Raw genomic sequence first — 56,014 nt, forward strand, 5'->3', positions numbered from 1 at the left:
TTAGCCATGTTCGATAAAAAATTAGCAGAGATAACCGCTAACCCCGATTTAATTTTATTACCCGAAACCTTTGCCACTGGTTTTGCTATTAATCTTGATTGTGCAGAGCCTGAAAACGGCAAAGTGCTCACTTGGCTAAAAACGCAAGCACATAAACATAACGCAGTTATCGCAGGGTCAGTATTAGTTGCACAAGGCGATAAAAAAGCCAATCGGTTTTATTGGGTAACCCCTAAAGGTGAAGTGAATTATTACGACAAACGCCATTTATTTAGATTAGGAAGTGAGGGCGACTATGTTGTAGCAGGGCAAGCGCGTAAAACATTTGAAATTAATGGCTTTAAGCTACTTCCACAGGTGTGTTACGACCTTCGCTTTCCGGTTTTTCAACGTAATAACAACGACTACGATGTAATGATAAACGTAGCTAACTGGCCTGCAGTTCGTCGCCACATTTGGGATACGTTATTAATGGCGCGCGCAATGGAAAACTTATGTTACGTAGTGGCTGTAAACCGTGTTGGCGATGACGGTAACGGCGTCGCGCACAATGGCGGTACGGCCGTATTCGACTTTAAAGGCGATACGCTCGCTAAAGCAAAAGATAATACGCAAGAGTTACTCACTTTAACGCTTGACAAAGCACCGCTGGAAGATTTTAAAACCGCGTTTCCCGCTTATTTAGATGCCGATCCGTTTACGCTAACTTAAATTATCTTCACGTAGCACTAAAAATATTAAGTGCTAAAATAGCCGCTGATATTTTTATTGGCGGCTTTATGAATACAACCCTTATTACACCGGTAATTTTAGCAGGCGGCATTGGCACTCGGTTATGGCCGCTTTCTCGCCAAGCTATGCCTAAGCAATTTTTACCCTTGCTTGATAACACACACTCGTTATTACAAAGCACTTTAGCGCGTGTATCAGATAGTCAGTTTGCAAAGCCAATACTTGTTTGTAACGAACAACACCGTTTTATTGCCGCCGAGCAAAGCACAACTGCTAACCCGCAAGGGCTTTTACTAGAGCCGCAGGGTAAAAATACGGCGCCTGCCATTGCGTTAGCTGCGCATTACGCACTACAGCAGGGTATTGAAGGGCCAATGTTGGTGATGCCAGCCGATCATCATATTGAAAATTTTGCTGAGCTAACACTTCAGTTAAATGATGCAGTTAAGTTAGCTGAGCAAGGCATGCTAGTTACATTTTCAATCACACCTACCAAGGCGCACACCGGGTTTGGCTATATAAAACAAGGCAGTAAAATATCAGGCTCAAACTGCTTTGAAGTCGCTGAATTTAAAGAAAAGCCAAATCTAGCTACGGCGCAAAAATACTTAGCTGAAGGCGGTTATAGTTGGAATAGCGGCATGTTTTTATTTACGCCACGTGCTTATTTAAATGAGCTTGAACGTTTTGCGCCAAAAATAGCGCACACTGTGAAAGCGGCATCTCAGTTTTCACACGACTTAGGCTTTACAAGGCCAAACATAGAGCCACTTAAAAACTGCCCAAGTGACTCTATTGATTACGCTATTTTAGAGCGCAGCAATAATGTAGCGGTTATACCTGTAGCGCTTAAATGGAGTGATGTAGGTAGCTTTAGTGCTCTTGCAAGCCTTACTAAGCAAGACGCTTACGGTAATAATGATAACCAGAATCATACAGCGCAAAACAGTACTAATAATTTTGTTATTAGCGAAAGCGACCATAGTATCGCAACGCTTGGGGTAAGTGATTTAGCCATTATTCACACTCACGACGCCACACTGGTTGCCGATAAAAATAAGCTCGATGGCTTACCTTTATTACTTAAACAATTAGCAATGGGGCAAAGCGATAAACTTAATCACCATCAGGTTGTGTATCGTCCATGGGGTAACTACCGCACTTTGGTTGAAGGTAGTGGTTTTAAAGTTAAAAAAATAACCGTTAATAGCGGTGCTAAACTTTCGACGCAGCGCCATCAGCATCGTGCAGAGCATTGGGTAGTGGTGTCGGGTATTGCCGATGTTCGCATTGATGAGCAATTGCTAACACTAAACCACGACCAATCTTGCTACATTGCAGCAAAACAAATACACAGCTTAGCGAACAATCAAAAAGAGCCGTTAATAGTCATTGAAGTGCAAACCGGCGCTGTACTAGATGAAAGCGACATAGAGCGATTTGATGATAAGTATGGAAGGGAGTAAGGCAGCCCTAGCTTAAAACTTAGCTACCCTAACTGCCCACGTACAAACTTTAAGTATTGCGCTAAGCTGCGCTGCCAAAGATCTAACGCTTCATCAAGCAGGTTGTTGTGAGGTTTATTATCAAGCAATCGTCGCTCTATCTTTTTCAGTTCAATGCCGTAGCGGTTAAACCCGAGTTGCAAAGCAGTGCTTGCTTGGCGGTGCAATAATTTAATGCATTGCTCGGGTTGATGGTCTATTAAACCTTGGCAACGTATTAGTTTGTTACGCGCAGAGAGGACAAACTCATTATAAATAGACGACACTTCGTCTTCACTAAACGAACTGGTTAGCGTTTCTGCGGCCGTTTCATCATATAAGGTATCAACAAGCTCTACGGCAATATTTGCTGTCTGATTTGATTGAGAATCACTAAGTGCTTGTCTTAGTTTTTCGTGTTTTATTGGCTTACCCACAATGTCTTTTATCCCTAAAGATAAATATTCCTTTACTTCATCAGGGCTAAGGCTTGCTGTAAAAGCAAGTACAGGGGTGCGCTGGTTTTTATGATCTATGCGTTTTAGCTGCTTTAGTACTTCTTGCCCTGTGAAGTCAGGTAAGTTCATATCAAGTAATACAACATCAAAATGATGGGCTTGCATCAGCTCAATAGCGCTTTTACCATCGGTGGCAAGCTTAATTTTATGCTCATCATCGGCCATAAATTCAATGGCAATTTTTTGGTTTAAATCTAAATCTTCAACAAGTAAAACATCCAAACCTGTCAGGTAATCCTTTGTTTGGTGGCGCTGCTCTACAAGGCTTAATTCGCCTATGGCAAAGGTTACAGAAAAGCTAAATACACTGCCTGTGCCTAATTGGCTGGCTATTTCTAAGCGGCTGCCTAGCTTTTCTAAAAGTCGACTAGTAATAGCGAGGCCAAGGCCTGTACCGCCTTTTTCTTTGCCGGCACTACTTTGCACATAAGGCTCTGTGAGATAGGCAATTTCGTCGTTTTCGATGCCGGGACCAGAGTCTTTTACACTAATTTTTATGGTGTGCTCAAGCTGCTTTTCGAGGACTAAGTCGACCTGAATTTTAACACTTCCGTAATCAGTAAACTTAATGGCGTTACCCACTAAGTTAATAATTATTTGCCTAAGTTTTTGCTGGTCGCAGTAATAACATGCTTGCTCAGGAATATTACAAATAAGCTCAAATTTAAGCTGTTTTTGCTCTGCAAGCGGGCTCAATAACAAGCATAAGTTATTAAGCCATGTCTTAAATTCTATATCCTCTTCGTAAAGGGCTTCATCGCTTTGATCAAGGCTTGCGTAATCGAGTACTTTATCGACTAACAAATTGAGTGACTCGGTGGAGTTAATAATTGCTTCGCAGTAGGCTTTATTACGTGTATCACTTGTTTGGTTCATGACCAGTTGCGCACTGCCTAGTATGCCATTAAGCGGGGTGCGTATTTCGTGGCTAATCGTTGATAAAAACAAGCCACGTATTTCTAAATCTTTTTGTGCTTTGTCGGCTAATTGATTTAGGTTTTGCTCTCTGCGTTCATTACATAAAAGTGCCATGCCCGCGGCATAAAACATAGGAGCAATAACACCATTCAAAAAGAGTAATAAACTAAACCAACCGCTTTCTGATAACGTTGCTTGGTTAATAGTGCCCATAAAAAACGAGCGACCAATAAAGCTAAAGGCAACCAAAGTTAAAATGGTTATATAAACAATACTGCCATTGGGGTAGGGCTTACGTGCATACTTTATAAAAATATAAAGTAAAAATATTGCTTCGGCTATGTGTTGTAAATCTGAGGCTAATATTCGCTCTTCTAAGGAAGGGTTTATAAATGAGTAGTAAATGAGCATTACAGCGCTAAAAAGAGTAAATGAACACAGCAATTTAAAGCTTAAGCCTCGGAAATTTAAAAATTGGCTCAACGATAAGCAATGTACAAGTGACGCTGAAAACATCATTAAAGTAGCAATACTAATAATAACAAGGTTGTGGCTTTCTACTACTGTGGTAAAGCCTATTGCAGCGCCCAACAATAAAACGGGGTAAAAAATATAAAGCAGCGTGCCGGGAGTGTTTTTATTTGTTCGCCATGTTAAAAAGTTAAGAAAAGTCATGACGATCATAATCGCAATGCTGGCAAAAAACAGAGTAAAAGAGTCGAGCATTAATATTCCAGCAAAGGGGGTTTAATTGAGAATAATAAAAAGTATGATATTAAACAAGTTTACTACACATACAAAAACAGACACTTAAGTGTCTGTTTTTAAAGTTATCAACAAATATTTAGATTAACGGATTTCATCTGGAATATTTTGTTGTGCCCACGAGAGTAGCTCAATACGGTTACGACATTTAGTTTTTCTAAATGCGCTGTATAAGTGAGTTTTAACTGTGTGCGGGCTAATACTTAAATCTTCTGCAATCTCTTTATTTTTAGAACCTTTACTCATTAGTGAGATTATTGCTTTTTCTCGCTTAGTAAGTTTAACTGGTTCTATATCACCTTCGGTTAGTTTATGTAGTGCATCTTTATTAAACTGAAGCATACGATTTAATGCATTACACATTATGTCGCGGCGATACCAAAGTTGATCCTCAAGTAGTAAGCGAATACCTTTCATTAATACATCGGCGTTATCTGTTGTGTAAAACACACCACGAATACCGCTTAAAAGCGCACGATTAGCGAGCTCTGGGTTTTCGTCTAGATTAAATAATATGATATCGCATTTAGTACGTAAGTTTACTAATTGTTCTTTTAGTTTACCCCACGCATCTTTACTTGATGTTTCAATAAACAGAAGTCGAGTTCCTTCAGGTACATCTAAAATATTTGTACCAGTGGTTACGTCAAGGCCTTGCGTTTTTAACAAAGGTTCTAAAACGTTAATACCAATAGTGTTAATTGGCTCTTGATCTAATAACAAAAAGGCTGAACTGCTCATGTTTTTATACTCTTTTATAAAGCTGACTGATTAAGTTTATCACGACTTCCAGACCTTTTGTATTAGAAAGTCGCCGATGTACTCAAGAACAAATACGATTTTACGATTATTTAAACATAAAATGTTGCAAATAAGTAACTATTTTTTACTTTATGATCATGAAAAGCCATAACATTTGTAACTAAATATTTGAGCAGAATATTTTCATAAAAAACTTTAAATTAATTTACTTTTTTGATGTTTTGATACGGTGGCCAGCCCATTTCTTTACCGCCAAGCATATGTAAATGTATGTGATAAACAGTTTGTCCTCCATGCTCATTACAGTTCATTACTACGCGGTAGCCATCATCGCTAAAGTTATATTGCTTTGCCAGTTTAGCGGCAACAACATATAGATTACCCACTAAATGAGAGTTTTCAGGCGTGATATCATTAATTGTTGAAATTGCCTTTTTTGGGATAATAAGGGCGTGAAAAGGGGCTTGCGGGTTTATATCTTTAAATGCAAGTGTGTCTTCGTCCTCATAAATAATATCTGCTGGGATTTCTTTATTAATTATTTTAGTAAAAATAGTTTCTTGGCTCATGCTGTGTCCCTAATTAAGTGGTACGAAATTTAAGCTCACTAATGACAAACTTTCAAAGCGGTGTCAAACTGAAATCAAATAAAGGAGTTAATATGCTTAAACCAATTTTAATAGGTAGTGCTGTTGCATTACTACTTAGTTTTTCTGCCAACGCTGAAAATATTCACTTTCCTGAAGAGTTTGTACCACTGCAAGTGGGTGATCGTATGCTAGAAAGCTCTTTGTTTAGCCGTATTGATGATGTAGAGCTTGCACCGGGTACTTATCAACTAAAACTCAAATATACAGACTTATACGAAGATGATTACGATACACACGAAGTGGTAGAGTCAGAACCGTTTTGGGTGAATGTAACCATTGAAGCAGGTAAAGATTATACCTTAGTGTTTAATCGTGCTGAAAATGCAGTGTCTGCAAAAGTGTTCGCTGAAGCACCACAAGTGAGTTTAAAAGCAAAAAGTAGCGCGGTGGCGAAACCTTTAAGTGTTGTTTCTAATACCCAGCTTGCAAGTAATAAACCTGCTATGCAAAACACAGTTCCAGCCGGACCTTCACGCCCTAGTCAGCCAATAAAGCCTATTGCGCCTATAAATGGAAAAGGAATGCCAAGTGCACCCCAGATGCTCGACTTTTGGTGGCAGCAAGCCACGACATCAGAGCGAAAAGCATTTTTAGAAAAAGTAACAAAGTAAAATAGTACAAAAAAAGGGCCAAATTCAATTTGGCCCTTTTTAGTTAACGCTATTATTTATTCAAATAATGCGTCAATAGTACCTTGTGCAAGTGGGTGGTAACCCGGACGTGCTTTTAAGTACACGCTTTGTGCCCACTCTTTTTTACCGTTAGTGATGAGTGATTTATATAACGGAACAATTAATTTACGGCGACCAATACCTGATAAGTGCTTATCAAGCGCAGGGTAAATTGGCTGATAACCATTACCTACAGCAAGCATAAACCACGCAAAAGCTCGCTCAGCGTTAGTTGATTGCGTTAAGTTAAATTGATTATCTAGCTCGCTCATTTTATCTAGGCTTAAATCACGTGGCAGATTATTTAAAAAATGCAGCCATTCGTGCACAGTCCATTGGGTTGTTGGTAATTGTGCTGCGGTAGTCTCACCTTTTAACCAAGCTGCGCTTGCTGTATCTACTTTATCAAACGCATCTGATGTTGGGTTTGGCGCATCACTAGGTAAACCTGGTTCAAAAATCCACTCATTTACTTTATCCATGCTTACAACGCCTGGGTATTTTTCAATTAAGTTAGCTTTAATGTATGTAACAAATTGTGCAGTGGTCAGCGATTTAAACGAAAACTCTTTAAAGTACGCTTTTACAAATGGGTCAAACTTATCACGGCCGTATTTTTCCTCTAGGTAGATTAAAAATAACTGACCTTTAGTGTAAGGCACTGAGCTAAACGCATCATCCGGATCGCGGCCATTAAGTTTTAAGTTAAGGCGGGTATCTGGCGCATCAATCGTTTTAAGCTGAGCACGAAGACCTGCAGAATCTAATGCTTGTTCCATAACAGCGCGGTCACGGCCAAACACTTCTTCCATAATGCGGTTTTCAACGTACGAGGTAAAACCTTCGTTTAACCATAAATCTTCCCATGTTGCGTTAGTCACTAAGTTTCCAGACCAAGAATGAGCAAGCTCATGTGCGATTAGGTTAACTAAGCTTTTATCGCCTGCCACTACAGTAGGTGTAATGAACGATAGGCGCGGATTTTCCATACCACCAAATGGGAAGCTAGGCGGTAGCATGAGTAAGTCGTAACGGCCCCATGCGTACTCACCATACATTTCGTTGGTTTTGTTGATCATGGCTTGTGTGTCGTTAAACTCAGCAACCGACGCATCTAAAATTTCAGGTTCAGCAAAAATACCTGTTTGGCGCGACATGGCTTTGAATTCTAAGTTACCCGCACCAATAGCAATTAGGTAAGGTGAAATAGCTTGTGGCATGTCAAAGATGTAGTCGCCATCTTTGTAAAGTGCGTCTTTATTGTCGGCGCTCATAACCGCACGTATATCTTTTGGTGTATGAATACGCGCAGAATACGTTACACGCATTGCAGGGGTATCTTGCACTGGGATCCAGCTACGAGCATGAATAGCTTGCGATTGGCTGTACATAAAAGGGTGTGTTTTACTGGCTGTTTGCTCTGGTGTTAGCCATTGTAAGCCTGATGCTTCTGGGCGACTGTTATAGTAAATACGTGCTTTGGCTGCTTGATCTTTAAACTTAATAGTTAATTTAGAGCCTTTTACATCGTCACGCTTAGCAAGTGTGTAGTCTGCTTTATGCCAGCTACCATCGTCGTCTTGATACATTACTTTATCAATGTCTAAATCGCGGGTATCAAGTACCAGTGTTTTACTTTTAGAATTATTCCACTTTAGCGTGTGCTCAACAAAACCTTCTAACTGCTTGTCGGCAAAATCGACATCTAAATCAAGGCTTAAGTGAGTAGTCACAACATCATCGAGGTTAGCATACGAGTTTTGGTCTATCGCGCTAGCCATTGCTTGCGAACACATACCTGCCATAGCGAGGCTTAAAAAAAGAGGTTTAATTTTCATAATTACCCTGAACACAAATAAAAAAGTGCTAGTTTTATATCACGATTGCCACAGTGGGTTGAGTGATTTTTACAATCTAGTGCCACATTTGCGACGATGAGGTAAACTATTGCGATTAGTTACCGGTAACTTTAGAGAGCTTTGTGGCGTATTCATTACACTCCTTACATACATTTGCATTAAACAGCCAATGCCAGCATTTTGTTGAAATTACTCAGCTTGAGCAACTTAAAGCACAAAGCTTTAGCCCCCCATTTTGCTTATTAGGTGAGGGCAGCAATACCGTTTTTTTAAATGATTACACAGGTACAGTAATAAAAATGGCTACCAAAGGCATTAAAGTTACTGAACGAAAAGATGACTTTTTAATAAGTGTTGCCGCAGGCGAAAATTGGCACGCATTAGTAAGTTATTTGCTTGATAGAGACATCCCAGGGCTTGAAAACCTAGCACTTATACCAGGTACTGTTGGCGCATCACCTGTACAAAATATTGGTGCTTATGGTGTTGAAATTGCAAAGTTTGTAGAGTCGGTAGAGTACTTTGATATAACCACTAAGGCTATGCACACACTTAATAATGAACAATGTGAATTTGCCTACAGAGACTCCATATTTAAGCATTCACTTAAAAATAAAGCGGTGATCACTCGCGTTTATTTGGCATTGCCTAAAAAGTGGCAACCCGTATTAAGTTATGGACCATTACAGCACCTTAGTCGTGTTACGCCAACGGCTGTGTTTGAGCAAGTTATACAAACGCGTAATAGTAAATTACCTAACCCATATACATTGCCTAATGCTGGGAGCTTTTTTAAAAATCCTATTATCACCAATCAGCACTTAGCTGAGCTATTAACGCAATTTGCGGATTTACCTCATTATGAATATGGACAAAGCCACCATAAAGTGGCGGCTGGCTGGCTAATTGATCAAGTAGGTTTAAAAGGGCATAGAGTCGCGGGTATTGAAGTGCATATGCAGCAGGCCTTGGTATTAGTTAATCATGGAAATAGTGAAGGAAGCGACCTCATAACGATGATTAAACATATTCAGCAAGCGGTAAATGCCCGTTATAACATTATGCTAGAGCATGAAGTGCGTTTAATTGATACACACAGCGAATGCCATATTAAAATGGAGCCCATACTATGAAAGCGCCAGATGGAAACAAGCTCGCTATTTTAAATGCACTCAACCTAGGTGGTTTTGTATCTGGGCAAGCGCTAGGTGAAGAGCTTGGAATTAGTCGAGCTGCGGTTAGTAAACATATTAAAATGTTACAAGAAATGGGTTTGGACATTTTTAAAGTAACCGGCAAAGGCTATTGCTTGAATAGCCAAGTAGGCCTTTTAAATAAAACACAAATTGATCAGCATTACAAAGCACTAGGTGCGAGCACGGCCAATGTTGAAGTGCACCCTATTATCGATTCGACCAATAGCGAGCTTATGCGCCGCTTACAAAGTAAAGCGGAGCTTGAATCGGGCAAGGTCATTGTGGCTGAAATGCAGCAGGCAGGGCGTGGCCGACGTGGCCGTGTTTGGCAATCGCCATTCGGTGCTAATTTGTATTACAGTTACTTTTGGCGTTTAGATGACGGGCTTCAAGCTGCTATGGGTGTATCAATTGCGGTAGGTCTTGCTGTTTATGATGCAATTAAAGCGTTATACCAAATTGACGTAGAGCTGAAATGGCCAAACGATATATATATAAATAAGCAAAAGCTTGCTGGCGTATTAGTTGAGCTAGACGGGCAACCACAAGGACCTTGCCAGCTAGTTATAGGTATAGGCATAAACCTACAAATGCCTGAAAGCTTTAGCCAACATATAGATCAGGCATGGACAGATTTAAATCAGCACACTCAACAGCTATATAAAAATGAGCTGGTGGCTTCACTAACGTATTATTTAGAAAAGCGTTTATTACAGTACAGCCAAAGTGGTTTACAAGAAATGTACGAACAATGGAATGCGTTAAATGCTTTTGCAGGAGAGCAGATAGAGCTCAACACAGGTCATAGAAGTTGGCGTGGTATCTGTGAAGGCATAGACCCACAAGGTGGTATTCGTATTCGCCAAGACGGCGAAGTAAAAAGTTACTACGGCGGAGAAGTTTCGCTAAGAAAGGCACAACCATGAGATTACTCATCGACGTAGGCAATACGTCATTAAAAGCAGTGCTTTGGCAAAACCAGGAAGCACAGCCTGCAAATATAAACAATTTACCTTGGCAGCACATAACTGAAGTTGTTTATGCCTGCGTAGGCAAAAGCGAATTAATGGCAGAGTTACTTGCACAAGCAAGCACACACGGCGTTCCTAGTTTTGAAGCCAACGTAACAAAACAATTAGGCAAGCTTAGCTGTGCATACGATCAAGTTGGCAATTTAGGTATAGATAGATGGCTTGCACTTATAGCAGGCTTTACACTTTACCCAGATACGCCGTGCATTATTGTTGATGCAGGTACCGCCACCACTATTGATGTGCTTGCTGATAATGGTGTTCACTTAGGCGGGTGGATTTTACCGGGCCTTGATTTGATGACCACCTCTTTAACGCAAAATACTCAACGCGTATTTGATGATGGCACTACACCATTTGAAGATAAGCTAGGGAAAAACACTCCTAACGGATTAAAAAATGGCGCTTTAGTAGCAACAATTGGAGCAATAGAGCGAGCAAAGCATCATTTGGTACAGAATAATTGCTCCCAAATACCTAAAATAATCTTTGCTGGTGGTTATGGCGCGTTATTACAGCAACAATTTACGGGAAGTATTTTTGATTCACTACTTGTTATGAAAGGCTTAAATTATTGGCGCGACCTGAGTAAAAACGTCCAAAAAGTATAAAAAACCACTGTTTTGCATGAATTGTGAGCATTTGAGGTAAAAAATTACATTTTTTTTAATTTTATTGTTGCATCCCAATAAACCTTACTCTAATATCTCGCCCCGTACTAAAGCAGTGCCGACTTAGCTCAGCTGGTAGAGCAACTGACTTGTAATCAGTAGGTCAACCGTTCGACTCGGTTAGTCGGCACCACTTTCCTTTTACCGGAAGTGAATTAGTAGAGAATTATCGTGGAGGGGTTCCCGAGCGGCCAAAGGGATCAGACTGTAAATCTGACGGCTCAGCCTTCGCTGGTTCGAATCCAGCTCCCTCCACCACTTTATTCTTGACGGTTAGAGGTAGTTTAAGAACAGATTTTTATGCGGGCATCGTATAATGGCTATTACCTCAGCCTTCCAAGCTGATGATGCGGGTTCGATTCCCGCTGCCCGCTCCAGTTCTTGTGTTGCTGATATAGCTCAGTTGGTAGAGCGCACCCTTGGTAAGGGTGAGGTCGGCAGTTCGACTCTGCCTATCAGCACCAGTCCTAAGAATCTCCTTGATTACTTCCTTTATCTGTCAGAAAATACTATTTGAAAAAATTTACTTAATCTACCTTTGGTGGATTATTTTCATATGTAATTTAGATACACAAAACTGATAGGTTCCGTCATGGCAAAAGAAAAGTTTGAACGCGTAAAACCGCACGTAAACGTTGGTACAATCGGCCACGTTGACCACGGTAAAACTACACTAACTGCAGCAATCACTAACGTACTTGCAAAAGTATACGGCGGTGTTGCTAAAGATTTCGCATCAATCGATAACGCTCCAGAAGAGCGCGAGCGTGGTATCACAATCTCAACTTCTCACGTTGAGTACGATACGCCAACTCGTCACTACGCACACGTAGATTGTCCTGGTCACGCCGATTATGTTAAAAACATGATCACTGGTGCTGCTCAAATGGACGGCGCTATCTTAGTAGTAGCTGCGACTGACGGCCCTATGCCACAAACTCGTGAGCACATCCTACTTTCTCGCCAAGTTGGCGTACCTTACATCATCGTATTCATGAACAAATGTGACATGGTTGATGACGAAGAGCTACTTGAGCTAGTAGAAATGGAAGTTCGTGAACTTCTTTCTGAGTACGACTTCCCAGGTGATGATTTACCACTAATTCAAGGTTCTGCACTTAAAGCACTTGAAGGCGAAGAGCAATGGGAAGCTAAAATCGTAGAGCTTGCAGAAGCACTAGATTCTTACATTCCAGAGCCAGAGCGTGACATCGATAAGCCATTCATCATGCCTATCGAAGATGTTTTCTCAATTCAAGGTCGTGGTACAGTTGTAACTGGCCGTGTTGAAGCGGGTATCATCAACGTGAATGACGAAGTTGAAATCGTTGGTATCAAAGAGACTACTAAGTCTACTTGTACTGGTGTTGAAATGTTCCGTAAGCTTCTTGATGAAGGTCGTGCTGGTGAGAACATTGGTGCACTTCTACGTGGTACTAAGCGTGAAGACGTTGAACGTGGTCAAGTACTAGCTAAGCCTGGTTCAATCAAGCCACACACTACATTCACTTCAGAAGTATACGTACTTTCTAAAGATGAAGGTGGTCGTCATACTCCATTCTTCAAAGGTTACCGTCCACAGTTCTACTTCCGTACAACTGACGTAACAGGTGACGTACAGTTACCAGATGGCGTAGAAATGGTAATGCCTGGTGATAACGTTAAGATGACAGTAACTCTAATCGCGCCAATCGCGATGGATGAAGGTCTTCGTTTCGCTATCCGTGAAGGTGGCCGTACTGTAGGTGCTGGTGTTGTAGCAACTATCGTAGAGTAATAGTTAACTTTTAAGTTAATTAATACTAAAAAACCCGAGCTTAGCCTCGGGTTTTTTAATGTCTGAAGAAAAGCGTTTAGTTTTCAGCTATCAACTATCAGCTTTCAGTAGCTCGGAGTTAAATTTAAAGGGCTACGTTTGTGTTTAAGTTTAAGTAATTTAAATATAATTAAGGCATAAAAAAGCACGACTTCAAGCCGTGCTATTCATTAAACTCTTTGACAACTGACACGCTAGTGTTTCTTAGCGTACTTTTCAGCTTGTTTTAACACTCTTAATAAATTGCCACTTAAAATCTTTTTGATATCAGCATCGCTATAATCTCTATCCATTAAACCTTGAACAAGATTAGGGTAGCTAGACACATCTTTTAAACCAATTGGCAGTGAATCACCCACGCCATCGTAGTCAGAACCAATACCAACATAATCAATACCAATTAGCTCAACCACGTGGTCAATATGATCCAGTACCTGTTCAAGACTTGCATATGGGTATGGGTTTTTAGCGCGATACGCAGCATCAAAATCTTTACTTAGCTTGGTGCCTTCTTTTTTAGCGGACTCTTTTGAACTTTTTAACTGTTTACCCCAGCTACCTGCTTTTGCGGTAACAAAGCTTGAGCCAAAGTTAATTTGAATAACACCGCCATTCTTTTTAAGTGCGAGTAGCATATCGTCATTCATATTTCGCTCAAAACCTGGCGTGTACTTACGCAGCGATGAATGCGAGGCAATTACCGGCGTTTTAGAGAGCTCCATTACTTGATAAAACGCATCATCTGAAATATGAGATACATCGACTAACATACCTACATTGTTCATTTCAGTGATAAGCTTTTTACCAAATGGGCTTAAACCTTTCCATTTACGGCGTATATCGTAAGAAGAGTCAGAAATATGATTGCTTTGCGAGTGAGCTAGCGTGATGTAGCGAATACCACGGTCATAAAAGTGCTGAAGGTTTTTCATATCGCCTTCAATTGGTGAACCGTTTTCCATACCCATCGCAATAGACAGCTTGCCCTGTTTAAACTGCTCTTCAATATCAGCGCTTGAGGTTGCAATTGCAAACTTATCTGGGGCGCGCTGAGCGATGGCTTCCATACTATCAATCATTTTATTGGCTAACTGGTAACTTTTACCTTTGCCTTCAAACTCTAAATGCGCAGGAATATAAATCGACATAAATGGGGCGTTTAAACCGCCTTTAACAGCACGAGGGTAGTCAAAGTCGCCATCAGCTGTGGCTTTAGTTACATCAACCCAGCCTTCGTGTATACGATAAGGCACATCAATGTGGGTATCTATTAAAATAGTGTCTTTGGCAAGTTTAACTGCTTTGTCTGACGGGCTTTTTACTTGCTCTGCAAAGGCTTGAGGTGTTAATGCTAGTGATATGGCTACCACTAGAGTGCTGAGTTTTATCATGTTTTGGCTCTTTGGGTAAAAAGCCATTGTGTACGTTCAGTTCAAAAGTTACAAGTGTTACGCTTTAATCAAATGACTGCGCTTGATGCTCTTCACTTTGTAGCGCTTTAAATTCGCCTTTTGAAATTATAGTTACTGACTCATGTAGCTCAGAAAAAAATACCATCGCTTCGCCGCTTTTAAGTTGTTGGTTAACCTGAGCGACTTTGCTTTCAATCGTTATTTCTTGCTCACCGTAATCAGTGCCTTCGCGCAGCACATAACTTTCAATTAAATTATAAAGAGTGTCTTTATCGAGTTGTTCAAAAGGGATAATCATTACTGCTTGTTACTCGCTTTATTTAATATGTGTTGGCCAAAATAATACGGCACGGCTTTCTCTAACCAAAATATAGGTTTAAAAGGGTTGTTACCGCTAATAAAACCTACGTGGCCGCCTTTCTCTGAGACGCACAGCGTAACATGCTTACTTACATCTTGCCTACTCGGTACGGCCTTAATAGAGAGCATTGGGTCGTCTTTAGCGTGAATAATAAGCGTAGGAATAGCGATGTCTTTTAAGTACGGCATAGCGCTGGCTTTACGGTAGTAATCGTGTGCGTTTTCAAAGCCATGTAATGGTGCCGTTAGCTGGTTATCAAACTCTAATAAATCGTCAATTTCCATTAGTTGGTCGGTAGTAATCGGTATTTGCTGCTTTATTTGCGGCAATTTGCGTTGCATTGACTTTTTCATTCTATCGAGCAGATATTTTTGGTAAATTTTACCTAAGCTTTTACGAATAACATCGCTTGATGACGATAAGTCATAAGGTGCCGATACTACCGCTGCTGCACTTAATGGGCATGTTTCGCGTTCTTCACCTAAGTATTTAGCCAGCACATTGCCACCTAGCGAAAACCCTACGGCCATAATTGGGCGAGTTGGAAATTGTTGGCGTAAATGGTCAATAAAAAAAGCTAAATCTGCTGTATCACCACTGTGATATGCGCGCGGAAGGCGATTTACTTCAGTTGAGCAGTTTCTAAAGTGCATAAGCACTACTGCATAACCTTGTTTTTTTAAGGCCTTCATCATGCCTTTGGCATAAAAGCTATTTATGTTGCCTTCAAGACCATGTAAAACAACGGCAAGTGGAGCTGTTTCGTTATGTGGAAGCGACCAAGCAAGCTCGATAAAGTCACCATCAGGTGTATCAAGCTGCTCAAGTTCGTAGCGAGTATGGTGAAATGGGCGGAAAAAACGCGGCATTATGGTCTGAACGTGACGATTGGTCATCCACCATGCTGGTTTGAACTGAGAGATCATGTTTGTACTACGCACTTTGTATTAAACGAAAAGCTAGTGTATCAAATTTTTCGCTTTATAAAATAAAAAGCGCCTAATCAGTAACCTGAGTAGGCGCTTTGTGCGTCGTGCTTAATGATGCTCGGGAACTTCAGCCTCGCTAATCTTTTTAATAAAGTAAAAAGCGTAAAATAGGCAAAGAGAAATCACTACGCCTAAAATCCCAAAAGACATAAATAAAACAGGGTCGCTAAAAAAGTCTCTAAAGAATACGTTCATGATTAATCTCCTCGTTCAGTTGATGGGTTAATCATAGGGCGAGTTTGCAAGGCGTAACATGATCGAGATCAAATAATTTTCCTAAGTGGAAAAAGTAACCAAGTAAAGTTGATGTAGATCATGTTTTAGGGGCTAGTTAGTTACTGCAGCACCTATAGGCTTTTTATAATCAATCGGCTTAAAAATCTTTTATACAAAGAGAAAAGAATGAGCATTAGAAGAGAGTATAAAAACTGACCGCCTAAGTGGCTTTCACATACAGCTCAATATTATTTGGCTTCACGACCTCTAAAAATTCAAATTTATTCGCTGTATCAATCAGTATTTGCTGCTGCTGTTTTTCAAGCTTTAACTCTGCGCTTAATAACTCTTCACGTATTTTTGTGTAGTCAGCAATCGTCTCCTGATTTGCTTTTAAATAGCTACGCGCAGAGCGCAGTGGATTAAGTGCTTGCGTATCAAATTCGTCAATCGACTCTATTAAAGTACTGAGCTGCTCGGCAGTGATACTTAGTTTAAGTGAGTCTAAATACAGTAATAATAAACACAGATTAACGTTTTTACCTTGCTGGTTTTGTAGTGCCAGCAAGGTTTGTTGTTGCCCAGGCTTTGCGTACAAGGTGCACGCAAATTGCCAAAAACGGTCGCTATTGAGCAAGTTCATCGGTAAAAGCCTGTTCTTTTTCTTCCATTTCCTCAAGAGCCATAAGGAGCTCTTCTTCAATGTCATTAAGTTTAGGTGTGAGCGTTGCTTGTTTAGCAATTAGCTCTTTTAACTGGGCTTTATTGTCGTCGTTGTAGAGTTCGTTATCGCCAAGGGCCACTTCTACTTCGCTAAGCTCTGCGGAGTATTTGTCTAGTTGCTTTTCAAGCTTTTCAATTTGCTTTTTAAGCGGTTGAATGGCTTTTCTAAATTCGGCTTCTAAGCGTTTCTGCTCTTTTCGGTTAATACCTGATTTAGCTTTAGGTTCATCATTTTGCTGGGCTTTAACGGCTTCTTTATTCGCATTTAGTAACCACTGATAATACGCATCTAAATCGTAGCCAAATTGAGTTACTTTGCCATCATCTACTAAATAAAACTCATCAGCGGTGTTTTTAAGCATATGGCGGTCGTGCGATACGGTAACCATTGCGCCTTCAAAACCTTGTAGTGCCATAACTAGCGCGTGGCGCATTTCTAAATCAAGGTGGTTGGTAGGCTCATCAAGCAGTAGTAAGTTAGGCTTTTGATACACCAGCATAGCAAGGACTAAACGTGCTTTTTCACCGCCAGAAAAGGGCGCTACTGGCTCTAGAGCTTTATCACCAATAAAGGCAAAGCCACCTAAAAAGTCACGTAGTGATTGTTCAGTAGCTTTTGGGTTTAAACGTTGTAAATGTGTAATCGCGCTGGCTTTTAAATCAAGCGATTCAAGTTGATGCTGCGCAAAGTAACCAATATTTAAACCATGATGCTGCACAACCTTACCTGCTTGTGGCTCTAAGTCACCAGAGAGTAGTTTAATTAGCGTTGATTTACCTGCCCCATTTCTACCAAGTAAAGCAATGCGACTACCAGGTACTAAGTTGAGCTCTATATTATTTAAAATAGTGACTTCACCATAACCCGCTTTCGCTTTATCTAAGCTCATAAGTGGGTTTGGAAGGGCTGTAGGCTCTGCAAATTCAAAGTTAAACGGTGAGTCGGCATGAGCAGGAGCTAGCTTTTCCATACGCTCTAGGGCTTTTACGCGGCTTTGTGCTTGTTTGGCTTTACTGGCTTTTGCTTTAAAGCGCGTAATAAACTGCTCAAGGTGTGCAATTTGCTCTTGCTGCTTGTCAAACATAGCTTGCTGCTGTAGTAAGCGTTCTGCTTTTTGGCGCTCAAATTGCGAGTAGTTGCCTTTGTACACATTAATAAGTTGCTTATCTACATGCCAAATTTGATCAACCACTGCATCTAAAAACTCACGGTCATGCGATATAAGTACAAGGGTGCCTGTGTAGGCGCGTAAAAAGCGCTCAAGCCAATATACTGCATCTAAATCAAGGTGGTTAGTTGGTTCATCAAGTAGCAGTAAATCGGCATCACGAATTAGTGCTTGAGCAAGGTTTAAACGCATGCGCCAACCACCTGAAAACGCACTAACGGGGTTTTCTATTTGATTATTGGCAAAGCCTAAGCCGTGTAATAGCTCGCCCGCAGTTGACTCAATGCTATAACCTTTTATGTTTTCTAGTTGAATATGCACTTTGGCTTGTGTATCGCCATCGTTTGTTCGCTCTGCTTCACGTAGGGCAATGCGCAATGCGTAATATTCAGGATGCCCTTGCAGTACATAATCAAGTGCACTTATTTCAAGTGCTGGAGTTTCTTGCTTAACAGAGGAGATAGACCAATCTTTAGGGATGCTGCAGCTGCCGGCGTCTAACTGTAGTTCTGATTTTAATAAACCAAATAACGTTGATTTTCCGCAGCCATTGGCACCTACAAGGCCAACTTTATGTTCTGGAAATAAAGTGGCTGATGCATTTTTTAATAAGGCTTTACCGCCACGAAGTAGTTCTATTTCTGAGATTTGGATCATGAATGCGTTACTTTGCTGTGCCCTTGTTAAGTTGCCCCTATCATACCATAGAACTTAATGCGCTTATCAAGCGTATCAACAGGTGAAGTTATACGATAAAATAGCCACAGTTCAAACCACAGGAAAAATGTTGTGAGACAAAAGAAGCGATTTATTGCTGGTGCGTCGTGCCCTGAGTGTAAAGCCATGGATACCATGATGCTATACAGAGAACATGATGTTGAAAAAGTAGAGTGTGTTGAGTGTGGGCATAAAATGTCGCAACCCGATAATGCTGTTCAGGCGTCAACTCGCCAATTTGAACAAGTAATTGGTGTGTTTAAACCGGGCGATTAACCCGGTTTTTATTTTTTACCCACCTTAGTAATGCGGTGGCGGAGGCTCTTGCATTTGCGACATTAACGATGGCTGCTGCGACTCTTTTAGCTTTTCTGCTAGTAGCTCAGTTTGGCGCTTCATTTTTGCAAGCTGCTGTTGATGTGCTTTTAGCTCGTCATTTAATATATCAATCGTTTCGTCTTGAAAAGCCACCTTGGCTTCAAGTTCCATTAAGCGATGTTCAATTGTGTTCATTATCTTCTCGTATAATAAAGCGCTCTGCGATACCGCTTGAGCTCTCGGTTAACAACGACTTGCCGTTTTGTATAAACGTTACATCTAACACCACTGCCGATTTAGGCTTACTGCCTTCGCGTGGCGTTACTTGCCAAGTTTGAATTTTTTCACCACTGGGCAATTGCCATAAATCAACGCGTTTATTAGGCGAACCCGTTGCGAGCAATGTGCCTTGTTCGTTAAAGCGTACCGCAGTAAAAATTTTCTGACGCGCAATATACGCCAGTTTACTCACAAGGTCACCTGTAGTCAGCTTCCATACATGTGCTTGCTTCATACTATCTGCGGTAAATGCATAGCGACCTTGTGGGTCAAGCGTTACTTGGGTAACACGAGTAGGGTGATTAAACCGATGAATTACTTGCCCTGTACGTGTGTCCCAAAAATAAGCAACGTAATCGTTAGAGCCGCTCAATGCATAGCGCCCGTTAGGTGATAAATCAACGGTGTTTACTTTATCTTGATGGCCTAAAAATTCGATACGACGTCCTGTTTCGAGGTTTATAAAAACCACAACGCCATCACTACGGCCGTATAAAACACTACGACCTTGGTTACTAATAGCGATATCACGAATACTGGCTTTTTGTATTTCGTAGTAACCTTTATTTTTGCCTGTGGTTATATCCCATACGGCAAAGGTGGTTTTTTCTGCGGTAACAGCCACGCTGTTATCAAACGCTATAGCAACGGCATAAACTAAACTGTCTTGCGATTGCTGCTGATACCACTGGTATTTTAATACTTGCTGTTGATTATCCCACAATGCGACCCCATGGTTGATAGAGGAGATCAAACTGTATTTACCATCGTTAGAAAGCGCTGACGAAAACGCACCTTGTGCGGCGTGTTCGTAACTTGCTACAGCCTGCTGATTTTTTTCGGTACAGGCGATAGCTAAAAAACAGCTAAATACGATTAAAAAAGTACGAAATATCGACATATTACAGGTATTTCCCCTTAACTCTTCGTGATTGAGAGGTTAGACTAGGTCACGTTTAAGGCCTAGGTTGTTTGTCTAATCACTGGATATGTTTTTAGTTTAGCTAACAACGTGAAATTTAGTCATTAAACAAGCAGCCTATCATGTGGGCCGTTAATCTTTAACTAGTAATAATACATTAAAATGACAACTGCAAAGTGTGTCGGAGATTTAAAATGAAAAAGACGATTAGATTGTCATTGATTGCAGCGTCAGTTTTAGCGCTTACAGCTTGTAATCAAGAAGCAAAAAAAGAACAAGCTGAAGTTAAATTAGACACTGTAGAACAGCAACAAGCATACGGTATTGGTGCATCTGTAGGTAACTTTTTAAATAAAGATCTTGCAGACAAATCAGAAATTGGTATTGAACTAGACCAAGCACTTTTAATTCGTGGTTTTGAAGATGCGCTTGCTGGTAATGCAAAAATTGACGAAGAAAAAATTCGTGAAGTACTTACCGAGCTAGATACATCAGTGCGTACTAAGCAAGAAGCAAAAGCAAAAGTAGAGTCTGAAAAAAGCAAAGAAGCAGGTAAAAAATACCTAGAAGAAAATGCTAAAAAAGAAGGCGTTACAGTAACTGAATCTGGTCTTCAGTACGAAGTACTTAGCGAAGGCGACGGTGAAAAGCCAGTAGCAACTGATGTAGTTAAAGTTCACTACAAAGGTACTCTATTAGACGGCACTGAGTTCGATAGTTCATACGCTCGTAACGAGCCTACAACTTTCCCTCTTAACCGCGTAATTGCAGGTTGGACTGAAGGTTTACAGCTGATGTCTGTAGGTTCTAAGTACAAGTTCACTATTCCTTCTGAACTTGCTTATGGCGATCGCGATTTAGGTAAAATTCCTGCTAATTCAACATTAGTATTTGAAGTTGAATTACTTGAAATTCAAAACGAAGAAGCACCTGCACAATAATAAGTTTATTGTACAAATAAAAAAGGGACCTAAGGTCCCTTTTTTAATGTGCTTAATTAATCTTAGTGATTAGAAAACAAGTTATCAATCAGCTCATCTTCAAGCGCAAAACGAGCTTCAAGTGCCTCACCAATAACTGATAAATCTTTATCGAAGTCTGCTAATAAGTCTTCTTTATCTACTTCGGCGTATTTATCATTAAAATCCAGTGCAACATCGGTTGTGCTAGAAATACGCGGGTAAATAGAATTTGCCAGTTCTTGGCTTTGCAAACCCTTTTTTTCACATGCTTTTGCAATATCGTCATACACTTCAAAATGGCCTGCCGATAGGTAATCCATTAAAAGTTGGCAAAAAGACTCAATAACTTGCGGCTCAGGTAACGCATGGTCTTTTTTATCGTACGGCGAAAAGCCTGCAATCTTGCAATACAACACAATAAGTTCTTGGCGTTCGTTAAGCCATTTATCAATTACTGTGTGACTACCACCCCATTTTTGTTGAGCTTTTTCTACACGCGTCAGCATAATTGTTCTCCTAGCTGGGTTGGTCTTTTTAATTAAAATATAATCGGTTTATATACATCAAGATATATTTAATTAGCGCGTATATCAACAAGTAAAGTAGCCTTCTAGAGGGTTGTGTTTTTAAAAAGTTATTCCGGCGGGGAAATTTTATTGCAGGCAAGAAAAAACCACCAGTTACGGTGGTCTAATTTCTTTCAGTGACTTGTTTATACAAGCTTTCTTATTTTTATGAGATAATTTTTATTGTTATTATTTTAAAACTTTTATTTTTATTGTTTTAAGATTTTTATTGTTGTTTTTGTTAACGCTGGACAAACAATAACAAGGTTTTTGTAATGTTGCAAACATATTAACAAAAAGTTTTTATTGTTAGTTCTTTTTGCTTATTTAGTAATCAAAACAGACTAATATAGCAACAAAACGTGATCTCGCACCAGGAAGTTGTCTTTTCGCTCTTAAGCAATAGAGGGGCGATGGATATGGTGGTACAATCTTGCACAATTTCTATAAGCCTTAGGATCATTTACGCTATGAGCGAATTAAAAAACGACCGTTATTTACGTGCACTTGCAAAACAACCTGTTGATGTAACCCCGGTATGGATGATGCGCCAAGCAGGACGCTATTTACCAGAGTACCGTGCTACACGTGCACAAGCGGGCGATTTTATGAGCCTGTGCCGTAATGCTGAACTTGCCTGTGAGGTAACACTACAACCACTTCGTCGTTACCCGTTAGATGCCGCTATTTTATTTAGCGATATTTTGACCATTCCTGACGCAATGGGTTTAGGTTTGTACTTTGAAACTGGCGAAGGTCCTAAGTTTGAAAACCCAATTTCGTCACTTGCTGATGTTAAAAAAATTCCAAAACTCGATCCTACAGACGAGCTTGGCTATGTAATGAATGCAGTAAGTACTATTCGTCGTGAACTTAAAGGTGAAGTACCATTAATTGGTTTTTCGGGTTCACCGTGGACACTTGCAACATACATGGTTGAAGGCGGTAGCAGTAAAGTATTTGGTAAGATTAAAAAAATGGCGTTTGCAGAGCCGCAAACACTTCATTTATTACTAGATAAACTCGCTGATTCGGTTATTGATTACTTAAACGCGCAAGTAAAAGCGGGTGCACAATCACTAATGGTATTTGACTCGTGGGGCGGTGTATTAAGCCCGCGCGATTACAACGAGTTTTCATTGCAATACATGCATAAAATTGTAGATGGCTTAATTCGCGAATACGATGGTCGTAAAGTACCAGTGACCCTGTTTACTAAAAACGGTGGCCAATGGATTGAAGCAATAGCAGCAACAGGCTGTGATGCAGTAGGTCTAGATTGGACTATTAATATCAGCGATGCTAAACGCCGTGTAGGCGATAAAGTAGCACTACAAGGTAATATGGACCCGTCAATGCTTCACGGTACACCAGATCGTATACGCCAAGAAGTAGGCACTATTTTAGAAGACTTTGGTGCAGGTAATGGCCACGTGTTTAACTTAGGCCACGGTATCACACCAGATGTAGATCCTGAAAACGCCGGTGTATTTATCAACGCAGTGCACGAATTAAGTGCTAAGTATCATAAATAATACCAATTCGCTTAATTAAGTGATCTATTTTGAGGCTGGAAAAACGTGTTGATAGCTAGGCAAAAAATTCGCTATTTAGTTGTTCTAAATGAGAATTTTTAACGCAGGTAGCGACACGTTTAGCCCCGCAGAATGATTAAGTATTATTGCGGGTTGGTATAATGTGTTTTATGCATCAATGATAAAAAAGCCCGCTTAATAGCGGGCTTTTTTTTTCTTTATCCAAATACAATTATTTAAATAAGCGGTTTAAACCATTTAGTGCCGCAACACGGTAGGCTTCAGCCATCGTTGGGTAGTTAAATGTGGTATTTACGAAGTAATCGATATTATTGCCGCCATTTTTTTGTTCCATAATGGCTTGGCCAATGTGAACAATTTCAGAGGCACGTTCACCAAAGCAATGTACGCCAAGTACTTCTTTGGTTTCGGTGTGGAATAATATTTTTAAGCTACCTACTTCAGTACCAGCAATTTGCGCGCGAGCCAAATGCTTAAACTGAGCACGGCCAACTTCATAAGGTACTTTAGCTGCTGTAAGCTCTTGCTCTGTTTTACCTACAGAGCTCATTTCTGGAATCGTATAAATACCTGCCGGAATATCAATAATCAGGCGGTCATCGCAGTTACCGCAGGCAATCGCATCAGCAGCTATACGGCCTTGGTCAAACGCTGCGCTGGCAAGACTTGGGTAACCAATAACATCGCCTACTGCGTAAACATTATCGATTTCTGTTTGGTATGTTTCGTTCACTTTGAGTTGGCCACGGCTATCAGCTTTTAAGCCAATGGCTTCAAGGTTCAGTGTATCAGTATTACCGGTACGACCATTGGCAAATAAAATACAGTCAGCCTTTACACGCTTGCCCGATTTTAAATGCATAATAACGCAGTCATCACGTGTTTCTATACGATCAAACTCTTCATTATGGCGAATAACAATACCGCTATTCCAAAAGTGGTAGCTTAGCGCATCTGATATTTCAGCATCCATAAAGGCAAGTAAACGGTCGCGGGTGTTAACTAAATCAACTTTAGCACCTAAGCCTTTAAAAATAGAAGCATACTCACAGCCAATAACACCCGCGCCGTATATAAGTACGCGATGTGGGTCGTGCTCAAGGCCGAGTATAGTGTCACTTTCGTAAATACGAGAATGGCTAAAGTCTACCTCTGGTGGACGATAAGGGCGTGAGCCGGTGGCGATTACAATTGTTTTAGCTGTTAATCGCTCTGTTGAGCCGTCATTACGTTTAACTTCAATAGTATGCTTATCTACAAAGCTCGCGTCGCCTTGAAACATATGAATGCGGTTACGATCGTAAAAACTACTACGTAAATTAGACTGTTTTGAAATAACCGAACTTGCATGACGTAAAATATCAGGAAACGTTAAGCGGCTAGGGCGCTCGCCAACATTAAACAACGGGTTTGCTTTATATTCAATGTAGCGACTAACCGAGTGACGTAGTGCTTTTGAAGGAATAGTACCCCAATGCACACAACCGCCGCCTACTGTTTCTTGGCGTTCAATAACCGCTACTTTTTTGTCGTTTTTTGAAAGGTTCATAGCGGTACCTTCACCGCCAGGACCCGTGCCAATAATTATTGCGTCATATTGGTATGTCACGGGTACTTTTTTTTGTTCTGGTTGTTTGGCCACAGCCACTCCTAAATTAATTAAAAGAGGCTTTTAATAACCTCGCATTAAGTGCTAGCCATGCCTGTTTTTGATTTTCCCAGGCGGCTTCCAACTCATGGTATTGTGCCATTAATGCTGATTGTTCACACTGCTTTGCCATGTTATTTTTTTTAACTTCTAACACTTGTTTTTGTAGTGAACAATAATTTTGCAGTTTTTTCAGCAGTAAATCGTACTCTTGTTGTAATAATGTAAGCTTATCTTGGGCTAAAGGCAATTTTGCAAGGCGAGTTTGCGTTTTACTCATTAGCGTTTCTGCTTTGGCTTTTTCTATACGTTCAACGGGTGTGCGCTTTAATTTGTTAGCTAAACCAATAGCAGCTAAAGAGCGGATCATCCATTTGGTTGGATCGTAATGAAACCACTTAATACCGTTACGGTAGTCGCTTGCAAAAATGTGGTGGAAGTTATGATATCCCTCACCATAAGTAAATAAAGCTAAAAAGCCGTTATCACGTGCTGTATTTTTTTCAGTGTATGGGCGTGAGCCCCAAATGTGAGCAACTGAGTTAATAAAAAAAGTAAAGTGCTGGCTTAATACTAAGCGTAGTAAGCCGGCTAAAATTAACATGCCCCATACATCGCCAACTAAAAATCCAAGAGCTAGTGGAAGGCCTACGTTCATAGCAATAGCAAGCTTTAAGTAGTGTTTGTGTTGCCACATCACTATTTTATTGCGTTGTAAGTCGCGGCAGTTACTATAGTCGCTATAACTATCGCCTTGGTAATCACGAAGCATCCAGCCTATGTGGCTGTACCAAAAACCGTTTGTGGCAGCGTATGGGTCTTTTACTGGGTCGTCTACTTGACCGTGGTGTATGCGATGATCGCTACTCCAGTGTAGTGCGCTGTTTTGCAAAGCAAAAGCGCCACCAAGTGCAAAAATAAATTCAACTGCAGGGTGTGCATTATACGCTTTGTGCGCCCATAATCTGTGGTATCCGGCAGTGATAGATAGGCCCGCGTAAAACATGCAGCCTACAAATGCAATCCAATGTGCGCTGGTAAATCCGTAGCTAATGCCGTACCAAGGTACAAGTGTGACAGCCGCCAAAAAGGTTAGGCTAAAAAACAGGACGTTCGTCCAAATAATTGGTGGTTTATTCATCGTATTTACTCTCAGCGTACAACTGTAAGCTAAAATAGTGTTTCAATCTCTTGTCGTCAAGTATTAGACTAGACAATTAGGCTAATTATCATTAAAACTTCATATAAAATTACTCAGGGAGCTGTGGATGTCGGGTGTTAGAGCACAACAGAAGCAAAAAACACGACAAGCCTTAATTGAGGCGGCATTTAATCAGCTAAGTGCTGATCATAGTTTTTCAAATTTAAGCTTACGCGAAGTTGCCCGCGAAGCCGGTATTGCCCCCACCTCTTTTTATCGCCACTTTAAAGATATGAACGAACTAGGTTTAACCATGGTCGACGAAGCAGGCTTAACCCTTCGCCAACTTATGCGCCAAGCTCGCAGACGTATAGCCAGTGGTGGTAGCGTAATAAATACCTCGGTTGTTACCTTTATGGAGTTTATTGATAACTCAAGCAACCAATTTAGATTACTGCTGCGCGAACGTTCTGGCACCTCAAAAGCCTTTAGAGCCGCCGTAGCGCGTGAGGTAAAACACTTTATTTTAGAGCTTGCGCATTATTTAGAAAGCGAAACCAAGTGTGATTCAATTCACGCTTATATTCAGGCCGAAGCCATGGTAACACTGGTATTTAATGCCGGCGCTGAAGCACTCGACATTGAAGGCCAGCAACGTGATGAATTAATTGAGCGTGTTATTTGGCAGCTGCGTTATATTACCCGCGGTGCAGGGCATTACATCAGAGAAACAAATAAAGAAGCGTAGCTTAAAAAAATAGCAAAAAGTTAATATAAGCAGAGTATTCTAAAGCGCTTATTAAATTAAGCATAAGTGCATCTGTTTTTGTTTTTTTTATTCTTTAAATTGGTTTTTTTTAGATTTAAATTTCTATTTGCTTCGGTTTTAAATATGTTGTGTGGAATATTTATGCTTGCACCCACTGCGCTGTAATGTTAAAAATAGGCCTCACTGAACACACACACAAGAAACAAGATGCAAAATATTCGTTTAATTACACTAAAACTTAACCTCTTACTGCTATGGTCAGTGAGCGGGGATTAGTGTGTTTGCATCGAGTTAAACATTAAAAACCCCGCAATTGCGGGGTTTTTTTTATCTCGCGGCTGGGATAAATTGAAATTTGGGTAATAGAGGAATGAGGGGCAGTTATGCAAGACAAAGATAAAGTATGGATTTTTGATACCACCTTACGTGATGGCGAGCAGGCACTTAAAGCAAGCCTTACAGAAGACGATAAAATTCAGTTAGCGCATACTATTAGCCGCTTGAATGTTGATGTGATGGAAGTGGGTTTTCCGGTTTCTAGCCCTGCTGATTTTCGCTCAGTGCAACGTATTGCAACCGAAGTAAAAGGCCCGATTATTTGTGGTTTAGCACGCTCTGTTGCTAAAGACATTGAAGCCTGTGGCGAAGCACTTCGCACAGCACAGCAAAGCCGTATTCATACTTTTATTGCCACAAGCCCTTTGCACCTTGAACATAAATTACGCATGAGCCTAGATGACGCAACTGCAATGGCGGTTAAATCAATTAAATTAGCGCGTAACTACACTGATGATGTTGAGTTTTCGTGTGAAGATGCAGGGCGAACGCCGCATTGGGATTTATGTAAAATTGTTGAACAGGCCATAAATGCGGGTGCCTCTACTATTAATTTACCAGATACCGTTGGCTTTGTTACGCCAGACGAATACGCTGCAATGATCCGCCATTTAATGAATAATGTGCCAAATATAGATAAAGCGCGTTTGAGTGTACATTGTCATAACGATTTAGGTTTAGCTGTGGCTAACTCGGTAGCTGCGGTACAAGCAGGTGCTCGCCAAATTGAATGTACAATAAATGGTATTGGTGAGCGTGCGGGTAATTGCTCGCTTGAAGAAGTGGCGATGATCATGAAAATGCGCAAAGACCACTTAAAAGTACACACTGATATTAAAAGCGAAGAAATTTATCGCGCATCTCGCCAGGTGGCAAAAATTTGTAATATGCCGGTACAGCCAAATAAAGCTATTGTGGGCGAAAACGCCTTTGCACATAGCTCGGGCATTCACCAAGATGGCGTATTAAAAGCGCAAAATACTTATGAAATTATGTCGCCAGAAAGCGTCGGTGTGCCAAATAACCAATTAAATATGACCTCGCGTTCGGGCCGTCATGTTATTGAGCACCGCTTAGAAGAGTTAGGTTATCAAAAAGCTGACTACGATATGGACAGCTTATACGAGAGCTTTTTAGCGTTAGCTGATCAAAAAGGTACCGTATACGATTACGACCTTGAAGCCATGATTTACTTTAATCAAATTAACGACAAAGACGAAAAATACCAATTAGAGTTTGTAAACTCAGCGTCTAACTCACAGTCGGTAGCCAGCTCTACCATTGGGATGTTAATTGATGGCGAAGCAAAACAAGAAGCTGCTACAGGTAATGGCCCTGTTGAAGCCTCATTTGCGGCTATTGAGCGCTTAACTGGTATGAGCGTTGAAATGATTGAATACAATTTAGAAGCCACTGGCCAAGGCGCAAGCTCGCTTGGTCAAGTAAACATTATTGCTAAATACGATGGCCGCCCTTATCACGGTGCGGGTATTGCTGCGGATGTGGTAGAGGCGTCGGTACGCGCCATGATCCGTGTTTACAACTTAATTTATCGTGCACAAAAAGTGTCTGATTTAAAACAACAAAGGAAAGCAGGATGAGTAAAACAAACTACAGCATTGCCGTATTAGCAGGCGACGGTATTGGCCCAGAAGTAATGGCAGCAGCAGAGCAAGTACTTGATGCTGTAAGCAATAAGTTTGGTTTTACCCTGAACCGTCAGCATCATGCTATTGGTGGCGCAGCCATTGACGAATTTGGTGAAGCATTACCACCAAAAACGCTAAGCGCGTGTGAAAACGCCGATGCCATTTTATTTGGCTCGGTAGGTGGCCCAAAATGGGAAAACCTACCACCTAATGAGCAACCTGAGCGTGCATCGCTTTTACCGCTTCGTAAGCACTTTGGTTTGTTTTGTAACTTACGCCCAGCACAGCTTTTACCGGCGCTTAGCGCAGCATCGCCATTACGTGCAGATATTAGCGAAAAAGGCTTTGATATTTTATGTGTGCGCGAACTTACTGGCGGCATTTACTTTGGTGAAAAAGGCCGAAGCGGCGAAGGCGCTGAAGAAGCTGCATTTGATACACAAACTTACTCGCGTAAAGAAATTGAACGCATTGCCCGTTTTGCCTTTGAAGCAGCAAAATTACGTAGTAACCATGTAACGTCGGTTGATAAAGCAAACGTGCTTGCATCAAGCGTATTATGGCGTGAAGTAGTTACCGAAGTAAGCAAAGACTACCCAGAAGTAAGCCTAGATTACATATACGTAGATAACGCAGCTATGCAATTAGTTAAACAGCCTAGCCAGTTTGACGTGCTACTTTGCGATAACTTATTTGGTGATATTTTGTCAGATGAGTGTGCGATGATCACAGGCTCAATGGGCTTATTACCATCGGCCAGCTTGAATCAATCGGGCTTTGGTTTATACGAACCAGCCGGTGGCTCAGCACCAGATATTGCAGGCAAAGGCGTTGCAAACCCGATTGCACAAATTTTAAGTGCTGCACTTATGCTACGTTACTCATTAGGCCAAGACGAAGCTGCGCGCACCATTGAAAAAGCCGTAGCCGAAGCCGTAGAAGCAGGCGTTGGCACGCCAGATATCTACCCACAAGGTGGATACAGCACAAGCGATGTGGCAGCTGCCATCGTTTCACGTATTTAATATATAAATCGCAGCACCGTTATGCTGCGACTTAACAAAGTAGGGAATTAGCAAGTGGCCCAAACGTTATACGACAAAATTTGGCAAGCACATACCGTTGCCAGCATAAACGAGCAAACTGATTTACTTTATATTGACCGTCATTTAGTACACGAGGTGACATCACCACAGGCTTTTGCAGGCCTACGTGAAAAAAACCGTACGGTACGTTGCCCAGAAAAAACCTTTGCAACAATGGATCATAACGTATCGACTAAAAGCCGATCACTTGATGCAGCAAGCGAAGTATCTAAAAACCAGTTAATGGCACTTGATGCTAACTGTAAAGAGTTTGGCATTGTACTTTACGATTTAAACTCAATTAACCAAGGTATTGTGCATGTAATGGGGCCTGAGCAAGGTATTACCTTGCCTGGCACTACCATTGTATGTGGTGATAGCCATACCTCTACGCATGGTGCGTTTGGCGCATTAGCACACGGTATTGGTACGTCTGAGGTTGAGCACGTATTAGCTACGCAAACACTACAGCAAAAAAAGGCAAAGTCGTTAAAAATTCAAATTAACGGCGTGCTTCGCCCAACGGTAACCTCTAAAGATTTAATAATGGCGGTTATTGGTAAATTAGGTACTGCTGGTGGCACAGGTTATGTTGCTGAATTTTGTGGTGAAGGCATTGAAGCACTTTCAATGGAAGCACGTATGACGCTATGTAATATGAGCATTGAAATGGGTGCTAAAGCGGGTTTAATAGCATCAGATCAAATTACATATGATTACTTAAAAGGCCGCCCATTTGCGCCTAAAGGCGCTGACTTTGACGCCGCAGTTAAGTACTGGGAAACCTTAAAGACAGATGAAGGCGCTGAGTTTGACTTAGTTGTTGAGCTTGAAGCTAACGATATTCAGCCACAAATTACCTGGGGCACAAGCCCAGAGCAAGTAATTGGCGTTGATGAATGCATACCAGATCCTGACCAAGAACCAGATTTAATTAAAGCCGATGCTATACGCAGTGCACTTAGATACATGGACTTAAAAGCGGGCGATAAATTATCAAGCGCAAAAGTAGATACGGTATTTATTGGTTCGTGTACTAATAGCCGTATTGAAGATTTACGTGCAGCGGCAAAAATTGTTGAAGGTAAGCAAGTTGTAGCTGGCATAGAGGCGTTAATTGTACCGGGATCTGGCCTTGTTAAAAAGCAAGCGGAAGACGAAGGCTTAGCCGATATTTTTAAAGCGGCAGGTTTTGAGTGGCGCGAGCCGGGTTGTTCTATGTGTTTAGCGATGAACGACGACCGCTTAGAAGCGGGTAAGCGCTGTGCATCTACGTCTAACCGTAACTTTGAAGGCCGCCAAGGTCGTGGCGGGCGTACGCATTTAGTAAGTCCTGCAATGGCGGCTGCAGCTGCTATACATGGCCACTTTGTTGATATTAGAGGAGAAGCCTAATGAGCGTATTTTTTAGTGGCTTAATGGCCCCACTTGATAAAAACAATGTAGATACAGACCAGATCATTCCTAAGCAGTTTTTAACGTCAACTAGCCGTGATGGCTTTGATGCAGCACTGTTTTACGATTGGCGTTACCTAGAAAACGGCGAACCAAACCCTGATTTTATTTTAAACCGCCCGTGCTACCAAGGCGCGCAAATATTATTAACGCGCGACAACTTTGGTTGTGGCTCATCACGTGAGCATGCACCGTGGGCGCTTAAGCAATATGGTTTTGAAGTAATTTTAGCAGAAAGCTTTGCTGATATTTTCTTTAATAACTGCGGTAACAACCAAATGTTAGCCATTGCGCTACCAGCCGACACGCTTGAGCAATTGTTTGTACTTAGCGAGCAGCACGACAATATCAACATTCAAATTGATCTTGAAAACCAAACACTAACAAGCGATAAATTTGCGCCAATTAGTTTTGATATTCGTAAAGACGTAAAGGAACGTTTATTAAGTGGTTTAGATTTTATTGGTGTTACCGAAACGCTAAATCCACAAATTGATACGTTTGAAAAACAACTTGCTGCTGAGCGCCCTTGGCAGTAAGTAATGCTAAATAATTAAATTACATATGAAAACAAAGCGCGGCTGAGTATATCAGCCGCGCTTTTTTATACCCTAAATTAATGTCTAAAATCAGCCATTAGCGCAGGTATACCTGGCAGCATACCAACAATAGCCATAACGGTAGTTAAAACCACAAACATAATTAGCGGAATAACCCAGCGGCTCATTTTAGTTAAATTAGCACTGCGCTCTTTACAGCCAATTAAGCCTAAGTTATCAAGCAGCATAGTTAGTGACCAACCAAAAGCAGGGTTAACCAAGCTTGGCGCAAATACCACTATTGCGGCCGATTGCGTTGTTTTACCTTCGCGTGTCATTTCCATACCCGCCTCAAGCAGCGGAATAAACACACCAACAATAAGCGCAACACAAAGCACTGGTTGCCAAATGGCTAAATCCATTGGGTAACCCCATAAACCCGCAATAATACAAAATACGGCTGTTAAAATGGCGCCCGCTGGAATAGGACGTTTAGCAATCGCAGCAGGTACAATGTAAGTCCCCCACGATGAGGTAAAGTTAGCACCACCAGCAAGTGAACCAAAGGTTTGTCTAACTGATGCGCTTAGCATGGTATCGTCTATGTTCATTTGTACTTTTTCAGTACGTTGTGGGTAACTAATTTTTTGAAAAACTTGATGCCCTAAAAAATCCGGTGACCACATAGCCACTGCTAATACTGCAAACGGCAGTACAACCACAAAGCTTTCAAGCGTCGGTAGGCCAAGCATCCAACCTGTGTCTTCTCCCCACCAATAAGCTGGGTTCATATTTGGTAAGCCCGGTGCCGTATTAAATTCAAACGGGGCACCTAATGCAAATGCAACCACACCGCCAATAAGGCAGCTAAGCGGCACAGCTAGCCAGCGCTTTTTAAAATGCTCAAGTAACGCATATAATAAAATGGTGGCCAAAATAACAATGAATGCTATGTGCGCCATATCAATGGCCTCAGCCCATGCAAATAGCTTTTTAACCTGCGAAATAGTACCAATAAAGCCTAAGTATATGAGTAAGCCCCCGCACACCCCCTTACTGGTTAAGCGTGCCAGCAAACTCCCTCCTTTGGTTATCGCTAAAATAAAGCCAAAGGCACCAATGAGTAAGCCAAACGCCATAGGGTGGCCGCCAGCGGCAACCACAATAGGAATAAGAGGAATAAGTGGGCCGTGAGTACCGGCTAAGTTAGCCGTGGGTAAAATAAAGCCCGAAAACAAAATAATAAAAATAGAAACAATGAGTAATTCATAGCGTACGTTCTCTAAAACAAACGCATCACTTAAACCTAGTGGCGCTGCAAAAGTAGCGGCAATAGCCCCCACCATAACTACTTTACCAATGGTGCCCGCCATAGCTGGAATCGTGTCTTCAAATTCAAAGCGGTAGTCTCTAAATGGTAAATTAGGCCGCCAGCGCTTAGGCTGCATAATTTGCAGCTCGTGCTCTAAATATTCGTCACGGGTATTAAACTCTGAACTTGGTTTATACTTATTTTGATAGCTGTTGGCATCATCTTCGTGCGATGCGCTTGTTTTTTCTGGCTCGTTACCCTTTGGGGTTACTGACATAGTCCCTCCTGTTACTCGTTGCTTATTTATTAATACGGCTTTTGTTAAAGCAAATGAATAGTAAAGGAGCAGGGTAGATCAGCTTTTACTCAGGAATGTATAGGCAAAAGGTCGTGTATGGCTTTATTTAACGCTAAACCTGCGAGTTGGTAGTTTTATTTATAAAATGAATTTAATTTTATTTGATTATAAATCAGATGCTTATGTGTTTTTTTGCTTGTTCTAAGTAGATAAAACATTATAAAAGCAGAGCTGTTATCCTTTAGTCTAAGTAGTAGTCTGTGTATTTTAATTGAACTGAAATAGTGCATCTGCTAGGTTCAATGGTTACTAAAATAATAAGAAATATAATGCAAATTCAATCCCCTAAATCAATTGGTATTTTACTCGGTACGCTTTACGGCATATTTATGCGGCTGTTTGTAGAGCTATTAGATACTTATAATTTAAGTAGCCTTGTGTCTATTTCCTTTATGTTTTTAGTGCCTGTTGCAATTGGCTATATTCGTATTCACTTTGAATTTAAAAGCTCAAAAACATTAACTAAAAGGCAAATGGTGACAATTGCTTGGCAGCCAATTTTTGTTTTTTTACTTGTAAGCGTTATTACACTGCTGGAAGGCAGTATTTGTGTGGCAATGGCTTTGCCTGCCTTTATGCTCTTTGCAAGTATGGGTGGTTTACTGGCAGGCTTTATTAAACAACGTCAGACAAAAAACGCTAACCGGCCTTTACTTTCAATAGCTTTACTTCCTGTATTGCTCTCACCTATTGAGGTAAATTATTTACACTTATCAAAAACGTACGAAGTCACCAACTCTATAGTTATTGAAGCGCCTATAAACCGTGTGTGGCAGCAGCTTGCAAATGTAAGCACCATAGAGCCACAAGAATTGCCATTTTCGCTTACCCAATTAATAGGTGTACCTAAACCTTTAGAGGCAAATATGAATGCTACGGGTGTTGGGGCTGTTAGAACGAGTAAATGGCAAAAAGGAGTTGCATTTAAAGAAGTGATTACGGATTGGCAGCCAAATAAACAGATGCTTTATAGATTTGAGATAGACCCTGATGCTATTCCCGATGATGCACTCGATAAACATGTAAAACTAGGCGGCGAATACTTTTCACCTCTTTACGGTGGGTATGCGTTAAGTGAAGATAAAAGCGGCAATACGATTTTAACTTTAAAAACGACTGTGCAAGATAATACAAATTTTGGTGTTTATTCGCGAATATGGGGTGAGGTGATTTTTCAAGACTTCCATTATTCACTTTTAACATTAATGAAAAATAGATCAGAAAAGCCACTTGTCGCAGCTATTTCCCATTTTTAGCTTAAACCGCTATGGTATTAAAAAACTATTATAAGAGTACTTTATGAAATTATTAACGGTAGCAACGTTATTACTTGCCTCATCAGCGGCTATCGCGCGCCCAGCGCCCTTGGTATCTATACCAACACATGATGCGTTTTTTAATAATATTGCCGCGCATTGTGGTAAAGCGTTTGAGGGCAAAGTAAGCGTAGATAACGCAAAAGGCCCAAGCTCATTTGATAATAAAAAACTAATCATGCATGTACGCAAATGTACTGATAGCGAGCTGCAAGTGCCATTTCATGTAGGTGATGATGCATCACGTACGTGGATCATTACTAAAACAGGTAGTGGTTTGAGCTTAAAGCACGATCATCGCCATGAAGATGGTAGCGATGATGTCTCAACTATGTATGGCGGTCATACACTTGATGCGGGTTTTGCACAAATGCAGTCGTTTCCAGCTGATCAATATTCTAAAGAATTATTTGTAGCACAAGGTATTGCACAGTCGGCAGGTAATACATGGCAAATGTATATTTATCCTGAGGTATTTACTTATAGGCTAATTCGCCAAGGACGTGAGTTTAAGGTGGATTTTGATTTAACTAAACCAATTACTCCACCAGCAGCGCCTTGGGGCTACGAAAAATAAACTATTTTTCTTTTTTCTCGGGTGTTTCACATTGTAGTAAAACGTTTAATGGTGGTTGATAAGCGCGTGGTTTAGTAGGAAAACGTTCGTACTCTTGCACGCCTTCAAGCACTTTTAACATAAAGGTTCTGCCGCGGCATAGCCTGTCTGCGTGGCGCAGTAAAAACATACTTTGATTAGCAAAGTGTTTGTAATCGTCTGATTGTATTTCTATTTTATAATTGTCTTCGCCAATTTTTGTTTGGTAATAATGCACTTTATTATCAAAGTCATATGATTTTTCTTTTTCGATAGTTTCGGCAAATACAGTGCCAATGCTCGAAAGGGCTACCAGTGCGCTGCCAATTACTAAGCGCGGTGCATTTAATCCTTTCATAAAAATGTATCCTTTAATTTGCGAACTTAATACCCATTAATTACTCATACAAGTTCAATTTCTTTATATTCAGTCTAACACCCAAAAAGGGATAACGTGATGTTCAAACAAATAAAACAGCTTTTTGCAGTATTCGATGATCAAGAGCCAAGTATAGAGCCAGACGATTTAAAAACAGCTGTGGCTGCATTACTTATTGAAGTAATGCGCGCCGACACTAAGCTTGACCATAATGAACAACACACCCTGACTGTAACCTTAAAAAAATACTTTAATTTAACTGATTCAGAGGTAGAAGAGTTAACGACCAATGCGGCTAATAGTTTAGATGGGTCTATAGATTACTTTCAATTTTCGAAGCAAATTAATGAGCATTGTAGTGCGGCTCAGCGCATTGAAATAATAGAGTTGTTGTGGCGTTTAGCGTATGCAGACAATGAAATAGACCCGCAAGAAGACTACGTAATACGTAAAATAGCAGGGCTACTATATGTGACACATGTTGATTTTATCGCCGCAAAAATAGCAGCAACAAAGTAAGATTAGCTTAGCTTACTGGTAACTAAAACAAGCTGCTGAGTAAGTGCCGATACCTTTTCTGCTGTAGCTGGATCACTGATTTGGCCGTTTTCGTCAAATACCGTAAATGCCGAAGGCACAGCAAGTTGTTCGGCAAGTACTAATGAGCCAATGCCACTTAAAATGTCGCGTACATGGTTTAAGCCGCGCAGCCCACCAAGCCCACCAGGTGATGTAGCAAATAACGCCACTACTTTGTTGCGAAATGCCGGCACAGCGCCTTGCTCAGTACGTGACGCCCAATCAATTGCATTTTTAAGCGCGGCAGTAATAGAGCCATTGTACTCAGGGCTTGCTAGCAAAATACCATCGGCAGCGCGTAACTTATCTTTTAAAAGTTGGGCATCGGCTGGTGTGCCTTGCGCTTCAATATCTTCGCTAAAAATAGGTAAATCTAAATCCGCGAGTTTAATTACTTCTACTTCGGCACCTGTTTGCAGGGCAAAACGAGCTGCTTCGTTAATTAGTTTTTGATTAAAGCTTTGTGTACGCAAGCTACCCGCAAGGGCAATAATTTTTGGTGCTGACATGGAGTTGACCTTTTTATGTTTAAGTTACACATTTAATGTAGCAAATTTTTACTTGTAGAAAACCCGAATAAACGCAACACTTATGTGCATATATGCACATAAGTGGCGAGCAGTTAGCATGGCAATAAAGTTTGATGATTGGCAAGATGTAAAAGTAGCATTTGAAGTTGCAAGGCGTGGTACGCTAACGGCTGCCGCAGAGGTTTTAAATGTGCACCACAGTACAGTACTCAGACGTATTAATAGCCTTGAAAAAAACTTAGATACGCGTTTATTTCATCGCCATGCCCGGGGTTATAAAGTAACTGAAATAGGCGCTAAATTATTTACTACGGCGCAAACTATAGATTCATCACTTGAGCAATTACATAACAATATTGCCGCTGCCGACAGTACTTTACGCGGAAGCTTATTACTTACTACGGTAAGTGGGTTTATGGATGTACTGGGCGATGTTTGCGAAGAGCTTCAGGCTTTACACCCTCAAGTACAGCTTGAAGTTATTTTAGAACAAAAGCGGTTAAGGCTCGATCATGGGCAAGCACATATTGCAGTGCGCGCAGGGCCAAGGCCAGATGAAGGGGATTATATAGCTCAGCATTTAACCCAACTTACATCAAGCTTGTACGCCAACAAACGCTACATTAATAAGTATGGCACGCCTAAAACATTGAGTGACTTACAGCATCATAACTTTGTATCGGGTGTAGCGGGTTTTAATGCACGAGTTCCTTATTTTGAGTGGGCCGATAAGCATATTCCGGCGCAGCAAATAAAGTTACGGGTTTCAGAAACCTCCGAAGCAACACGGGCCATAATTAAAGGCTTAGGCATAGGCGGTTTACAGCATGGGGTAGCAGCCCAATATAATGATTTAGTACCTATTTTACATAGTGAGCTTAGTTGGCCCACCGATGTTTGGCTTGTAACACATCATCTAGTGCATCGCACCGCGAAAGTACAAGCTTTTGCAGGCTTATTAAAAGCGCATTTTAATAAGCCTCAAACCCTTAAATAGTTTTTTTAACCTCAATACCTAAACGCTTAGCAAGGCGTACAAGGTTTGCTCTGTCGAGTTCCAGCACTCTTGCAGTTGCTGCCCAGTTATAATTATGCTGCTTTAGTTGCTCGGTTATAACTGTAAATTGTAAAGATTCAACGGCCTGCTTTAATGGCTGATTCCAGGCAGTGTGAATGGTGTTTTGCGTGTTAACTTGTACTGTATTACTTAGCTGTGGGGTTAAATCGCAGTGCTCGCTTGTAATCGTAACTATAGGGTTTTGCCATTGGCTTTGCTTAGCCTTTAATGCGCTGCGGCTAATAACATGTTCAAGCTCGCGTACATTACCAGGCCAACTGTATTGGTTAAGCAATGCTTGCGCTTCAGTGCTTAGCTTTAATTGTTTAATACCTAATTTACGGGCTGTTTGCTCAATAAAATAACCAGCAAGTAGGGTTATGTCGTGCTCACGTTTATTAAGTGGCGGCACGGTAATAGGGTAAACACTTAGCCGGTGATATAAATCGGCTCTAAAGCGACCTTGTGCTACCTCATGTTTTAAATCACGATTTGTGGCAGCGACTACTCGAACATCTACGTATTTTGGTGTGTCTTCACCAACGGTTTGAATTTCACCACTTTGTAACACACGTAATAATTTACTTTGCATTGCTAATGGCAGCTCGCCAATTTCGTCTAAAAATAATGTGCCGCCATCAGCTAGCTGAAACTTACCTTGGCGGGCATTTTGTGCGCCAGTAAAAGCGCCTTTGGCATGGCCAAAAAATTCACTCTCTGCGAGATTTTCGGGAAGTGAGGCACAATTTAAGTGAATAAGGGGCTGATCTTTACGTGCAGAATTTAAGTGAATATTGCGCGCTACTAGCTCTTTTCCTACGCCTGTCTCTCCTAAAACTAATACACTAAAGTTAGAGGCTGCGACTAGTTTTATTTCATTTTTAAGCGTTTGTATTACTGGGCTTTGGCCAATTATTTCACCGCCATCGCGAGTAAGTGCATCACGCATTAACTCTTGCACAAGTGCACTCGAATGCTGCGCATGGTGTTTGTAGTGGGCAAGCTCCAGGGCCGTTTTAAAATGTGCACTACACAGCGTTTGTAAGGTGCTTAGCGTATCCATGCTGATACTGCTAAAGGCATTTGCGTTAAGACTATCAAACGTGAGTACACCAAGTAGTGCATTTTTATCGTAAAGGGGTAAGCCTAAACAGGCATGCACAGGAATATCGCCTGTTTTAGCCAGCAATAGGCCGTCGTATGGGTCGGGCAGTGAGCAGTCGTGTGCAAATTGTAACGCGTGGCTAGCACTACAAATAGCCTTAAGGCGAGGGTGCTCTGCTATTTTAAAACGCCTGCCAAGGCTGTCGGGCATCAGGCCTTTAATGGCTAAGGGCTTAAGTTGCTCGCCCTGCACGACAAGCAATGCACTGGCATCGCTAGGTATTACACGCTCAACCGTTGCCAGTAATTGATCAAAACTGTGCTCGTGCAGGGTGCTTTGGGCAAGCTCTAAAGCTACCTGGGTGAGGTTGAATTGCTGGTTCATGTCAAAATGACCTATACGTGTTTTTATGATTTAAAATAGAGTAGGTCATAAAGACTCATTTTGTAAAGTGCCTATATTTAAGTTGTTGAATAGTTATACTTTATTTTATTGGCACAGTATGTGTAATAGCTAAGTAACGTTAATGGTTACTGAGGTAGTTATGAACACATTTACAATAAATAATGTAAGCAACAATGTTGAGCTAGGCTCATTTTTTGAATCGCTTTTATTTACTGCTAATGCCGTATTAGGGTTGAGCGTTATTTGTATAGTTGTAAGTATTTTAATTAGCTACCTCTATGCAGAGTACTTTTCGATGCAGGTACAAATATCAGCACATATGAGCACTATTGTAGTGGCAGCTATTTTAAAAGTTAGTTATGTGCTGCGTTGTGTTGCTCAACATGGTTTAGGTCAGGAAGTACGCTAATGCGCCCACTAAATTTAACCGAGCCAATGCCAGCGCACATAGCTATCCATCACGTAACTAAATGGCCGTTATGGATGCTTGCATTTAGACCTTACTTTTTAGCAGGCGGTTTGCTGGCATTTTTTTCGATAGGGTATTGGTTACTTATTTTAACGGGCCATGCTAGTTGGCACTTAACCATGCCAGCTACACTTTGGCACGCTCATGAAATGCTGTTTGGCTTTGCAGGAGTGGTTGCTGTAGGTTTTTTACTTACGGCGGCACAAACATGGACGGGCGTTGGAAGTATAAGTGGCAAAGCACTTATGCTACTTACTTTAATATGGGTAATTGCTCGTTTAGCTTTTTTTATTGTGCTGCCAGATTTTGCCAATATTAATTTATTGGCTGTTATTGTGCTGCAGCTAGCATGGTGGATAGGTGCAATTGCTGCGCTGGCTAATATGCTATTAAAAGCACGCAGTAAAAATAACTATCAATTTTTAGCTATTTTAAGTGTGTTGTGCGCCCTCAATACACTTTATTTACTACTTGTTTTAAATAGCAACCTGCAGCTTGCTTTGGCTGTGGTTGACACCGCTGTACTCGTTATTAGCTTACTGGTAGGCATTGTTGCAGGAAGGGTGCTTCCCTTTTTTACTGCTAAAGGTTTATTGCTCAGCGAGCAAACACGCACTCCTAAAATTGATAAAGCACTGCTGTATTTATCAATATTGGCAATTACTTTATTTTTTATCAGTAAGTTATTTTTAAGCTCAATTAGCCCTGCATTAATTGTTGCAATAGTTGCTGCGCTTCACTTAATTCGATCTGGGTTTTGGTGGAACGCAAAAGTGCTAAAAGTGCCTTTATTATGGTCTTTGCATTTTTCTTATCTTGCTTTAGGTGTTGGCTTAATGATGATTGCATTTAGCTTTTACACAAGCGTAATACCCTTCAAAGATGCGCTCCACCTTATCACTATTGGCACAATAGGGATGATGATTTTAGCCATGATGACCCGTGTATCGCTTGGTCATACAGGGCGTACGCTTAGCACCCCTAATTATATATCTGTTGCTTTTGCTCTTGTGCTGGTGGCAGCGATTACTCGCTCAATACTCCCCTTAATTATTGGGCCACACTTTGCTTGGCAGATCAGTGCTTTGCTGTGGCTAGTGGCTTTTTTGTTATTTTTAATTTACTGCACACCTATATTAACGCGGCGTCGTGGTTAGTTTACCTACAGGAATACATTATGTTATCTGATAAAACCATTGAGATTGTTAAAAGCACCGTTCCGTTATTAACGCAAGCCGGCACGGTTGTTACCGATCACTTTTATAAGCGTTTGTTTAGCCATAACCCAGAGCTTAAAAATATTTTTAATATGGCGAATCAAGACACCGGCCGCCAGCAATTTGCTTTGTTTAACGCCTTAGCGGCATACGCCCAAAATATTGATAACTTAGCGGTGTTAAAAGAGGCATTAGCGCGCATTAACCATAAGCACACCAGTTTAAATATTTTACCAGAGCACTACCCCATTGTTGGTGCTCATTTAATTGGCACCTTAAAAGAGCTAATACCAGAGCAGTTTACGCCAGATGTAGAATACGCATGGCGTGAAGCTTACGCACTGCTTGCTGATATTTGTATTACCGAAGAAGCTGCTTTGTATGAACACAGTAAAAGCACACTGGGTGGTTGGGTGGGTACTCGCCAATTTGAAATAACCAACAAGCAAGTTGAATCTGAGCTAGTAACAAGCTTTACACTTACGCCTGTAGATGGCGAAGCGGTTATTACCCATAAACCTGGCCAATATTTAGGTATTAAAGTTAAGCCAGAGGGCGCTGAATATGAAGAAATTCGCCAGTATTCTATTTCGCAAAAAAGTAACGGTAAAAACTACCGTATTAGTGTTAAAAAAGAGCTACAGCCAAAGCCTGGCATGGTGTCTAATTATTTACACTCACTAGCTCAAGGTGACATAGTTGAACTATACCCGCCTGCAGGAGATTTCTTTTTACGCAATAGTACTCAACCGACGGTACTTATTTCAGCAGGTGTTGGGCAAACGCCAATGCTTGCTATGCTCGAAACGTTATTAAGCGATAACCCTAATCACGACATTCTGTATTTACATGCGTGCGAAAATACTCAGCAGCACTCGTTTGCACACTATTTAAATGAATTAAGTACGGTTTATAACTGTTTGCAAACTATGACGTGGTTTAATCAAAGCAGTGAGGGGGCTGATTTTACTGGGCTAATGGGTTTAGCGGCCATAAAAACACAGTTACCTCTTAAAAATGGCGCTTTTTACTTATGCGGCCCCGCTGGGTTTATGGCGTTTGTGAAAAGCCAGTTACTGGCACTAGGCGTTAAAAACGAGCATATTCATTACGAAGTGTTTGGTCCGCATCAAGACTTATAAACCAAGTGAAAAATGATAAAGGCACACAGTATTAATGCTGTGTGCCTTTTTAATAGTATTTTATTGCGCTTTACAACTTACGTTTTTAAGCTCAATAGATATATCTTTTTTAGGATAATAAAGCACGCACTGCTTGCCGATTATTTGTAAAACAAATTTTTCAGACTTTATATTATGCGCGCCCATTATGGGCATGCCATTTGAATCTTTACTTGTACCATGGCTTAGTAAAAGCTCGCTGCGTTTAGTAAAAACAGTGTCGGCCAGCGTAACTAGCTTGCCACCTTTAGCTTTTATAATCGCTTGTTGCAGCGTAGCTATAACGCCTGGGTTTACCTCTGTTAGTAGCGCAGGCTTAGCAGTGGCATTATTCATACTGTTACAGCCTCCAATAAATAATAATGTTAATACTGCCACTAGCTTTGTCATTACTTATCCTTATTTAACGTAGGCCATGTTAAATCCATATTGCCACGGTTAAAGTTATCAGGTGCGTTTAAAGGTAATAGTTGCTTGCTATCGCCAGCAGCGCTTTGTACTTGCGTTTTAATACTTGCAGAGGCGGTGCTAACAGGGCACGTGCCGTTATTATCAATATGATAAAGCGCAGTAGAGAGTATCCCTTCGTTTGGATCGCCTAATTGATTATCAAAGTCGTCACTAACTACACAGCCTTTTACATCAGCATCAAACTGCGGTGTAGGCGTTGGCGTAAAGCCTGCTGCATATTCACCAAATCCTTTACTGTTTACACCACTAAATTGAATCGTGTAATAGGTTGTTGCGCAGTTATGAGTTGGAGTAAAGCCGTATGGTTTGCCACAGGTTGTGTCGCCAATGAGCACTACCTCTGCGTCAATGCCTTTTAAGCCATTTATAAACGCCTCTGAGGCTGAGCAAGTGCCCGACGTACTAAGCACATACACCTTAGATAGGTTTAAATCGGGTAGGCTTTCACCAGTGCTAAAAAAGGTTGAGTAATCAATCTCTTCATCTATAAATGGAAAAGGCGATTCAACGGGTTGTTTATCGTTTTGCTGGGTTTGATAATAAATACGATTTTGCACATTTGCACTGCCAGCTACCATGTAGGCAAGCTGCGAAGAAAGCGCTAATAAACCGCCTCCATTATATCTAAAGTCGATAACAAGCTCTTCTACGTTATCGGTTTTAAATTTATTAACCGCAGCAATTAAACCTTCCTGGGCAACCCCTATATGGCTATTAAACTGCATATAACCTACGTTTGTGCCATTTGCAGTGGTAATGGTTTTAACGTTTTGGACAGGCGTTTGCTCTATGTTGCCAGCAGTTACGTTAAAGGTTTTTTCAGCGCCATCGTTACTGCGCACAACGATGGTGTGCGAATCGCCATTAGTGGGGCTAAATAAACCTTCGTTTAGGGTATCTACGCCAGCTTGTGTGTTGGTATTTATACTTATACCATCAACTTCAAGTACGGTATCGCCTCGTTGAAAGCCTATTTGGCTCGCTGGTGAGTCATCTTCAAGGTAAGCAACACGCAGAATTCTATCGGCTGAGTCGCCTATAAATGCCCAATTTATGCCATAACCTGAGGTAACACCCGATTGCGCTTCTTGAAAGTAATCCTCAGAAGGCTCTGAAAAATGAAAGTTATCCTTTTTATCGCCTGAGTCAGTCAGTTCTTCGGTTTTTAGCTGAGCAAAGTACTCAGCTACCGTATCGAAAGACTCAGGGTCGTTATCGGTAATTTCGTCATACCAAAGGTAGGTTTCGTCACTCCACGAGCGAAGCCAAAGTTTTTCGTAAAGTGCTGAGCCTGCTTGGTCTGGGTAAGGCTCATTATTATTAAACGGATCGTTACCTGTGCGCGGTGTTTCGCAAAAGTTTTTTAAATCATCCGATGGCTCAAATACTCCAGCAGTCCAAGTTGGGGCTGAACTAGCAGGGGGGGGGACTACTGGGTTTGGTGTTGTATCCATGCTGCTACCACCGCCACAGCCAGCAAGCGTTAGGCCTGAAAGTGCAGCAATAATAGCGAGTGATGCTTTATTATTTTTAAACATACAAAACTACTTTTTGTAAATAAGTTGTTTAAAATACTACAACACCCGCCTATTTATTCAACGTATTTGGCCCTGATTTATGTAAATGAGTGTACAAACCAGGCTTTTTAGAGCTTGCTTGCGCTACTTTTATTAGCAAACGCTTGTCTTTGCCACGCATCAAATAGCTTTTGTTGTTTGTTTGATATTTTTAAACCGTATGTTTTTTTCATATAAGCGTAGGTGTCGGCAATGCGCTTACGGGCATAAAATGGTGGCTCTACTACGCGTTGTTTAAAGTTAACTTTTACTTCGCAGCGGCCATATTGTGTAGCGTTTTCGCTAAGCATACCAAAGCGATAGTTAGAGCGATCTGCGTTAATTTCGCCAATAGCGGGGGCTAAGTTGTTTATGTCGGCTTCCATTTTCCTAAATTTAGCACTGACCTTTCGGCAGTTTTTGCGTCCGCCGTCTTGCCAGCATTGTAGCTGGTGGCCAAACTCCCACGCGGGCACTATATGCTCCCATTCAATACGTAAAGCGCGCTGGTTTACTTTGCCTGAGCGGGTAAATGTATTACGAGGCACATAACCACAACCCGTTGGATCTGGCACTAGTTTTTTACCTTGTTTTTTAATGTCGCAGCCGCAGTAGAGGCTTTTGGCGTTATTAGGCAGGGTTTTAATTAAGTGTCTTTTAGCCGTTGAAAAACGGGTGAATTCTTCACTCGATGCCGAAAAACAAATACAACAAGCCACAAAGGCTAAAATAAATTTAAGCATATCCATCACATACGTGAACTACAGGAGGCGCTAGTTTAAAGCCTTGAAATTAAAATATAAACCTATTTAAAAATCCTTTTAAGCCTTAAGTTTTGCAAAAGTAGCAACATGCCGCATAAACAAAATAGCACGCTGGTGGCTGCAAAGCTGATTAGTAACGGGTTGTTAAAATCTTCTCGCTCGTCGTAATCCATTATGTGCAGCATCCAAAAAAAGTCGAATATACGCCATAGAGTGCTGCGAACAGTAATTACTTTGCCGTTAATCGCATTTAAATACAGCGTGGTATTAAAGGTGTCGTTAAATTGTACTTGCCACACATTTGTTTTGTATCCGACCTCTCGAGTACCTTGTTTTAAAAGCGTTGTACTAATTGGCTTAGCGTCGATGAGTAAATGAGCCTGCGCATTAGCGGTAATTTGTATTTTAGTGGGTGGTTCAAAAGGGCGACCCGTTAAACCATTAAAGCTTTGCTGTTCGGTATTATTGATAACAGTAATAAGGGGAGTAGTTAAAAAGTTTTCAAATATTATTTGAGTGGGGTTGGCCATTTGTGAAGTAATATCATCGAGTGATGCAGGGTAGTCTGCTTGTGTAAATGGGTTTGTAAGTGTGCGTTTAGCAAGGTGTTTGCCGTGCACATAGTCAAGTGGAATAGCGCTCATAACTAAGCCGCCTAAAAGCCAAGCTAAAACTTGTAAGGCAAGTAAATAGCCTAGCCACTTATGTAATTTGCGTGCACGCTTAAATATTTTTTTGCTCATATTTATCTTCTTATTATTTTTAGCGTTAGTTTATTATAGCTTCCCACGCTTTTGCTGCGGCATTTTGTCGCAGTTTTTCATAAGTTTATAAATATGAGGCTTTAATGACATCAATAGATTTTAGTTAATTTTAGCTTTCACGCAGGGCATTTATTAGCTCTTGTTTGTTCATTTTAGATCGCCCGCTAATACCCACCTCTTTTGCTTTGTCGTATAACTGTTTTTTTGTACGTTGCTCATACTGAGAGGCTTTGCCGCCTTTAACAGCTGTTTTATGGGTATTGCTATTGGCAATACGTGCTGCTTTTTGTTTACTCATGCCCTCATCGCGAAGTGCATCGTACTGATCGTCGTTTTTAATTTGTGGACCATGATCTACCATTTTAATGCTCCTTAAAAATCGTTACTTACACAGTGTGTGTATTAATTTCATTGTTTAATTGTAAAACTAAGCAATTAAGCCAGCTTAATTAAAACGAGCAAGTTAGGTGCCAAAAGCGTTAAAAAGTGCATTTATGAAGATAAAGCAAGGATTACTGCTTTGTTAATTTGGTATAAAAGTAAAACTGCGTTAAAGTTTGCGATGAAACTATAAGAGGGTAAAAAGCAGACAATGTCGGAAATTCAATTTTTAAATGTAGATCTAGAGCTTGAGTCTAAACATGATATTAGCGCCTTAGTGGCAGACTTAAAGAAAAACGCGACGGTTTTGCATTATGATAAAGACGAATATCGTCAACTTGCGCGTATTGAAGCCTCAGGTGAAATATCAACACCAGATAAAGCTATTAACCACTTGTGCGAGCTTATTGAGTCGTGTTCACGTAATGCGCTTAAACAATGGCTAAGCTGCTCGCGAAGAACGTTTGATATTGGCTTTGAATCGGGCACGTCACCTAAGTGCTTTAACCAAGCCCTACATGCAGACACACTGCTCCGTATATCTGCGATTGGTGCAGGTATGGAAATTACGATTTATCCTATCGAAAAATAAAAAGAAGTAATTACCTGCGCTCTACAACTGCTGCGGTCATTTTTGATACGCAGCATAGCTCATTGCGACTATTTGTTATTTTTATTTCCCACACAGAACTACGTTTACCTATATGGAAAGCCTTAGCGGTTGCAGTTAAAGTACCATTGCGAGACGCTTTTAAATGGCTTGCGCTAATTTCCTGCCCTACACAATAAAATTTTGTAAAGTCGACAACAAAATTAGCAGCATAGCTTGCTACTGTTTCAGCAAGTACTACATTTGCACCACCGTGAACCATACCCATAGGATTATGATGTTCAGGTATGGCAGGCATAGTGGCAACTAGGTAATCATCACTAATTTCTGTGACTTCAATACCCATGGTTTTCATTAATGTGCCTTGGCCGTCAATGCCTTCTTCTAACTGTTTGCAAAGCTCTAAAGTGATGGGTTGGTGCCAAATACTCATGATTACTCCTTTGAATTAAAACCAAGTTTATTGCATTTCATAAATGTGAATTTTATAAATGCCTAAAATGTACACACATGCTTTTAGTTTAGCTATTTTAAAGCACAATTTAAATTTGCGATTTTTATTTAACTGTATATACTCACAGTTAAATGTACTGTATGGAAAACCAGTTGTATGCGACCATTAACGAAACGCCAAGCTCAAATACTAGAACTCATTAAAGTTTTTATTAAAGACACTGGTATGCCTCCTACACGTGCCGAAATAGCGCAAACATTAGGTTTTAAAAGTGCTAATGCAGCAGAAGAGCACTTAAAAGCGCTTGCTAAAAAGGGTGTAATTAAGATGAAGCCAGGCGCCAGCCGTGGAATTCAATTAATTGAAGAAGAAGAGCCAGAGCAGTTAGGCCTACCACTTATAGGGCGTGTTGCTGCAGGTTCTCCTATTTTGGCGCAAGAACATGTTGAGAGCCACTGCAAAATAGACCCTTTGATGTTTAAACCTGCCGCCGATTTTTTACTTCGTGTAAATGGCATGAGTATGAAAGACATTGGTATTATGGATGGCGATTTACTGGCTGTACATCGCACTCAAACCGCTGAAAACGGACAAGTTGTGGTTGCACGAGTAGATGAAGATGTAACCGTAAAACGCCTAGAAAAAGCAGGCCGTAAAGTATTATTACACGCCGAAAACGAAGAGTTTACGCCAATAGAAGTAGACCTTGAAAATGAGTCTTTTAATATTGAAGGCTTAGCGGTAGGTGTAATCAGAAACGCCGATTGGATGTAATTTCTAGCATATATTAGATAGTAAATTTATAAATGCGCACTTTTTAGTGTGCATTTTTGTTTTAACAACCCACCTTTTAGCAATACTAAAGCAGACATAAAGTTATCTAAGCTGTAAACTTTTTTGCACTCGTACTTAACTCTTCTTTTATGTGATACACCCCCTATTTTTGCTCGTTTTTTGATTATTAAATTTGTATTTATGTTGGTGTAATTAAGGCTAATTTTAAAATACAACTTGTTTGTTTTTTATACTGAAACTTGCTTGTTGTATGTTTTTTAGCTAATTGTTAATTTGCTGGGCTAACAATAACTCACAGCTTTTAGTTTTGAGAACACACAATATACACAAAATCTTTGTTGGCACAGCAATACCAATTGAAACAAATAAGATTGGTTAAATAATAAAAATAACGAATAGGCGTTTAAGCCGTATGCCTCTTCGCTTTGCACTCGCAATAGCATCAAAGGAGCCGTCACATGGGTAAACTGACCTCTACCTTGTGGTTTGTATTGATTGTTTTTCCGCAGCATGTAATGGCAAATAGCCAATACAATATGCGCAAAGGCGTAACCGATATAAGCAATAATGTATATCAGCTACACATGACCATATTTTTAATATGTTGTGTGATTGGGGTGATAGTGTTCGCAATTATGTTTTGGGCACTTATTCATCACCGTAAATCTAAAGGGGCAGTACCTGCCCAATTTCATGAAAGTACTAAAGTAGAAATACTTTGGACTGCCATCCCATTTGTTATCTTAATTGCCATGGCAATCCCTGCCACTAAAACACTTATTGCAATGGAAGATGCCAGCAAAGCTGATTTAACCATTAAAATTACGGGTTCGCAGTGGAAGTGGCATTACGAATACATGGGTGAGGATGTCGCGTTTTACTCAATTTTATCTACCCCTCAAGATGAAATAGCCAACCTTGCAGATAAAAATCCAAATTATTTGCTTGAAGTTGATAAGCCATTAGTGCTGCCAATTAATCAAAAAGTACGTTTTTTAATGACCTCAGATGACGTTATTCACTCTTGGTGGGTACCTGACTTTGCTGTTAAAAAAGATGCAAACCCCGGCTTCATAAACGAAACATGGACCAACATTAACGAAGAAGGTATTTACCGAGGACAGTGCGCTGAGCTGTGCGGTAAAGATCATGGCTTTATGCCAGTGGTGGTTGAGGCAAAATCGCAGGAAGATTTTAATGCTTGGCTTGCTGATTCAAAACAAGCAAAGCAAAAAGCGGCATTAGCCGATGCAGCTCTGCTTGATCAAACGTTGCCTAAAGAAGAGTTAATGACTTTAGGCGAGCAAGTGTATATGGCAAGTTGCGCCGCGTGTCATCAGCCAACGGGCATGGGCTTACCGGGCGTATTTCCTGCACTTAAAGGCAGCCCCGTTGTGCTTGGTGATATAAAAGATCACATTGATATTGTGATCCATGGTCGCCCTGGTACTGCAATGCAAGCTTTTGCTAAACAACTATCAATAAAACAACTTGCGGCAGTCATTACCTACAAACGCAATGCGTGGGGTAACGATACGGGTGATGTAATTCAACCTAGTGAGATTCAGGCAGCACTTGATGCTGATGGGGAGGCGAACTAATGAGTAGCATAGTAGAACAATCTAACGCCAATGAAGCTCACCACGGTCATCATCCTGCAAAAGGCTTTAAGCGCTGGTTATATACAACCAATCATAAAGATATTGGCAGCTTATATTTAATTTTTTCGCTGACTATGTTTTTAATTGGCGGCGCTATGGCTATGGTCATTAGGGCCGAATTATTTCAACCTGGGTTACAGCTAATTGAGCCTCATTTTTTTAATCAAATGACCACTGTACATGGCTTGATTATGGTATTTGGTGCGGTTATGCCAGCCTTTACCGGCCTTGCTAACTGGATGGTGCCATTAATGATTGGTGCGCCAGATATGGCACTACCAAGAATGAATAACTGGAGCTTTTGGATATTACCCTTCGCATTTTTAATCCTGCTGGCTTCTTTATTTATGCCTGGCGGTGGGCCTGCATTCGGCTGGACTTTTTACGCTCCCCTTTCAACTACTTACAGTAACGATAATACTGCGTTGTTTGTATTTGCCGTTCATATTATGGGTATCAGCTCAATTATGGGGGCAATCAATGTAATTGTGACCATAGTTAATTTACGTGCTCCGGGTATGACATGGATGAAGCTTCCGTTATTCGTGTGGACATGGCTAATAACTGCATTTTTGTTAATTGCTGTTATGCCTGTACTTGCGGGAGCTGTGACCATGGTACTCACTGATAAATACTTTGCTACTAGCTTTTTCGATGCGGCCGGCGGTGGCGACCCGGTTATGTTTCAGCACATATTTTGGTTTTTTGGTCACCCTGAAGTATACATCATGATTTTGCCAGCTTTTGGCATTATATCGACCATAGTACCTACCTTTTCACGTAAAAAACTATTTGGTTATGCGTCCATGGTGTACGCCACCTCATCCATTGCGCTACTTAGTTTTATTGTATGGGCTCACCACATGTTTACCACAGGTATGCCGGTGGCTGGCGAATTATTTTTTATGTACGCAACGATGCTTATATCGGTGCCAACTGGAGTAAAAGTATTTAACTGGGTAGCGACCATGTGGAAAGGCTCAATTAGCTTTGAAGTCCCCATGCTATTTAGTATTGCCTTTATTGTGCTGTTTACCTTAGGAGGCTTTTCTGGGTTGATGTTAGCCATTACACCTGCTGATTTTCAGTATCACGATACGTACTTTGTGGTGGCGCATTTTCACTATGTATTAGTAACCGGGGCCATCTTTTCGATAATGGCGGGTGCTTATTACTGGCTGCCTAAATGGACCGGTAATATGTTTAATATTACCTTGGCTAAATGGCATTTTTGGCTATCGCTTGTCAGTGTAAATGTACTGTTTTTTCCTATGCATTTTGTAGGGCTTGCCGGTATGCCCAGGCGTATTCCAGATTATGCGCTGCAGTTTGCCGATTTTAACGCCATTATTAGTATTGGTGGGTTTGCATTTGGTTTATCGCAGCTTTTATTTGTGGCCGTGGTAATTAAGTGCGCCCGAGGTGGCGATAAAGTGCCTGCAAAAGTGTGGGATGGTGCCGAAGGTTTAGAGTGGGAAGTTGAATCGCCAGCGCCGTATCATACCTTTTCTACACCACCGGAAATTAAGTAATGACTCACGCGCCGCTACTTAAACGCTTAGTACTTATTTGCATAGGTATGTTTGCTTTTGCTTTTGCCTTAGTGCCCTTATACGACGTATTTTGCGATGTAACAGGGCTAAATGGTAAGCCATCGCTTGAGCAAGCAAAGCTAAGTACACAGGTTACTCAAAACCGAGAAATAGGGGTGAGTTTTACAACCCATGCGCAAAGTGGCGCGCCATTTGTTGTTAAGTCAAAAGAATACAGTGTTGCTGTTAAACCCGGTGCTATGCGTGAGGTAATGTTTAGCGCTAAAAATAACAGTAACCTCGATAAAGTAATGCAAGCTGTGCCCTCGGTTTCTCCCGGTAAAGCGGCTAAGTATTTACATAAAATTGCCTGTTTTTGCTTTGATCAGCAACCGCTAAAAGCAGGGGAGGAACTTGAGTTTAAACTACTTTTTTATGTCGATACCGCATTACCAACCGATATAGAAGAGCTAACTTTATCGTACACCGTATTTGATATTAGTGAGCAGCTAGTAGCGAGCAATAACTAGCCTGCATGTCTAGTGTAAAACTAGGAGCAAGTAACATGAATCAAGAATATGAAAATTACTACGTACCAGAGCAAAGCCCGTGGCCAATAGTGGGCGCTATTGCTTTATTTTTTATTGCGGTAGGTGCTGCATTAACGGTTATGAGTGCCTCAAAAGAAGGAGGTGGGAGCGGCGTTTACTTGCTATACGTTGGTATTGCCGTGCTTTTATACATGCTTTATAGCTGGTTTAAAAATGTAATTACTGAGTCCGATCAAGGCTTATATTCAGCGCAAATGGATCGTTCGTTCAGACAAGGTATGAGCTGGTTTATTTTTTCTGAAGTAATGTTTTTTATGGCCTTTTTTGGCGCTTTATTTTACGCCCGAATACTATCTGTGCCTTGGTTAGGTGGGGCTGGCAATAATGCGATGACTAACGAGGTTTTGTGGCCCACTTTTGAAGCGGTTTGGCCGCTAGTGACAACGCCAGCAGGGGATACAACTCAAGCTATGGGTTGGCAAGGCCTACCGCTTATTAATACGCTTATATTACTCGCTTCATCGGTTACTTTGCATTTTGCCCACGTAGCAATGGAAAACAATAAACGTACGACACTTAAAGTATTTCTAGGGGCAACTATTTTATTAGGTGTTTGCTTTTTGGCTTTGCAAGTTGAGGAGTATATACACGCCTATAACGATTTAAATTTAACGCTTGATGCCGGTGTTTACGGTAATACGTTCTTTTTATTGACTGGTTTTCATGGCATGCATGTAACCCTTGGCACTGTACTGTTGCTGGTTATTTTTTTACGAATATTAAAAGGGCACTTTACTAAAGATAAGCATTTTGCATTTCAAGCTGCTGCTTGGTACTGGCATTTTGTAGATGTGGTATGGCTATGTTTATTTGTATTTGTATATGTGCTGTAGCATTTATTGGGGAATTATTAGCTTTAATAAAGCCAAATTTAAGTGCGGCAATTACCATAATTAATACAACAACCGAAAATATCACGCGGCGGCCTAAAAAGTGAGACATAGGCCGTCCATTTGTTTTACCCGATACCATAATAAATAAAGCTCTAAATAAGTTAAAAAGTATAAACAATAACAACAGTACGATAATAATTTTAATAATCACTGGGTTGAACCTTATGCAGTTAGTTTTATGGCACAAACAAAAGCTTAGCTCAATAATCACACTTTGTATGGTGGCGGTTGTGGTACTTATTTGTGTGCGCTTAGGGTTTTGGCAGCTACAAAGAGCTGAGCAAAAACAGCAGCAGTTAACGGCTATTGAAAAATTGCAAACCCAAGGTGTTATGAGTTGGCAGCAACTTACTAATTTACCATCTAACTGGAATAAAACAGGGGTGTTGGTTGAATTAACTGGGGCATTTATTCAAGGGCAATATTGGCTGTTAGATAATCAAGTTTATAACGGGCAAGTCGGATACGACTTATTAATCTTGTTTAAACCAGCAGATGACTCCCACACTATTTTGGTAAACCTTGGCTGGGTTAAGGCTCCGTTATCTCGAAGTGAATTACCAAAAATAAAGCTTCCTACTAAGCGCTTTACATTAATTGCACAAATAAAAGAGAGCAACCTCAGTGGCTTTACGCTTGAACGCGAAGCTGCTCCCTCCAATATTAGAATTCAAAATATTGACCTTAATAAGCTAAGCCAAACCAGTCAGCAAAAACTCGTTAACTACATGGCTTATAGGCAAGGTGAAGGGGATGAATTAGCTACTCCTCATTATAAAGCTGTTGTTATGAGCCCGCAAAAACATCATGCCTACGCAGTACAGTGGTTTTTAATCGCCATTGCTTGTGTATTCGTGGCTGTTTTTGCAAGTAAAAAAAGGACACAAAATGAAAAATAAACCACTTTTATTATTTGTAATCTGCTGCGCCATACCACTAGCTCTAGCATATGGTGCACTTAAATTTGATTGGTTACCAACGGCGATAACAAATCATGGTGAGTTTTTAAAACAAGAAGTAAAGCTTACTAATTGGCAAAAAAACAGCCCCAAACAGTGGACGATTGCTCTAAATTACTCCGCAGAGTGTAACAGTGCATGTAATGAACAACTAAGTGCGCTAGATAATTTATATGTGGCATTGGGTAAAAACCAAGGCAAGGTCGATATGGCGGTGATGGGGATCGTTAATGATAAAAAACTGCCTTGGAAAATGATAAGCGGCCAACAAAATTTAAAGCCAGCCAGCTTGTATTTAATCGATCATATGGGGCTTGTAGTTCTTGAATATCCTTTTAAAACGCAGCCACAAGAAAACCGTTTAGTACAAAAAGGTTTATTAAAAGATCTAAAAAAATTACTTAATTATTCTCGTTCGAGCTAATTGCTAAGCTTACTTAAGTTGGAGTATTTAATGTATAAAAATTATAAAAACTATGTATTAATAACAGGCTTACTTGCTTTAGTTGTAGTGGCATTGGGTGCCTACACCCGACTAAGTGATGCAGGCCTTGGTTGCCCAGATTGGCCCGGCTGTTATGGTTTTTTAACCGTCCCAAAACATGAAGCTGATATAGCACTCGCTACTCAAAGCTACCCCGACATGATGTTTGAAACCGCAAAAGCGTGGAAAGAAATGATCCATCGTTATTTTGCAGGTGCCTTAGGTTTACTTATTTTAGGTTTGTTTATATTGGCCTTTTTAAAGCGCCAATATCCAACTACACCCGTTAAGTTGCCTCTGGCTTTACTTTTACTTGTAGTATTTCAGGCCGCACTTGGAATGTGGACTGTAACCATGAACTTACAGCCACTTATTGTGATGGGCCATTTATTAGGTGGCTTTAGTATTTTATCGCTAATTACACTTTTGTATTTACGCTTAACAGCCAAACCTATAATGGGTGGAGACAGCGGCGCAAAAAGGTATTTTAGCTTGAGTCTAGTCGCGCTAGGTGTGCTCATTATTCAAATAGCGCTTGGCGGTTGGCTTGCTGCAAATTATGCGGCACCGCATTGTAATGGTTTACCTTTGTGTAGCTACGCTCAACCATTTTCGCTCAGTAGTGTATTTCAGTTACCCCTTGAGCACAGTAATTACGAGTTTGGTGTGTTGTCGCAACAAGCGCGTATGTCTATACATTTATTGCATCGTATTTGGGCGCTTGTAACGTGTGTTGTTTTAGCTTTTATAATGTGGCGAATATACAGCCAAGCATACTCTCAAAAAATAAAAAATTGTGTGGTTAGCGTACTTGTTGCCTTACTTTGTCAGATAAGTTTAGGGCTTGCGGTGGTGCATTGGCACTTTCCGTTAGGGGTAGCACTGGCGCACAATTTAATGGCTGCCATACTATTATTAACAATGGTTAGGTTGTGTTACTACCTAAAGTCACGCACATAAAGGGGGAATTGTTATGGCACTTACAATTGATAAAAAAGCACTACAAGGCGAGAGCTCGCTACCTTTAATTAATCGTACTTATAATTTACTGCAAGATTACTTAGCTATCAGCAAATTTAAGGTTGTGGCTATGCTCGTATTAACAGCTTGGGTAGGCTTAGCGCTGGCTCCAGATGTAGGTAGAGGCATAGCTGTACAATTTACGAGTTTATTAGGTATTGGTTTACTATCTGCGGCAGCTGCGGTGATCAATCACGTTGTTGACAGCGAGATAGACTCAAAAATGGCGCGTACGCGTCATCGTCCTGTTGCTAAAGGGCGTTTGAGTAAGACCCACGCACTTAGTTTTGCAGCTGCTATTGGCGTAGCAGGTTTTATTATGCTGATGGTGTGGGCAAATACACTGACCGCAATACTGACTTTATTTGCATTGGTTGGCTATGCCTTTGTGTATACTTCATTTTTAAAACGTGCCACTCCGCAAAATATTGTTATTGGTGGTTTAGCGGGCGCTATGCCTCCGTTGCTTGGTTGGGTGTCTGAAACAGACCAAATGGCAGCCGCTCCATGGTTACTTGTAATGATTATTTTTACCTGGACACCACCGCACTTCTGGGCGCTTGCGATAGCCCGTAAAAGTGATTATGAACGAGCTAAAATACCCATGTTACCTGTTACTCACGGAATAGATTTTTGTAAAACATGTGTGGTTGCCTATTCTGTTTTACTGG

Annotated in this window: 58 protein-coding genes and 4 tRNA genes (2 of these 62 only partly in view); 36 read left to right on the forward strand and 26 right to left on the reverse strand. The window is 40.8% G+C overall.

The features are described from left to right. Together ALFOR1_RS00555 and ALFOR1_RS00560 are read left to right on the forward strand one after the other, a co-directional pair. Positions 1-711, forward strand: the 3' portion of a protein-coding gene (locus tag ALFOR1_RS00555) for an amidohydrolase (RefSeq protein ID WP_104641734.1). Its footprint begins 63 nt before the window's first position; only the last 711 of its 774 coding nucleotides appear in the window; its start codon lies beyond the left edge, outside the window; its stop codon occupies positions 709-711. Between the two features lie 68 nt (positions 712-779). After that, positions 780-2,198, forward strand: coding sequence for a mannose-1-phosphate guanylyltransferase/mannose-6-phosphate isomerase (locus ALFOR1_RS00560; protein WP_104641735.1), 1,419 nt, complete (start codon positions 780-782; stop codon positions 2,196-2,198). Between the two features lie 23 nt (positions 2,199-2,221). Here ALFOR1_RS00560 and ALFOR1_RS00565 read toward each other — a convergent pair whose 3' ends face one another. The 3 genes from ALFOR1_RS00565 to ALFOR1_RS00575 all read right to left on the reverse strand — a co-directional run bounded on the left by ALFOR1_RS00565 (position 2,222) and on the right by ALFOR1_RS00575 (position 5,748). Further along, on the reverse strand, positions 2,222-4,378 hold the full coding sequence (locus tag ALFOR1_RS00565; RefSeq protein ID WP_104641736.1) for an ATP-binding protein: 2,157 nt from the start codon (positions 4,376-4,378) through the stop codon (positions 2,222-2,224). A gap of 123 nt (positions 4,379-4,501) precedes the next feature. Beyond that, positions 4,502-5,158, reverse strand: a complete 657-nt coding sequence (locus ALFOR1_RS00570; RefSeq protein ID WP_058548763.1) for a helix-turn-helix transcriptional regulator — start codon at positions 5,156-5,158, stop codon at positions 4,502-4,504. 221 nt (positions 5,159-5,379) lie between these two features. Next, positions 5,380-5,748, reverse strand: a complete 369-nt coding sequence (locus ALFOR1_RS00575) for a histidine triad nucleotide-binding protein (protein ID WP_104641737.1) — start codon at positions 5,746-5,748, stop codon at positions 5,380-5,382. Between the two features lie 92 nt (positions 5,749-5,840). On the opposite strand from ALFOR1_RS00575, the gene ALFOR1_RS00580 reads away from it, so the two are divergent. Then, positions 5,841-6,440, forward strand: coding sequence for a DUF2057 domain-containing protein (locus tag ALFOR1_RS00580; protein WP_104641738.1), 600 nt, complete (start codon positions 5,841-5,843; stop codon positions 6,438-6,440). Positions 6,441-6,496: 56 nt separating this feature from the next. Here the strand turns inward: ALFOR1_RS00580 and ALFOR1_RS00585 are convergent, their stop codons facing one another. Further along, positions 6,497-8,338: a M1 family metallopeptidase gene (locus ALFOR1_RS00585; RefSeq protein ID WP_104641739.1), complete on the reverse strand. Its 1,842-nt coding sequence runs from the start codon at positions 8,336-8,338 to the stop codon at positions 6,497-6,499. Between the two features lie 143 nt (positions 8,339-8,481). Between ALFOR1_RS00585 and murB the strand changes: the two genes are divergently transcribed. From murB to tuf, 8 genes are all read left to right on the forward strand, one after another. Next, positions 8,482-9,492, forward strand: a complete 1,011-nt coding sequence (gene murB, locus ALFOR1_RS00590) for a UDP-N-acetylmuramate dehydrogenase (RefSeq protein ID WP_104641740.1) — start codon at positions 8,482-8,484, stop codon at positions 9,490-9,492. Continuing rightward, positions 9,489-10,481, forward strand: a complete 993-nt coding sequence (gene birA / locus ALFOR1_RS00595) for a bifunctional biotin--[acetyl-CoA-carboxylase] ligase/biotin operon repressor BirA (RefSeq protein WP_104641741.1) — start codon at positions 9,489-9,491, stop codon at positions 10,479-10,481. The genes murB and birA overlap by 4 nt, the downstream gene beginning before the upstream one ends. Further along, the gene (locus tag ALFOR1_RS00600; RefSeq protein WP_104641742.1) at positions 10,478-11,197 is read left to right on the forward strand and encodes a type III pantothenate kinase; all 720 of its coding nucleotides are present in this window, start codon (positions 10,478-10,480) and stop codon (positions 11,195-11,197) included. Before birA ends, ALFOR1_RS00600 begins: the two co-directional genes overlap by 4 nt. Before the next feature lie 117 nt (positions 11,198-11,314). Beyond that, positions 11,315-11,390, forward strand: a tRNA-Thr gene (locus ALFOR1_RS00605). Between the two features lie 40 nt (positions 11,391-11,430). Next, a tRNA-Tyr gene (locus ALFOR1_RS00610) sits at positions 11,431-11,515 on the forward strand. Between the two features lie 44 nt (positions 11,516-11,559). After that, positions 11,560-11,634 (forward strand) — tRNA-Gly (locus tag ALFOR1_RS00615). Between the two features lie 11 nt (positions 11,635-11,645). Continuing rightward, positions 11,646-11,721 (forward strand) — tRNA-Thr (locus ALFOR1_RS00620). Between the two features lie 128 nt (positions 11,722-11,849). Further along, on the forward strand, positions 11,850-13,034 hold the full coding sequence (gene tuf / locus ALFOR1_RS00625) for an elongation factor Tu (RefSeq protein WP_058548756.1): 1,185 nt from the start codon (positions 11,850-11,852) through the stop codon (positions 13,032-13,034). 233 nt (positions 13,035-13,267) lie between these two features. On the opposite strand, the gene ALFOR1_RS00630 is transcribed toward tuf, so the two are convergent. The 6 genes from ALFOR1_RS00630 to ALFOR1_RS00655 form a co-directional block, all read right to left on the reverse strand. Beyond that, positions 13,268-14,464, reverse strand: a complete 1,197-nt coding sequence (locus ALFOR1_RS00630; protein WP_104643592.1) for a dipeptidase — start codon at positions 14,462-14,464, stop codon at positions 13,268-13,270. Between the two features lie 64 nt (positions 14,465-14,528). Next, on the reverse strand, positions 14,529-14,783 hold the full coding sequence (locus ALFOR1_RS00635) for a YheU family protein (RefSeq protein ID WP_104641743.1): 255 nt from the start codon (positions 14,781-14,783) through the stop codon (positions 14,529-14,531). Then, positions 14,783-15,772 (reverse strand): hydrolase, encoded by a 990-nt coding sequence (locus tag ALFOR1_RS00640; RefSeq protein WP_104641744.1) that lies wholly within the window; start codon positions 15,770-15,772, stop codon positions 14,783-14,785. Before ALFOR1_RS00640 ends, ALFOR1_RS00635 begins: the two co-directional genes overlap by 1 nt. 111 nt (positions 15,773-15,883) lie before the next feature. Beyond that, positions 15,884-16,030, reverse strand: coding sequence for a hypothetical protein (locus tag ALFOR1_RS00645; RefSeq protein WP_004589623.1), 147 nt, complete (start codon positions 16,028-16,030; stop codon positions 15,884-15,886). A gap of 241 nt (positions 16,031-16,271) precedes the next feature. Then, positions 16,272-16,694: a TIGR02444 family protein gene (locus ALFOR1_RS00650; protein WP_104641745.1), complete on the reverse strand. Its 423-nt coding sequence runs from the start codon at positions 16,692-16,694 to the stop codon at positions 16,272-16,274. Continuing rightward, the gene (locus ALFOR1_RS00655) at positions 16,678-18,600 is read right to left on the reverse strand and encodes an ATP-binding cassette domain-containing protein (RefSeq protein ID WP_104641746.1); all 1,923 of its coding nucleotides are present in this window, start codon (positions 18,598-18,600) and stop codon (positions 16,678-16,680) included. Before ALFOR1_RS00655 ends, ALFOR1_RS00650 begins: the two co-directional genes overlap by 17 nt. Before the next feature lie 132 nt (positions 18,601-18,732). Here ALFOR1_RS00655 and ALFOR1_RS00660 point away from each other — a divergent pair, with 132 nt between their 5' ends. Next, positions 18,733-18,936, forward strand: a complete 204-nt coding sequence (locus ALFOR1_RS00660) for a YheV family putative zinc ribbon protein (RefSeq protein ID WP_058547982.1) — start codon at positions 18,733-18,735, stop codon at positions 18,934-18,936. A gap of 24 nt (positions 18,937-18,960) precedes the next feature. Here ALFOR1_RS00660 and ALFOR1_RS00665 read toward each other — a convergent pair whose 3' ends face one another. Together ALFOR1_RS00665 and ALFOR1_RS00670 are read right to left on the reverse strand one after the other, a co-directional pair. Next, positions 18,961-19,173, reverse strand: coding sequence for a SlyX family protein (locus tag ALFOR1_RS00665; protein WP_058547981.1), 213 nt, complete (start codon positions 19,171-19,173; stop codon positions 18,961-18,963). Further along, positions 19,160-20,158, reverse strand: coding sequence for a WD40 repeat domain-containing protein (locus ALFOR1_RS00670; RefSeq protein ID WP_058547980.1), 999 nt, complete (start codon positions 20,156-20,158; stop codon positions 19,160-19,162). Before ALFOR1_RS00670 ends, ALFOR1_RS00665 begins: the two co-directional genes overlap by 14 nt. A gap of 215 nt (positions 20,159-20,373) precedes the next feature. On the opposite strand from ALFOR1_RS00670, the gene fkpA reads away from it, so the two are divergent. Next, positions 20,374-21,120, forward strand: coding sequence for an FKBP-type peptidyl-prolyl cis-trans isomerase (fkpA, locus tag ALFOR1_RS00675; protein WP_058547979.1), 747 nt, complete (start codon positions 20,374-20,376; stop codon positions 21,118-21,120). A gap of 62 nt (positions 21,121-21,182) precedes the next feature. On the opposite strand, the gene ALFOR1_RS00680 is transcribed toward fkpA, so the two are convergent. Continuing rightward, on the reverse strand, positions 21,183-21,647 hold the full coding sequence (locus ALFOR1_RS00680; protein ID WP_058547978.1) for an Rsd/AlgQ family anti-sigma factor: 465 nt from the start codon (positions 21,645-21,647) through the stop codon (positions 21,183-21,185). A gap of 530 nt (positions 21,648-22,177) precedes the next feature. Between ALFOR1_RS00680 and hemE the strand changes: the two genes are divergently transcribed. Continuing rightward, a complete protein-coding gene (hemE, locus tag ALFOR1_RS00685) occupies positions 22,178-23,242 on the forward strand; it encodes a uroporphyrinogen decarboxylase (RefSeq protein ID WP_058547977.1) in 1,065 nt (354 codons plus the stop codon). Positions 23,243-23,474: 232 nt separating this feature from the next. On the opposite strand, the gene sthA is transcribed toward hemE, so the two are convergent. Together sthA and ALFOR1_RS00695 are read right to left on the reverse strand one after the other, a co-directional pair. Then, positions 23,475-24,905, reverse strand: coding sequence for a Si-specific NAD(P)(+) transhydrogenase (gene sthA, locus ALFOR1_RS00690; RefSeq protein ID WP_171038424.1), 1,431 nt, complete (start codon positions 24,903-24,905; stop codon positions 23,475-23,477). 13 nt (positions 24,906-24,918) lie between these two features. Further along, entirely contained in the window at positions 24,919-26,052 is a 1,134-nt protein-coding gene (locus ALFOR1_RS00695; RefSeq protein WP_058547976.1) for an acyl-CoA desaturase, read from the reverse strand. Positions 26,053-26,179: 127 nt separating this feature from the next. On the opposite strand from ALFOR1_RS00695, the gene fabR reads away from it, so the two are divergent. From fabR to leuD, 5 genes are all read left to right on the forward strand, one after another. Next, complete coding sequence (gene fabR / locus ALFOR1_RS00700; RefSeq protein ID WP_058547975.1) at positions 26,180-26,800, forward strand: HTH-type transcriptional repressor FabR; 621 nt, start codon at positions 26,180-26,182, stop codon at positions 26,798-26,800. 404 nt (positions 26,801-27,204) lie between these two features. Further along, entirely contained in the window at positions 27,205-28,758 is a 1,554-nt protein-coding gene (gene leuA / locus ALFOR1_RS00705; RefSeq protein ID WP_058547974.1) for a 2-isopropylmalate synthase, read from the forward strand. Beyond that, positions 28,755-29,831 carry a 3-isopropylmalate dehydrogenase gene (gene leuB / locus ALFOR1_RS00710; RefSeq protein ID WP_104641747.1) on the forward strand — a complete coding sequence of 359 codons (1,077 nt, stop codon included), beginning with the start codon at positions 28,755-28,757 and terminating at the stop codon, positions 29,829-29,831. The genes leuA and leuB overlap by 4 nt, the downstream gene beginning before the upstream one ends. Positions 29,832-29,885: 54 nt before the next feature. Next, positions 29,886-31,286, forward strand: a complete 1,401-nt coding sequence (gene leuC, locus ALFOR1_RS00715) for a 3-isopropylmalate dehydratase large subunit (protein ID WP_104641748.1) — start codon at positions 29,886-29,888, stop codon at positions 31,284-31,286. Then, entirely contained in the window at positions 31,286-31,885 is a 600-nt protein-coding gene (leuD, locus tag ALFOR1_RS00720; RefSeq protein ID WP_104641749.1) for a 3-isopropylmalate dehydratase small subunit, read from the forward strand. The genes leuC and leuD overlap by 1 nt, the downstream gene beginning before the upstream one ends. 77 nt (positions 31,886-31,962) lie before the next feature. Here the strand turns inward: leuD and ALFOR1_RS00725 are convergent, their stop codons facing one another. After that, positions 31,963-33,474 (reverse strand): DUF3360 family protein, encoded by a 1,512-nt coding sequence (locus ALFOR1_RS00725; protein ID WP_104641750.1) that lies wholly within the window; start codon positions 33,472-33,474, stop codon positions 31,963-31,965. Positions 33,475-33,824: 350 nt separating this feature from the next. On the opposite strand from ALFOR1_RS00725, the gene ALFOR1_RS00730 reads away from it, so the two are divergent. Both ALFOR1_RS00730 and ALFOR1_RS00735 read left to right on the forward strand, forming a co-directional pair. Continuing rightward, the gene (locus ALFOR1_RS00730; RefSeq protein WP_058547970.1) at positions 33,825-34,811 is read left to right on the forward strand and encodes an SRPBCC family protein; all 987 of its coding nucleotides are present in this window, start codon (positions 33,825-33,827) and stop codon (positions 34,809-34,811) included. A 43-nt stretch (positions 34,812-34,854) separates the two neighbouring features. Then, positions 34,855-35,448 carry a hypothetical protein gene (locus tag ALFOR1_RS00735; protein ID WP_104641751.1) on the forward strand — a complete coding sequence of 198 codons (594 nt, stop codon included), beginning with the start codon at positions 34,855-34,857 and terminating at the stop codon, positions 35,446-35,448. Between the two features lies 1 nt (position 35,449). On the opposite strand, the gene ALFOR1_RS00740 is transcribed toward ALFOR1_RS00735, so the two are convergent. After that, a complete protein-coding gene (locus ALFOR1_RS00740) occupies positions 35,450-35,824 on the reverse strand; it encodes a hypothetical protein (RefSeq protein WP_058547968.1) in 375 nt (124 codons plus the stop codon). Between the two features lie 99 nt (positions 35,825-35,923). On the opposite strand from ALFOR1_RS00740, the gene ALFOR1_RS00745 reads away from it, so the two are divergent. Next, entirely contained in the window at positions 35,924-36,364 is a 441-nt protein-coding gene (locus ALFOR1_RS00745; protein ID WP_104641752.1) for a tellurite resistance TerB family protein, read from the forward strand. Between the two features lie 2 nt (positions 36,365-36,366). Here the strand turns inward: ALFOR1_RS00745 and ALFOR1_RS00750 are convergent, their stop codons facing one another. Then, positions 36,367-36,933: an NADPH-dependent FMN reductase gene (locus ALFOR1_RS00750; protein WP_104641753.1), complete on the reverse strand. Its 567-nt coding sequence runs from the start codon at positions 36,931-36,933 to the stop codon at positions 36,367-36,369. 118 nt (positions 36,934-37,051) lie between these two features. On the opposite strand from ALFOR1_RS00750, the gene ALFOR1_RS00755 reads away from it, so the two are divergent. Further along, on the forward strand, positions 37,052-37,951 hold the full coding sequence (locus ALFOR1_RS00755) for a LysR family transcriptional regulator (protein ID WP_104641754.1): 900 nt from the start codon (positions 37,052-37,054) through the stop codon (positions 37,949-37,951). Here ALFOR1_RS00755 and norR read toward each other — a convergent pair. Next, the gene (gene norR / locus ALFOR1_RS00760) at positions 37,944-39,500 is read right to left on the reverse strand and encodes a nitric oxide reductase transcriptional regulator NorR (RefSeq protein WP_104641755.1); all 1,557 of its coding nucleotides are present in this window, start codon (positions 39,498-39,500) and stop codon (positions 37,944-37,946) included. The two genes, ALFOR1_RS00755 and norR, sit on opposite strands and share 8 nt — an antisense overlap. A 160-nt stretch (positions 39,501-39,660) precedes the next feature. On the opposite strand from norR, the gene ALFOR1_RS00765 reads away from it, so the two are divergent. From ALFOR1_RS00765 to hmpA, 3 genes are read left to right on the forward strand one after another with little or no spacing between them, the layout of a single operon-like run. Beyond that, on the forward strand, positions 39,661-39,930 hold the full coding sequence (locus ALFOR1_RS00765; protein WP_104643593.1) for a hypothetical protein: 270 nt from the start codon (positions 39,661-39,663) through the stop codon (positions 39,928-39,930). Beyond that, the gene (locus tag ALFOR1_RS00770; RefSeq protein ID WP_104641756.1) at positions 39,930-41,147 is read left to right on the forward strand and encodes an NnrS family protein; all 1,218 of its coding nucleotides are present in this window, start codon (positions 39,930-39,932) and stop codon (positions 41,145-41,147) included. Before ALFOR1_RS00765 ends, ALFOR1_RS00770 begins: the two co-directional genes overlap by 1 nt. Positions 41,148-41,167: 20 nt before the next feature. After that, positions 41,168-42,349 (forward strand): NO-inducible flavohemoprotein, encoded by a 1,182-nt coding sequence (gene hmpA, locus ALFOR1_RS00775; RefSeq protein WP_104641757.1) that lies wholly within the window; start codon positions 41,168-41,170, stop codon positions 42,347-42,349. Positions 42,350-42,409: 60 nt separating this feature from the next. Here hmpA and ALFOR1_RS00780 read toward each other — a convergent pair whose 3' ends face one another. From ALFOR1_RS00780 to ALFOR1_RS00800, 5 genes are all read right to left on the reverse strand, one after another. Then, on the reverse strand, positions 42,410-42,778 hold the full coding sequence (locus ALFOR1_RS00780; protein WP_104641758.1) for a hypothetical protein: 369 nt from the start codon (positions 42,776-42,778) through the stop codon (positions 42,410-42,412). Next, positions 42,778-44,397, reverse strand: a complete 1,620-nt coding sequence (locus ALFOR1_RS00785) for a S41 family peptidase (RefSeq protein ID WP_104641759.1) — start codon at positions 44,395-44,397, stop codon at positions 42,778-42,780. The genes ALFOR1_RS00780 and ALFOR1_RS00785 overlap by 1 nt, the downstream gene beginning before the upstream one ends. 107 nt (positions 44,398-44,504) lie before the next feature. Further along, positions 44,505-45,164: an endonuclease gene (locus tag ALFOR1_RS00790; protein ID WP_104641760.1), complete on the reverse strand. Its 660-nt coding sequence runs from the start codon at positions 45,162-45,164 to the stop codon at positions 44,505-44,507. A 56-nt stretch (positions 45,165-45,220) separates the two neighbouring features. After that, positions 45,221-45,922: a hypothetical protein gene (locus ALFOR1_RS00795; protein WP_104641761.1), complete on the reverse strand. Its 702-nt coding sequence runs from the start codon at positions 45,920-45,922 to the stop codon at positions 45,221-45,223. A 130-nt stretch (positions 45,923-46,052) separates the two neighbouring features. Next, positions 46,053-46,304, reverse strand: a complete 252-nt coding sequence (locus ALFOR1_RS00800) for a DUF7218 family protein (RefSeq protein WP_058547957.1) — start codon at positions 46,302-46,304, stop codon at positions 46,053-46,055. Positions 46,305-46,535: 231 nt separating this feature from the next. On the opposite strand from ALFOR1_RS00800, the gene ALFOR1_RS00805 reads away from it, so the two are divergent. Continuing rightward, positions 46,536-46,916: a hypothetical protein gene (locus tag ALFOR1_RS00805; RefSeq protein ID WP_058547956.1), complete on the forward strand. Its 381-nt coding sequence runs from the start codon at positions 46,536-46,538 to the stop codon at positions 46,914-46,916. A gap of 10 nt (positions 46,917-46,926) precedes the next feature. On the opposite strand, the gene ALFOR1_RS00810 is transcribed toward ALFOR1_RS00805, so the two are convergent. Then, positions 46,927-47,367, reverse strand: coding sequence for a PaaI family thioesterase (locus tag ALFOR1_RS00810; protein ID WP_104641762.1), 441 nt, complete (start codon positions 47,365-47,367; stop codon positions 46,927-46,929). Positions 47,368-47,544: 177 nt separating this feature from the next. Here ALFOR1_RS00810 and lexA point away from each other — a divergent pair, with 177 nt between their 5' ends. The 5 genes from lexA to ALFOR1_RS00835 all read left to right on the forward strand — a co-directional run bounded on the left by lexA (position 47,545) and on the right by ALFOR1_RS00835 (position 52,820). Then, positions 47,545-48,162 (forward strand): transcriptional repressor LexA, encoded by a 618-nt coding sequence (gene lexA / locus ALFOR1_RS00815; protein ID WP_058547954.1) that lies wholly within the window; start codon positions 47,545-47,547, stop codon positions 48,160-48,162. Between the two features lie 479 nt (positions 48,163-48,641). Next, entirely contained in the window at positions 48,642-49,784 is a 1,143-nt protein-coding gene (gene coxB / locus ALFOR1_RS00820; RefSeq protein WP_104641764.1) for a cytochrome c oxidase subunit II, read from the forward strand. Further along, complete coding sequence (ctaD, locus tag ALFOR1_RS00825) at positions 49,784-51,376, forward strand: cytochrome c oxidase subunit I (RefSeq protein ID WP_104641765.1); 1,593 nt, start codon at positions 49,784-49,786, stop codon at positions 51,374-51,376. The genes coxB and ctaD overlap by 1 nt, the downstream gene beginning before the upstream one ends. Next, positions 51,376-51,906, forward strand: a complete 531-nt coding sequence (locus tag ALFOR1_RS00830) for a cytochrome c oxidase assembly protein (protein ID WP_104641766.1) — start codon at positions 51,376-51,378, stop codon at positions 51,904-51,906. The genes ctaD and ALFOR1_RS00830 overlap by 1 nt, the downstream gene beginning before the upstream one ends. 35 nt (positions 51,907-51,941) lie before the next feature. After that, a complete protein-coding gene (locus ALFOR1_RS00835) occupies positions 51,942-52,820 on the forward strand; it encodes a cytochrome c oxidase subunit 3 (RefSeq protein ID WP_058547949.1) in 879 nt (292 codons plus the stop codon). On the opposite strand, the gene ALFOR1_RS20645 is transcribed toward ALFOR1_RS00835, so the two are convergent. After that, positions 52,723-53,091, reverse strand: a complete 369-nt coding sequence (locus ALFOR1_RS20645; protein WP_319593425.1) for a DUF2909 domain-containing protein — start codon at positions 53,089-53,091, stop codon at positions 52,723-52,725. The two genes, ALFOR1_RS00835 and ALFOR1_RS20645, sit on opposite strands and share 98 nt — an antisense overlap. Between ALFOR1_RS20645 and ALFOR1_RS00845 the strand changes: the two genes are divergently transcribed. The 4 genes in view from ALFOR1_RS00845 to cyoE are tightly spaced (at most 30 nt apart) and all read left to right on the forward strand, a layout consistent with a single transcriptional unit that may run on beyond the window. After that, positions 53,045-53,779 carry an SURF1 family protein gene (locus tag ALFOR1_RS00845; RefSeq protein WP_104641767.1) on the forward strand — a complete coding sequence of 245 codons (735 nt, stop codon included), beginning with the start codon at positions 53,045-53,047 and terminating at the stop codon, positions 53,777-53,779. The genes ALFOR1_RS20645 and ALFOR1_RS00845 overlap by 47 nt on opposite strands. Continuing rightward, a complete protein-coding gene (locus ALFOR1_RS00850) occupies positions 53,769-54,263 on the forward strand; it encodes a transmembrane cytochrome oxidase associated protein (protein ID WP_104641768.1) in 495 nt (164 codons plus the stop codon). The genes ALFOR1_RS00845 and ALFOR1_RS00850 overlap by 11 nt, the downstream gene beginning before the upstream one ends. Positions 54,264-54,293: 30 nt before the next feature. Then, entirely contained in the window at positions 54,294-55,283 is a 990-nt protein-coding gene (locus ALFOR1_RS00855) for a COX15/CtaA family protein (RefSeq protein WP_058547946.1), read from the forward strand. A gap of 13 nt (positions 55,284-55,296) precedes the next feature. Next, positions 55,297-56,014, forward strand: partial view of a heme o synthase gene (gene cyoE, locus ALFOR1_RS00860; protein WP_104641769.1) — the 5' portion only. The gene runs 212 nt beyond the window's last position; 718 of the gene's 930 nt are visible here — the first part of the coding sequence; it begins with the start codon at positions 55,297-55,299; the stop codon falls past the right edge of the window.

Origin of the sequence: Pseudoalteromonas carrageenovora IAM 12662, assembly GCF_900239935.1 — a bacterium.
Classification (GTDB): domain Bacteria; phylum Pseudomonadota; class Gammaproteobacteria; order Enterobacterales; family Alteromonadaceae; genus Pseudoalteromonas; species Pseudoalteromonas carrageenovora.

What these genes read in the sequence shown, in the direction of transcription:
- ALFOR1_RS00810 (WP_104641762.1), bottom strand. Translation starts at nt 47,367, where the DNA reads ATGAGTATTTGGCACCAACCCATCACTTTAGAGCTTTGCAAACAGTTA.
- ALFOR1_RS00680 (WP_058547978.1), bottom strand. Translation starts at nt 21,647, where the DNA reads ATGCTGACGCGTGTAGAAAAAGCTCAACAAAAATGGGGTGGTAGTCAC.
- leuA (WP_058547974.1), top strand. Translation starts at nt 27,205, where the DNA reads ATGCAAGACAAAGATAAAGTATGGATTTTTGATACCACCTTACGTGAT.
- tuf (WP_058548756.1), top strand. Translation starts at nt 11,850, where the DNA reads ATGGCAAAAGAAAAGTTTGAACGCGTAAAACCGCACGTAAACGTTGGT.
- ALFOR1_RS00725 (WP_104641750.1), bottom strand. Translation starts at nt 33,474, where the DNA reads ATGTCAGTAACCCCAAAGGGTAACGAGCCAGAAAAAACAAGCGCATCG.
- ALFOR1_RS00565 (WP_104641736.1), bottom strand. Translation starts at nt 4,378, where the DNA reads ATGCTCGACTCTTTTACTCTGTTTTTTGCCAGCATTGCGATTATGATC.
- ALFOR1_RS00665 (WP_058547981.1), bottom strand. Translation starts at nt 19,173, where the DNA reads ATGAACACAATTGAACATCGCTTAATGGAACTTGAAGCCAAGGTGGCT.
- fabR (WP_058547975.1), top strand. Translation starts at nt 26,180, where the DNA reads ATGTCGGGTGTTAGAGCACAACAGAAGCAAAAAACACGACAAGCCTTA.
- ALFOR1_RS00580 (WP_104641738.1), top strand. Translation starts at nt 5,841, where the DNA reads ATGCTTAAACCAATTTTAATAGGTAGTGCTGTTGCATTACTACTTAGT.
- ALFOR1_RS00655 (WP_104641746.1), bottom strand. Translation starts at nt 18,600, where the DNA reads ATGATCCAAATCTCAGAAATAGAACTACTTCGTGGCGGTAAAGCCTTA.
- ALFOR1_RS00750 (WP_104641753.1), bottom strand. Translation starts at nt 36,933, where the DNA reads ATGTCAGCACCAAAAATTATTGCCCTTGCGGGTAGCTTGCGTACACAA.
- birA (WP_104641741.1), top strand. Translation starts at nt 9,489, where the DNA reads ATGAAAGCGCCAGATGGAAACAAGCTCGCTATTTTAAATGCACTCAAC.
- fkpA (WP_058547979.1), top strand. Translation starts at nt 20,374, where the DNA reads ATGAAAAAGACGATTAGATTGTCATTGATTGCAGCGTCAGTTTTAGCG.
- ALFOR1_RS00745 (WP_104641752.1), top strand. Translation starts at nt 35,924, where the DNA reads ATGTTCAAACAAATAAAACAGCTTTTTGCAGTATTCGATGATCAAGAG.
- ALFOR1_RS00770 (WP_104641756.1), top strand. Translation starts at nt 39,930, where the DNA reads ATGCGCCCACTAAATTTAACCGAGCCAATGCCAGCGCACATAGCTATC.
- norR (WP_104641755.1), bottom strand. Translation starts at nt 39,500, where the DNA reads ATGAACCAGCAATTCAACCTCACCCAGGTAGCTTTAGAGCTTGCCCAA.
- ALFOR1_RS00630 (WP_104643592.1), bottom strand. Translation starts at nt 14,464, where the DNA reads ATGATAAAACTCAGCACTCTAGTGGTAGCCATATCACTAGCATTAACA.
- ALFOR1_RS00780 (WP_104641758.1), bottom strand. Translation starts at nt 42,778, where the DNA reads ATGACAAAGCTAGTGGCAGTATTAACATTATTATTTATTGGAGGCTGT.
- ALFOR1_RS00765 (WP_104643593.1), top strand. Translation starts at nt 39,661, where the DNA reads ATGAACACATTTACAATAAATAATGTAAGCAACAATGTTGAGCTAGGC.
- ALFOR1_RS00650 (WP_104641745.1), bottom strand. Translation starts at nt 16,694, where the DNA reads ATGAACTTGCTCAATAGCGACCGTTTTTGGCAATTTGCGTGCACCTTG.
- ALFOR1_RS00845 (WP_104641767.1), top strand. Translation starts at nt 53,045, where the DNA reads ATGCAGTTAGTTTTATGGCACAAACAAAAGCTTAGCTCAATAATCACA.
- ALFOR1_RS00790 (WP_104641760.1), bottom strand. Translation starts at nt 45,164, where the DNA reads ATGGATATGCTTAAATTTATTTTAGCCTTTGTGGCTTGTTGTATTTGT.
- hmpA (WP_104641757.1), top strand. Translation starts at nt 41,168, where the DNA reads ATGTTATCTGATAAAACCATTGAGATTGTTAAAAGCACCGTTCCGTTA.
- ALFOR1_RS00585 (WP_104641739.1), bottom strand. Translation starts at nt 8,338, where the DNA reads ATGAAAATTAAACCTCTTTTTTTAAGCCTCGCTATGGCAGGTATGTGT.
- ALFOR1_RS00575 (WP_104641737.1), bottom strand. Translation starts at nt 5,748, where the DNA reads ATGAGCCAAGAAACTATTTTTACTAAAATAATTAATAAAGAAATCCCA.
- ALFOR1_RS00830 (WP_104641766.1), top strand. Translation starts at nt 51,376, where the DNA reads ATGACTCACGCGCCGCTACTTAAACGCTTAGTACTTATTTGCATAGGT.
- ALFOR1_RS00835 (WP_058547949.1), top strand. Translation starts at nt 51,942, where the DNA reads ATGAATCAAGAATATGAAAATTACTACGTACCAGAGCAAAGCCCGTGG.
- ALFOR1_RS00645 (WP_004589623.1), bottom strand. Translation starts at nt 16,030, where the DNA reads ATGAACGTATTCTTTAGAGACTTTTTTAGCGACCCTGTTTTATTTATG.
- ALFOR1_RS00640 (WP_104641744.1), bottom strand. Translation starts at nt 15,772, where the DNA reads ATGATCTCTCAGTTCAAACCAGCATGGTGGATGACCAATCGTCACGTT.
- ctaD (WP_104641765.1), top strand. Translation starts at nt 49,784, where the DNA reads ATGAGTAGCATAGTAGAACAATCTAACGCCAATGAAGCTCACCACGGT.
- ALFOR1_RS00785 (WP_104641759.1), bottom strand. Translation starts at nt 44,397, where the DNA reads ATGTTTAAAAATAATAAAGCATCACTCGCTATTATTGCTGCACTTTCA.
- ALFOR1_RS00600 (WP_104641742.1), top strand. Translation starts at nt 10,478, where the DNA reads ATGAGATTACTCATCGACGTAGGCAATACGTCATTAAAAGCAGTGCTT.
- ALFOR1_RS00805 (WP_058547956.1), top strand. Translation starts at nt 46,536, where the DNA reads ATGTCGGAAATTCAATTTTTAAATGTAGATCTAGAGCTTGAGTCTAAA.
- ALFOR1_RS00730 (WP_058547970.1), top strand. Translation starts at nt 33,825, where the DNA reads ATGCAAATTCAATCCCCTAAATCAATTGGTATTTTACTCGGTACGCTT.
- coxB (WP_104641764.1), top strand. Translation starts at nt 48,642, where the DNA reads ATGGGTAAACTGACCTCTACCTTGTGGTTTGTATTGATTGTTTTTCCG.
- ALFOR1_RS00740 (WP_058547968.1), bottom strand. Translation starts at nt 35,824, where the DNA reads ATGAAAGGATTAAATGCACCGCGCTTAGTAATTGGCAGCGCACTGGTA.
- lexA (WP_058547954.1), top strand. Translation starts at nt 47,545, where the DNA reads ATGCGACCATTAACGAAACGCCAAGCTCAAATACTAGAACTCATTAAA.
- ALFOR1_RS00850 (WP_104641768.1), top strand. Translation starts at nt 53,769, where the DNA reads ATGAAAAATAAACCACTTTTATTATTTGTAATCTGCTGCGCCATACCA.
- ALFOR1_RS00855 (WP_058547946.1), top strand. Translation starts at nt 54,294, where the DNA reads ATGTATAAAAATTATAAAAACTATGTATTAATAACAGGCTTACTTGCT.
- ALFOR1_RS00570 (WP_058548763.1), bottom strand. Translation starts at nt 5,158, where the DNA reads ATGAGCAGTTCAGCCTTTTTGTTATTAGATCAAGAGCCAATTAACACT.
- ALFOR1_RS00800 (WP_058547957.1), bottom strand. Translation starts at nt 46,304, where the DNA reads ATGGTAGATCATGGTCCACAAATTAAAAACGACGATCAGTACGATGCA.
- ALFOR1_RS00735 (WP_104641751.1), top strand. Translation starts at nt 34,855, where the DNA reads ATGAAATTATTAACGGTAGCAACGTTATTACTTGCCTCATCAGCGGCT.
- ALFOR1_RS00695 (WP_058547976.1), bottom strand. Translation starts at nt 26,052, where the DNA reads ATGAATAAACCACCAATTATTTGGACGAACGTCCTGTTTTTTAGCCTA.
- ALFOR1_RS00670 (WP_058547980.1), bottom strand. Translation starts at nt 20,158, where the DNA reads ATGTCGATATTTCGTACTTTTTTAATCGTATTTAGCTGTTTTTTAGCT.
- leuD (WP_104641749.1), top strand. Translation starts at nt 31,286, where the DNA reads ATGAGCGTATTTTTTAGTGGCTTAATGGCCCCACTTGATAAAAACAAT.
- ALFOR1_RS00635 (WP_104641743.1), bottom strand. Translation starts at nt 14,783, where the DNA reads ATGATTATCCCTTTTGAACAACTCGATAAAGACACTCTTTATAATTTA.
- ALFOR1_RS00755 (WP_104641754.1), top strand. Translation starts at nt 37,052, where the DNA reads ATGGCAATAAAGTTTGATGATTGGCAAGATGTAAAAGTAGCATTTGAA.
- ALFOR1_RS00795 (WP_104641761.1), bottom strand. Translation starts at nt 45,922, where the DNA reads ATGAGCAAAAAAATATTTAAGCGTGCACGCAAATTACATAAGTGGCTA.
- ALFOR1_RS00560 (WP_104641735.1), top strand. Translation starts at nt 780, where the DNA reads ATGAATACAACCCTTATTACACCGGTAATTTTAGCAGGCGGCATTGGC.
- hemE (WP_058547977.1), top strand. Translation starts at nt 22,178, where the DNA reads ATGAGCGAATTAAAAAACGACCGTTATTTACGTGCACTTGCAAAACAA.
- leuB (WP_104641747.1), top strand. Translation starts at nt 28,755, where the DNA reads ATGAGTAAAACAAACTACAGCATTGCCGTATTAGCAGGCGACGGTATT.